Annotated in this window: 37 protein-coding genes and 2 pseudogenes; 17 read left to right on the forward strand and 22 right to left on the reverse strand. The window is 63.9% G+C overall.

The annotated features are described in order from the left end of the window. Positions 1-193 precede the first annotated feature (193 nt). Positions 194-751 (forward strand): dihydrofolate reductase family protein, encoded by a 558-nt coding sequence (locus DU505_RS21160; RefSeq protein ID WP_114480957.1) that lies wholly within the window; start codon positions 194-196, stop codon positions 749-751. A 209-nt stretch (positions 752-960) separates the two neighbouring features. Here DU505_RS21160 and nirD read toward each other — a convergent pair whose 3' ends face one another. The 5 genes from nirD to DU505_RS21185 all read right to left on the reverse strand — a co-directional run bounded on the left by nirD (position 961) and on the right by DU505_RS21185 (position 7,257). Beyond that, a complete protein-coding gene (gene nirD, locus DU505_RS21165; protein ID WP_114480958.1) occupies positions 961-1,332 on the reverse strand; it encodes a nitrite reductase small subunit NirD in 372 nt (123 codons plus the stop codon). Between the two features lie 161 nt (positions 1,333-1,493). Then, a complete protein-coding gene (nirB, locus tag DU505_RS21170; RefSeq protein WP_114480959.1) occupies positions 1,494-4,025 on the reverse strand; it encodes a nitrite reductase large subunit NirB in 2,532 nt (843 codons plus the stop codon). Beyond that, complete coding sequence (locus tag DU505_RS21175; protein WP_114480960.1) at positions 4,022-5,338, reverse strand: NAD(P)/FAD-dependent oxidoreductase; 1,317 nt, start codon at positions 5,336-5,338, stop codon at positions 4,022-4,024. Before DU505_RS21175 ends, nirB begins: the two co-directional genes overlap by 4 nt. A 266-nt stretch (positions 5,339-5,604) precedes the next feature. Further along, entirely contained in the window at positions 5,605-6,642 is a 1,038-nt protein-coding gene (locus tag DU505_RS21180) for a CmpA/NrtA family ABC transporter substrate-binding protein (RefSeq protein WP_245948117.1), read from the reverse strand. A gap of 15 nt (positions 6,643-6,657) precedes the next feature. Beyond that, positions 6,658-7,257, reverse strand: a complete 600-nt coding sequence (locus tag DU505_RS21185; RefSeq protein WP_066447785.1) for an ANTAR domain-containing response regulator — start codon at positions 7,255-7,257, stop codon at positions 6,658-6,660. A gap of 431 nt (positions 7,258-7,688) precedes the next feature. On the opposite strand from DU505_RS21185, the gene DU505_RS21190 reads away from it, so the two are divergent. From DU505_RS21190 to kynU, 8 genes are all read left to right on the forward strand, one after another. Continuing rightward, positions 7,689-10,571 carry a nitrate reductase gene (locus DU505_RS21190; protein WP_114480961.1) on the forward strand — a complete coding sequence of 961 codons (2,883 nt, stop codon included), beginning with the start codon at positions 7,689-7,691 and terminating at the stop codon, positions 10,569-10,571. Beyond that, positions 10,528-11,445 (forward strand): uroporphyrinogen-III C-methyltransferase, encoded by a 918-nt coding sequence (gene cobA, locus DU505_RS21195; protein WP_114480962.1) that lies wholly within the window; start codon positions 10,528-10,530, stop codon positions 11,443-11,445. The genes DU505_RS21190 and cobA overlap by 44 nt, the downstream gene beginning before the upstream one ends. A gap of 458 nt (positions 11,446-11,903) precedes the next feature. After that, positions 11,904-12,713 (forward strand): formate/nitrite transporter family protein, encoded by an 810-nt coding sequence (locus DU505_RS21200; RefSeq protein ID WP_114480963.1) that lies wholly within the window; start codon positions 11,904-11,906, stop codon positions 12,711-12,713. A gap of 64 nt (positions 12,714-12,777) precedes the next feature. Further along, positions 12,778-14,505 (forward strand): bifunctional protein-serine/threonine kinase/phosphatase, encoded by a 1,728-nt coding sequence (locus tag DU505_RS21205; protein WP_114480964.1) that lies wholly within the window; start codon positions 12,778-12,780, stop codon positions 14,503-14,505. Positions 14,506-14,625: 120 nt separating this feature from the next. Beyond that, the gene (locus DU505_RS21210; protein ID WP_114480965.1) at positions 14,626-15,675 is read left to right on the forward strand and encodes an AI-2E family transporter; all 1,050 of its coding nucleotides are present in this window, start codon (positions 14,626-14,628) and stop codon (positions 15,673-15,675) included. 137 nt (positions 15,676-15,812) lie between these two features. Beyond that, positions 15,813-16,400 (forward strand): NAD(P)H-dependent oxidoreductase, encoded by a 588-nt coding sequence (locus DU505_RS21215; RefSeq protein ID WP_114480966.1) that lies wholly within the window; start codon positions 15,813-15,815, stop codon positions 16,398-16,400. Between the two features lie 108 nt (positions 16,401-16,508). Further along, positions 16,509-17,369, forward strand: coding sequence for a tryptophan 2,3-dioxygenase (gene kynA, locus DU505_RS21220; RefSeq protein WP_114480967.1), 861 nt, complete (start codon positions 16,509-16,511; stop codon positions 17,367-17,369). Between the two features lie 14 nt (positions 17,370-17,383). After that, a complete protein-coding gene (kynU, locus tag DU505_RS21225; protein ID WP_114480968.1) occupies positions 17,384-18,634 on the forward strand; it encodes a kynureninase in 1,251 nt (416 codons plus the stop codon). Positions 18,635-18,710: 76 nt separating this feature from the next. Here kynU and DU505_RS21230 read toward each other — a convergent pair whose 3' ends face one another. The 8 genes from DU505_RS21230 to DU505_RS21265 all read right to left on the reverse strand — a co-directional run bounded on the left by DU505_RS21230 (position 18,711) and on the right by DU505_RS21265 (position 29,860). Further along, the gene (locus DU505_RS21230; RefSeq protein WP_114480969.1) at positions 18,711-21,095 is read right to left on the reverse strand and encodes a putative bifunctional diguanylate cyclase/phosphodiesterase; all 2,385 of its coding nucleotides are present in this window, start codon (positions 21,093-21,095) and stop codon (positions 18,711-18,713) included. Positions 21,096-21,217: 122 nt separating this feature from the next. Beyond that, positions 21,218-23,722, reverse strand: coding sequence for an EAL domain-containing protein (locus DU505_RS21235; RefSeq protein ID WP_114480970.1), 2,505 nt, complete (start codon positions 23,720-23,722; stop codon positions 21,218-21,220). After that, positions 23,715-25,082, reverse strand: coding sequence for a response regulator c-di-GMP phosphodiesterase, NosR family (nosR, locus tag DU505_RS21240; RefSeq protein ID WP_114480971.1), 1,368 nt, complete (start codon positions 25,080-25,082; stop codon positions 23,715-23,717). Before nosR (DU505_RS21240) ends, DU505_RS21235 begins: the two co-directional genes overlap by 8 nt. A gap of 244 nt (positions 25,083-25,326) precedes the next feature. Continuing rightward, positions 25,327-26,538: a response regulator c-di-GMP phosphodiesterase, NosR family gene (gene nosR / locus DU505_RS21245; RefSeq protein ID WP_181872900.1), complete on the reverse strand. Its 1,212-nt coding sequence runs from the start codon at positions 26,536-26,538 to the stop codon at positions 25,327-25,329. 83 nt (positions 26,539-26,621) lie between these two features. After that, entirely contained in the window at positions 26,622-27,104 is a 483-nt protein-coding gene (locus tag DU505_RS21250; RefSeq protein ID WP_114480973.1) for a peroxiredoxin, read from the reverse strand. A 51-nt stretch (positions 27,105-27,155) separates the two neighbouring features. Next, positions 27,156-27,575, reverse strand: coding sequence for a GFA family protein (locus DU505_RS21255; protein ID WP_114480974.1), 420 nt, complete (start codon positions 27,573-27,575; stop codon positions 27,156-27,158). 164 nt (positions 27,576-27,739) lie between these two features. Next, the gene (locus DU505_RS21260) at positions 27,740-28,840 is read right to left on the reverse strand and encodes a histone deacetylase family protein (protein WP_245948119.1); all 1,101 of its coding nucleotides are present in this window, start codon (positions 28,838-28,840) and stop codon (positions 27,740-27,742) included. A 108-nt stretch (positions 28,841-28,948) separates the two neighbouring features. Then, positions 28,949-29,860: a LysR family transcriptional regulator gene (locus DU505_RS21265; protein ID WP_114480976.1), complete on the reverse strand. Its 912-nt coding sequence runs from the start codon at positions 29,858-29,860 to the stop codon at positions 28,949-28,951. A gap of 238 nt (positions 29,861-30,098) precedes the next feature. Between DU505_RS21265 and DU505_RS21270 the strand changes: the two are divergent. The 4 genes and pseudogenes from DU505_RS21270 to DU505_RS21285 all read left to right on the forward strand — a co-directional run bounded on the left by DU505_RS21270 (position 30,099) and on the right by DU505_RS21285 (position 34,758). Beyond that, positions 30,099-31,046, forward strand: a pseudogene (locus tag DU505_RS21270) (TAXI family TRAP transporter solute-binding subunit). Between the two features lie 22 nt (positions 31,047-31,068). After that, positions 31,069-32,988 (forward strand): TRAP transporter permease, encoded by a 1,920-nt coding sequence (locus tag DU505_RS21275; RefSeq protein WP_114480977.1) that lies wholly within the window; start codon positions 31,069-31,071, stop codon positions 32,986-32,988. Continuing rightward, entirely contained in the window at positions 32,985-34,373 is a 1,389-nt protein-coding gene (locus DU505_RS21280; protein WP_114480978.1) for an acyclic terpene utilization AtuA family protein, read from the forward strand. The genes DU505_RS21275 and DU505_RS21280 overlap by 4 nt, the downstream gene beginning before the upstream one ends. Then, positions 34,360-34,758: an AtuA-related protein gene (locus DU505_RS21285; protein ID WP_245948121.1), complete on the forward strand. Its 399-nt coding sequence runs from the start codon at positions 34,360-34,362 to the stop codon at positions 34,756-34,758. The genes DU505_RS21280 and DU505_RS21285 overlap by 14 nt, the downstream gene beginning before the upstream one ends. 78 nt (positions 34,759-34,836) lie before the next feature. Here DU505_RS21285 and DU505_RS21290 read toward each other — a convergent pair whose 3' ends face one another. The 3 genes from DU505_RS21290 to DU505_RS21300 all read right to left on the reverse strand — a co-directional run bounded on the left by DU505_RS21290 (position 34,837) and on the right by DU505_RS21300 (position 38,732). Then, positions 34,837-36,114: a nitrate regulatory protein gene (locus DU505_RS21290; protein ID WP_114480979.1), complete on the reverse strand. Its 1,278-nt coding sequence runs from the start codon at positions 36,112-36,114 to the stop codon at positions 34,837-34,839. A gap of 219 nt (positions 36,115-36,333) precedes the next feature. Continuing rightward, positions 36,334-37,686, reverse strand: coding sequence for a NarK family nitrate/nitrite MFS transporter (locus tag DU505_RS21295; RefSeq protein ID WP_114480980.1), 1,353 nt, complete (start codon positions 37,684-37,686; stop codon positions 36,334-36,336). 317 nt (positions 37,687-38,003) lie between these two features. Further along, the gene (locus DU505_RS21300) at positions 38,004-38,732 is read right to left on the reverse strand and encodes a murein L,D-transpeptidase catalytic domain family protein (protein WP_114480981.1); all 729 of its coding nucleotides are present in this window, start codon (positions 38,730-38,732) and stop codon (positions 38,004-38,006) included. Between the two features lie 165 nt (positions 38,733-38,897). On the opposite strand from DU505_RS21300, the gene DU505_RS21305 reads away from it, so the two are divergent. Then, complete coding sequence (locus DU505_RS21305) at positions 38,898-40,580, forward strand: L,D-transpeptidase family protein (protein ID WP_245948123.1); 1,683 nt, start codon at positions 38,898-38,900, stop codon at positions 40,578-40,580. A gap of 49 nt (positions 40,581-40,629) precedes the next feature. Here DU505_RS21305 and DU505_RS21310 read toward each other — a convergent pair whose 3' ends face one another. From DU505_RS21310 to DU505_RS21325, 4 genes are all read right to left on the reverse strand, one after another. Beyond that, entirely contained in the window at positions 40,630-40,923 is a 294-nt protein-coding gene (locus DU505_RS21310; protein WP_114480983.1) for a hypothetical protein, read from the reverse strand. Between the two features lie 349 nt (positions 40,924-41,272). Continuing rightward, the gene (locus DU505_RS21315) at positions 41,273-43,105 is read right to left on the reverse strand and encodes an ABC transporter ATP-binding protein (protein WP_114480992.1); all 1,833 of its coding nucleotides are present in this window, start codon (positions 43,103-43,105) and stop codon (positions 41,273-41,275) included. Between the two features lie 145 nt (positions 43,106-43,250). Continuing rightward, positions 43,251-44,984: a peptidoglycan DD-metalloendopeptidase family protein gene (locus tag DU505_RS21320; RefSeq protein ID WP_114480984.1), complete on the reverse strand. Its 1,734-nt coding sequence runs from the start codon at positions 44,982-44,984 to the stop codon at positions 43,251-43,253. 257 nt (positions 44,985-45,241) lie between these two features. Beyond that, positions 45,242-46,093 carry a pirin family protein gene (locus tag DU505_RS21325; protein WP_114480985.1) on the reverse strand — a complete coding sequence of 284 codons (852 nt, stop codon included), beginning with the start codon at positions 46,091-46,093 and terminating at the stop codon, positions 45,242-45,244. Positions 46,094-46,191: 98 nt separating this feature from the next. On the opposite strand from DU505_RS21325, the gene DU505_RS21330 reads away from it, so the two are divergent. Together DU505_RS21330 and DU505_RS21335 are read left to right on the forward strand one after the other, a co-directional pair. After that, positions 46,192-47,112 carry a LysR family transcriptional regulator gene (locus DU505_RS21330; RefSeq protein WP_114480986.1) on the forward strand — a complete coding sequence of 307 codons (921 nt, stop codon included), beginning with the start codon at positions 46,192-46,194 and terminating at the stop codon, positions 47,110-47,112. Positions 47,113-47,211: 99 nt separating this feature from the next. Next, positions 47,212-48,216, forward strand: coding sequence for a glutathione S-transferase family protein (locus DU505_RS21335; protein WP_114480987.1), 1,005 nt, complete (start codon positions 47,212-47,214; stop codon positions 48,214-48,216). Between the two features lie 273 nt (positions 48,217-48,489). Here DU505_RS21335 and DU505_RS21340 read toward each other — a convergent pair whose 3' ends face one another. Beyond that, the gene (locus DU505_RS21340; RefSeq protein WP_114480988.1) at positions 48,490-48,939 is read right to left on the reverse strand and encodes a YaiI/YqxD family protein; all 450 of its coding nucleotides are present in this window, start codon (positions 48,937-48,939) and stop codon (positions 48,490-48,492) included. A 434-nt stretch (positions 48,940-49,373) separates the two neighbouring features. On the opposite strand from DU505_RS21340, the gene DU505_RS21345 reads away from it, so the two are divergent. Then, the gene (locus DU505_RS21345; protein WP_114480989.1) at positions 49,374-51,077 is read left to right on the forward strand and encodes a DEAD/DEAH box helicase; all 1,704 of its coding nucleotides are present in this window, start codon (positions 49,374-49,376) and stop codon (positions 51,075-51,077) included. 269 nt (positions 51,078-51,346) lie between these two features. Here DU505_RS21345 and DU505_RS21350 read toward each other — a convergent pair. Further along, positions 51,347-51,765 (reverse strand): annotated as a pseudogene (locus DU505_RS21350) (aldehyde dehydrogenase (NADP(+))); the annotation flags it as partial.

Here is a 51,765-nt window from a genome sequence, read left to right on the forward strand (position 1 = left end):
ATGTCCATGACCACGGCAGCCTTGCGCTTCGCGGTCCATCGCTTGATGGGGTTGTCGTCGTTCATCCTGTCCTCCTGATCGCTGCACTATAGCCTGTGCAGCTCTGGAGGGGGTCACTTCACGGCGTTAGCCGCTGCAAGGAACTCGTCGACAAGCGACAATTTAGCGGGACACCAAACTCGGAGTAAATGGCATGGGACTTCTAACCTTCAGTCTCAACGTCACCCTGGACGGCTGCGTCGATCACGAGGAAGGCATCGCCGACGACGAGACACACGCCTTCTTCACCCGCCTCATGGACGAGAGCGGGGCGATGCTGTGGGGCCGCGTCACCTACGAGATGATGGAGGGCTACTGGCCGGCGGTCGCTCGCGGCGATGAGGAGGCGCCGCCAGCGATGCGCGAGTGGGCGGTCAAGCTGGAGGCCAAGCCGAAGTACGTGGTGTCGTCGACGCGAACGGACTTTCCGTGGACCAACAGCCACCACATCGCCGGCGACCTGTGCACGAACGTGCAGAAGCTCAAGGATGCGACCCCTGCCGGCCTGCTCCTCGGTAGCGGCAAGCTCGCGACCGAGCTGGACCGACTGGATCTGATCGACGAGTACAAGCTCCTCGTCCACCCCAGGATCGCCGGCCACGGCCCGACCCTGTACGAGAGCGGGCTGCCCAGCACGCGACGGCTCGAGTTGATCTCGGTGAAGCCGCTCCGCAGCGGCGCGGTCGCCATGCACTACCGGCGCGCGCGCTGATTCGTACCGCCTTGAGCTCGCCGACGCTGGCAACACCGCCGGGAGGCCTTCGGCCTCCAGTCGCGAGCTAAAGCTGCTCCTACAGCGTCTTTTTCTTATGTACCCTCCAGTCGCGAGCTGAAGCTGCCCCTACAGCGTTTTTTTCTTATGCATCCTCAAGCCGCCGTGCCATAAGCCCGGCGGCTTTTTCTTTTCCGATGGCTGAAACCTCACGCCTCGATCCACACCTCATCGCCCTTGAAGCTCACCTTCCAGGTGCGCAGGGTTATGCTGTCGTCTTCCAGGCACTGGCCGTCTTCCAGGCGGAAGTGCTGCTTGTAGATCGGCGAGGCGACGACGAGCTGGCCTTTGATATCACCGACGATGCCGCGGGCGATGACGTTGGCGTGGGAGAAGGGGTCGTGGTGGTCGATGGCGTAGAGTTCCTGCTCGTACCCCGGCAAATAGAATATGGCGACTTGTGCCGGGCCTTCCGGGGTTTCCACCCAGGCGGCAATGCCGGAGTAGGGCACCAGGTCGGTGCGGGTGCAGAGGGTTTGCCAGGTTTGGGTCATGGTCTTGGCCGCAATTGCTGAACTCATTTTTTTAATCTCCAATTCGTTTCGGGAAATCGGCGAGCGGGATGAAGCGCTAGGCGCGCGGCGGACCGAAGGCGAGACATAACGTGGGGTTAGGCGAGCCTTCGGGGTGCCGCGCAACAACGCGATTCGTTGGGGACGCCGAGTCCGCGCAGCGATTTCCATCACGCTGGGCGGAGCTGGCCGCGCTCGGTTGTATAGATAATGTCCGGGTCCGGGCGCGCGTCGTTGACGAAGCTGCGGAAGCGCTTGAGCTTCTCCGGGTCGCTGATGGCGTTGGCCCATTCGCATTCGTAGGCGTCGATGACGGTCTGCATCTGCCGGTCGAGTTCCTCGCCGATGCCGAGGCTGTCCTCGAGGATCACTTCCTTGAGGTAGTCCAGCCCGCCGTCCAGGTTCTCGCGCCATACCGAGGTGCGCTGCAGGCGGTCGGCGGTGCGGATGTAGAACATCAGGAAGCGGTCGATGATGCGGTAGAGCTGTTCGTCGTCGAGGTCGGTGGCGAACAGTTCGGCGTGGCGCGGGCGCATGCCGCCGTTGCCGCACACGTACAGGTTCCAGCCGTTCTCGGTGGCGATCACGCCGATGTCCTTGCTCTGGGCTTCGGCGCACTCGCGGGTGCAGCCGGAAACGCCGAACTTGATCTTGTGCGGCGCGCGCAGGCCCTTGTAGCGGTGCTCCAGTTGGATCGCCATGCCCACGCTGTCCTGTACACCATAGCGGCACCAGGTGCTGCCCACGCAGGACTTCACCGTCCGCAGCGACTTGCCGTAGGCGTGGCCGGTCTCGAAGCCGGCTTCGATCAGCTCGCCCCAGATCGCCGGCAGGTCTTCCAGGCGGGCGCCGAACAGGTCGATGCGCTGGCCGCCGGTCACCTTGGTATAGAGCGCGTACTTCTGCGCCACCTGGCCCAGCACCACCAGCTTGTCGGGGGTGATCTCGCCGCCCGGCACGCGGGGAACGACGGAGTAGGTGCCGTTCTTCTGCATGTTGGCCATGAAGGTGTCGTTGGTGTCCTGCAGCGGGATGTGGGCCGCGTCGGTGATCGGCTCGTTGAAGCAGGAGGCCAGGATCGAGGCCACCGCCGGCTTGCAGATGTCGCAGCCGAGCCTATGAGACTCCGCAGAGCCATGCTTCTCCATCAGCTCGCTGAAGGTCTTGATGCCCTCGACGCGGACGATGTCGTAGAGCTCCTGGCGGGTGTGGGCGAAGTGTTCGCAGATCGACTTGTCGACCTCCACGCCGCGGGCTTCCAGCTCGTGGTCGACCACGCTCTTGAGCAGTGCGGCGCAGCCGCCGCAGCCGGTGCTGGCCTTGGTTTCACCCTTCACCGCGCCGAGGTCGACGGCGCCGGCATCCAGCGTCGCGCAGATGTCGCCCTTGGTCACGTTGTGGCACGAGCAGATCATGGCCGTTTCCGGCAGGGCGTCGGGGCCCAGGGTGGGCGCGCCTTCGCTCGAGGGCAGGATCAGCGCGGCGGGGTCCTCGGGCAGGTCCATGCGGTTGGCGTAGTACTGCAGCAGGGTGTCGTAGTAGCTGTTGTCGCCCACCAGCATGGCGCCGACCAGGCGCTTGCCGTCGCTGGAGACCACCAGCTTGCGATACTGCTGCTTGATCGGATCCAGGAAGCGGAACATGCGCGCGCCGGGAGTGCGGTCGCCGTGGGCGTCGCCGATGGAGCCCACGTCCACGCCCATCAGCTTGAGCTTGGTGCTCATGTCGGCGCCCTTGAAGCTGCCGTCCTGGGTGCCGCTGGCCGTGGCGAGCAGGGTGGCGGCGGCGGCCTTGGCCATCTGGTAGCCGGGGGCCACCAGGCCGAAAATGCTGTTGTTCCACAGCGCGACTTCACCCACGGCGAGAATGGCCGGGTCGTTGGTCAGGCAACGGTCGTCGATCACCACGCCGCCGCGCTCGCCGATCTCCAGGCCGCAGTCCCGGGCCAGGTCGTCGCGGGGGCGAATGCCGGCGGAGAACACGATCAGGTCGGTCTCCAGCACCTTGTCGTCCTGGAACACCATGCGGTGGCGGCTGGCCTCGCCGTCGACGATCTCCTGGGTGGCGCGGCCGGTCAGCACCTGCACGCCCAGCGACTCGATCTTCTCGCGCAGCAGCTCGCCGCCTTCGCTGTCGACCTGCATCGGCATCAGCCGGGGGGCGAACTCGACCACAGCGGTGTCCAGGTTGAGGCCGCGCAGGGCGTTGGCGGCTTCCAGGCCGAGCAGGCCGCCGCCCACCACCACGCCGGTATTGGCGGTTTCGGCCATGGCGCGAATGGCGTCGAGATCCTCCAGGGTACGGTAGACCAGGCAGCCTTCCCGGTCGTTGCCGGGGATCGGCGGCACGAAGGGATAGGAGCCGGTGGCCAGCACCAGGCGGTCGTAGGCGTAGCAGCCCTGGGGTGTCGTCACCTCGCCGCGGTCGCGGTCGATGGCGGTGACTGCCTCGGAAAGGCGCAGGGCAATGCCGTGCTCGGCGTAGTACTCGGCGGTGGAGAGGGCCAGCGAGTCGGCATCGCGGCCGCTGAAATACTCGGAGAGGTGAACCCGGTCGTAGGCCAGGTGGCGCTCCTCGCCGAACACGGTGATCTCGTAGTGCTCGGTGGCGCCCTGTTCGACCAGTTGCTCGACCAGGTGGTGGCCGACCATGCCGTTACCGATGACGATCAACTGGGATTTGGTGGCGTTAGGCGTGTTCATGCGGCCTCCTTGACGGGGCGTTCCGGAGAGTCTGGATTGGCGTGTTCGTGAAGCAGGGCATCGGCATCGGCGGCGCCCAGCAGCAGGGCCTGGCGGCAGGGGCCGAGGTCGGTGCCGGCCAGCGAGTGTTCGAAGTACCAGGGGCCCATGGCGGTATCACCGTAGAGAACGGCACCGACGATGCGCCCGTCGCACAGCAGCAGGCGGCGATAGTCGCCCTGCAGCGGGTCGCGGTAGGTGAGCACGTCGTGGTCGGGTTCCGCCTCGGTGGGGCCGAAGGCGTAGAGCGATACGCCGCTGACCTTGAGCTTGGTGGCACAGGGCGTCTCCACATAGCCTGCCGTCGGCTCGCCGGCCAGATGCGCGGCCAGGACCTCGACCTGCTGCCAGATGGGTTCCACCAGGCCGAACGTATTGCCCTGGCATTCGCAGCATTCGCCCAGGGCGTGGATGGCCGGGTCGGAGGTGGTGAGGGTCTCGTCGACGACGATGGCGCGGTTGACCTCGAGCCCGGCCGCCTGGCCCAGTTCCTTGTTGGGCGTGATGCCAATGGCCACCACCACGCATTGGGCCGGGAGCCACTGTCCGTCGCTCAGCATGGCGCCGGTGACATGGCCCTGGTCGTCTCCGGTCAGGTGGTCCAGGCCGGCATCGGTATGGATGTCGAGGCCGCGGCTACAGAGCTCGGCTTCGAGCAACCGGGCGGCGGTGATGTCCAGCTGACGGTTCATCAGCCGGTCGTCACGCTGGATCAGGCTCACGTTCATGCCGCGCTTGGCTTGGCCCTGTTTCCGCAAGCCTTCGGCGGCTTCCAGGCCCAGCAGGCCGCCGCCGATCACCACGGCACTGCCGCCGGCTTCAGCGGCACGTGTCAGGGCATCGGCATCGTTCAGGTCGCGAAAGACGTGGACGCCGGCAAGCGTGAGGCCGGGAATGGGCGGCATCGCCGGGCGTGAGCCGGTGGCCAGCACCAGGCGGTCATAGTCGAGGATGCGGCCGGCGTCAGTGGTCAGGCGGCGTGATTGGCGGTCGATGTCGGTGACCCGCTCACCGAGAATCAGGTCGATCTGCTGTTCGGCATACCAGTCGGCATCGCGCAGGGTCAGCGCGTCGCGTTCCATCTCGCCAGCCAGTAGCGGCGAGAGCAGGATACGGTTGTAGGCTGGCTGCGGCTCCTCGCCGATCACGGTGATGCGCAGCGACAGGGCCGGCCGCTTGGCCAGGGCTTCAACCAGCCGGTGGCCAGCCATCCCGTTGCCGATGATCACGAGATGCTCGAGCGTGGCAGGCTGGGTTGCGGACTGTGGGTGCATGTAGTGACACCTCCGAAGCGGGTAAGAAAGCAGCGGCAAAAAAGAAGACGCTCCGGCACGACCCCGCCTGGGGTGTGCTGGAGCGTCTTCGCCCGTTGCTACTGTTCGAGAGCGACCGCCATTGATCGCGTGATTGACTAGTAGCAATCAAGAAGCTGGCCAGAATCCTCTTTCTGTTGGTTTTGTCGTTTTATTTCAGTTTCTTGGAAGTCCCTTCCCAGAAGGATCTTTCTGCGCTCAGCCGTTTCCGATCGGCCGCCTGCACGTCACTGGTGCATGGCAGCATCGAAATGCACAGGGGCGTAGCATTCATGGAGCGTCGGGATGTCCAGGGCACGATCCAGGTGACGCAGGGAGCGGTCCAGCTGTTCGGCAATGCGGCCCATGGCTTCCACGTCGGGGCGCAGGACCCCGGGACCGAACAGGCGCTGGTGAATCGGGGCGACGCCCAGGGGCAGGGTGTCGAGATGGCTCACCGAGCGGTCCAGGTAGGGCGGCAGGGCGAGCCACTCCAGGGCCTGCCGGCGGTTGTCGGGAGAGTCGGCAAGCCAATCGCTGGCCGCCACCAGTGCGCGGATCAGGGCGGCAAGGGTGGCGGGGTAGTGGTGGGCCCAGGAGCGGGTCACGCCCAATACCTTCTCGGGGTGGTCGGGCCACAGCTGGGCACCGCTGGCCACGAGCTGGCCGACACCCTGGTGCGCGGCCAGGCTGCCCCAGGGTTCACCGGCGCAGAAGCCGTCGATCTGGCCTTCGCTGAGTGCCGCCACCATGCGTGGGGGCGGCAGGACAACCAGCTCCACGTCGCGGTCGGGATCGATGCCGCCCAGACTCAGCCACTCGCGCAGCAGGTAGTGCTGGCACGAGAAGGGGTAGACCATGGCCAGCCGCGGGCGATGAGGGCCGCTGTGCTGACCGAGCCAGGCACCGACGGCGCGTGCGCTGTCGGCCGGGTCGCTGCCCATGGCGGCGCCGCTCTGCTGGCAGAGGGACTCCGACAGCACGATGGCATTGCCGTTGCGGCTCAGGGTGATCGGCGCCAGGGTGTCGCAGGGCGCACGCTCCAGCCCCAGGCTCATGGCCAGCGGCATGGGCGAGAGCATCTGGGCGCCATCGAGCAGCCCGGCGGCCACCTTGTCGCGCAGGGTCGACCAGGCGTTCTCCCGCGACAGCGATACCTCGACCCCCTGTTCGGAAAAGAAGCCCCGTTCACGGGCGATGACCAACAGGGTGGCATCCAGCAGTGGTACGAAGCCCAGGGTCAGGTGGTTCAGCTCGGGTGTGGTGTGCATGTCCTGCGGATTCATGAATAGGACCTCGGTTCAGTCAGGCGAGCGCGTGTTCAGGCGTTCCAGGATATCGATGACGCTGTCGGCCACCTCGGCGATACGCTGGCTGCGGTCCATGGCGAGCTTGCGCAGCATGCGGTAGGCCTGCTCCTCGTCGCAGTCCTGATGCTTCATCAGCAGCCCCTTGGCGCGTTCGATGCGCTTGCGCTCGGTGAGCTGATTGCGGGTCTTCTCCAGTTCGCGACGCATGGACTGGAAGGCGTCGAAGCGGGCGATCGCCACCTCGATGATCGCCTTGACCCGGCCGGGAATCAGGCCGTCGACCACGTAGGCGCTGACGCCGACCTTGAGGGCGGCCTGGAGGATGTCCGGGTCGTGCTGGTCGGCGAAGAACACCACCGGGCGCGGGTTCTCGCGGTTGAGCAGCGCCATGCTGTCCAGGGTGTCGCGGTCGGGGGACTCCATATCGATGATCACGACATCTGGCTGATGCCGGGCGACCATCTCGTTGAGGCTCGCCGGGCTCGTCAGGCGACAGACCACACGGTGCCCATCGGCGACCAGGGCCTCTTCGACCATGGCGGCACGCACGACTTCATCATCAACCAGCAGAACATTCAGCGGTGGGGGCATGGCAGTCTCGCTAGTCACGTTGCATCTCTACGCTGCGATGCAAAATGCATTCCACATGTCGCTACACCTTGTGACGGCAGGCCCCGCCGCCGGGGGGCGTTGGCCTGGTACATCGCCTTGGCCGTTGTCTTGGGCCAGTGCGCGAGATTTCGGCACTACCGTGGTGCAGCATGGCAGTTGGAGTGAGATTTCCTGGGGCAGTGGCTTGGTGGCAGGGCCGGCACGGCGAGAGTCAGAGGGCCGGAATAGGGGCAGAAGCTGGCGCATGGCACGAAGATTGCTTTTCCCTGTATAGAAAATGCTCAACGCTGGGCAAAGCAGCAAGAGGCGCACACCGCGCTTCATCGGCAACGACGCCCACCCGCCGTCTCTTTTATAGAGCTGGCGGGTGGGCGTTTGCATTTTGCGAATACGCGTCACAGGAGAACGTCATGCACCAGGCTCTAACCACTTGCCCCTACTGCGGTGTTGGCTGCGGCGTGCAGGCGGAAGTCGACGGCGAGCGCATCATTGGCGTCAGCGGCGATAGCACGCATCCGGCGAATTTCGGGCGGCTCTGCGTCAAGGGTTCGGCGCTGCACGAGACCCTGGGTGAGCATGGCCGACTGACGCGTCCCCGGGTCGACGGCGTGGAGGTGGACTGGGACACGGCACTGGATGCCGTGGCCGACGGGCTTCAGGCCACACGCCGCGACCACGGCAACCATGCCGTGGCGGCCTACCTCTCGGGTCAGCTGCTCACCGAGGACTATTACGTCGCCAACAAGCTGTTCAAGGGCTTCCTGGGGACGCCGCACCTGGACACCAACTCGCGGCTCTGCATGGCCTCGGCGGTGGCGGCCTACAAGCGCGCCTTCGGCGCCGACGCCGTGCCGTGCAACTACGAGGATCTGGAGGAGGCGGAGCTGGTGGTACTGGTCGGGTCGAACCTGGCCTGGAACCATCCGGTGCTCTATCAGCGCATCAAGGCGGCCAAGCAGATCAATCCGCTGATGCGGGTGGTGGTGATCGACCCCAGGGTCACCGATAGCTGCGAGATCGCCGACCTCTATCTCGGCCTCGCTCCCGGCAGCGATGCGCGGCTGTTCAATGGCCTGCTGGCCTGGATGGACGACCGTTCCAAGCTGGATCGGGTCTACCTGGACAACCATACCCAGGGCATGGAAGAGGCCCTGGCGGCGGCCCGAGAGGACGACACCTCGCTGGAGGCCATTGCCGCCGACTGCGACCTGGACCCGGAGCGGCTGGAAACCTTCTTCTACTGGTTCGCCAGCCACCTCCACGTGGTGACGCTCTATTCCCAGGGCGTCAACCAGTCCTCCAGCGGCACCGACAAGTGCAATGCCATCATCAACTGCCATCTGGCCGGCGGCAAGATCGGACTGCCGGGGGCGGGCCCCTTCTCGATCACCGGCCAGCCCAACGCCATGGGCGGCCGCGAGGTGGGCGGGTTGGCCAACCAGCTGGCCGCGCACATGGATTACCACACGCCGGGCGCCCTCGAACGGGTCACGCGCTTCTGGACGACAGAGTCGCTCGAGCCCACCCTGCCCGACGCGCCAGGCCACAAAGCGGTGGAGCTGTTCGAGGCCATCGAGCGGGGCGAGGTGCAGGCGGTGTGGATCATGGCCACCAACCCCGTGGTGAGCCTGCCGGATGCCAACCGCGTGCGGGCGGCCCTGGCCAAGTGCCCGCTGGTGATCGTCTCCGAATGCATGGCCGACACCGATTTGCTCCCCTATGCCGACATCGTGCTGCCGGCCTCGAGCTGGTCCGAGAAGGATGGCACCGTGACCAACTCCGAGCGTCGCATCTCGCGCCAGCGCGGTCTGCTGCCGCCGCCGGGCGAGGCCCGTCACGACTGGTGGATCATTGGCGAGGTCGCCAGGCGGCTCGGCTTCGGCGAGGCCTTTGCCTATGGGCATCCCAGCGAGATCTTCGACGAGCATGCCCGGCTGTCGGGATTCGAGAACGCTCTCGACACCCGGCTCGACACCCGGCTCGACACCCGGGGCGAAGGCAAGCGGCTGTTCGACATCTCCGGCCTGGCCGGGCTCGACCGCGACGCCTATGATGCCCTGGCACCGATCCAGTGGCCGGTAACGCGGGAGGCGCCGAGCGGCACGGCGAGGCTGTTCGAAGAGGGGCGTTTCGCCACCCCGGACGGAAAGGCGCGACTGATTGCCGTACGCCCACGGGGACCAGAGCAGGTCCTGAGCGAGGCCCGGCCGCTGCGGCTGAATACCGGGCGGGTGCGCGATCAGTGGCACACCATGACCCGCACCGGTCGTGCGCCACGGCTGATGAACCACCGCAGCGAACCGTTCATCGAGCTGCATCCCGACGATGGGCTCCACTACGGTATCGGTGACAAGGCGCTGGCGCGGCTCGAGGGGGCAGGCGGCGAGTACGTGGGGCGTGTGCGGATATCGAAGGCGCAGCGGCGGGGCGAGGTGTTCGTGCCCATGCACTGGACCGGCCGGTTCAGCGGTGCCGCCCGCATGGGCAGTCTGCTGGCACCCTATTGCGATCCTGTCTCCGGCCAGCCGGAATCCAAGCACGGGGCCGTATCGATAGCGCCGCTGGCCCCTGGCTGGCAGGCTACGCTGATAATAGCCGATGACCTGACGCTGGATGCGGCATGGTGCGAGAGTTCGCTTTACTGGTCGCGCATTCCGCTACCCGACTGTCAGCGATGGCAGTTGGCCGGCGGCATGGACGGCGACAGCATGCGTGACTGGCAGGGCTGGCTGGCCGAACACCTGCCGGTGGCACCGACGCTTTGGTGCGAGGACGCCGTTGGCGGTCGCCTGCGTGCGGCGGGCATCGAGGACGGCCGGCTGCGCTGGTGGCTGATGGTGGGCCCGCCCGGCGAACTGCCCGGCCTGGCCTGGCTCGTCGAGCGCTTCCAGGAGGCCGCCCGGGGCGAGCGCCTGGATGCGGCACGACAGCGCCGCCTGCTGGCCGGCTGTGACGATGGCGCCGCCGACAGCGGGCCTGTGGTGTGCAGCTGCCATCAGGTGGGTCAACGTGCCATCCGCGACGCCATTCGTGGTGGCGACGTCAGCGTCGAGGCGCTGGGCGCCCGACTGGCCTGCGGCACCCAGTGCGGCAGCTGTATTCCTGAATTGAAGTCCTTGCTGGAAGAAGAAATAGCCGGAGAATGCGCCGAAGCCAGTGCCAAAGGGTGTGCCAAAGAACGTGTTGAAGAAGGCGCCGACGGACGTGTCAGAGAAAATGCACAAGAATGTGCCGAAGAGGAGAGGGCCCATGCGAGCGCTGAGCCGAAGTCTGAAAACGTTACTATCGCGTGATGCCTTGCAAGCGGGCCTGGCCCGACTCGGCCTCGGCCTCGGCCGCTCCTTCCGCTGCCTGGGCGACGCCAGGGAGTGCGGCAGCATGCCCTCGTTGGGGCTGCGCGGCGACTGCCGGCCCGGCCGTGTCTACCTGGTGGGGGCCGGCAGCGGCGATGTGGAACTGCTGACCCTCAAGGCCGCCCGCCTGCTGCAGCAGGCCGACGCCATCGTCTACGACCGCCTGATCGGCGACGAGGTGCTGTCGCTGATTCCCCCTGGCCGCGAGCGCTACTATGTGGGCAAGGCGCGGGGTCACCACAGCGTGCCCCAGGCCGAGATCGGCGAGCTGATGGTCAGGCTGGCTGGGCAGGGAAAGTCGGTGGTGCGCCTGAAAGGCGGCGACCCCGGCATCTTCGGCCGCATGGGCGAGGAGCTTGCCGCCCTGGCCGAGGCCGGGGTACCTGCCGAGATCGTACCTGGCATCACTGCCGCCTCGGCCGCCGCCGCCGGTATGGGCATACCGCTGACGGATCGCGGCCACGCCCAGCAGGTACGTTTCATCACTGCCCAGCTATGCCGCGAGGGCGGCGAGCCCGACTGGTTCGACCTGGCTCGGCGGGACGAGACTCTGGTTCTCTACATGGGGCTCTCCAAGGTCGAAGCCATTTGCAGCGGACTGCGTCACGGGGGGTTGCCGGATGACTGGCCAATCATGCTGGTGGCCAACGCCAGCCATGACGATCAGCAGTCGCTCACCGGCACCCTGGCTGACATGCCTGCCAGACTTGCGGCCCAGCCGCTGCCTTCCCCCTGCCTGATCGTGGTGGGCAGCGTGGTGAGCATGGTCGTGGCCAGCCCGGCCCGCCCGGTTAGCATGGAGGAGCGCACCTGACGCCATTCGGCTGCCAGGGGCGCCCTGCACCACAGCTGCGCTGCCAAGGTTTTCTTGCACCATGTTCGTTCGGAGCGCGGCATTGGCAATGGCTGCATGGGTAGCGTCAGAAAGCACGGCAAGCACTCATTTCATGCTAATGCATGGTTTTCTGTGACCATTTTCCTGTTTTTCAAGCCGTGCCGGTGAAATTGGCATATAAAATGCCTCTATAAATACGAGCCTGCCGCAACAGCCTGCAGGTTCTCTCGTTCGGTCAACGGCGACCGCAAGCCTTCAAGGCACGAGATGGGTGGCCTGGGCAGCGTTGCCCGCAAAGTCACCACCCCATGATCCATGAATACCAGGCAAAGTCGCCTGGATCCGCTCGCCGGCTCCAGGTGTTCTTGCGTTCTTCGGCATTCCGCTCACGAAGACACGCGTTGTCTCTTGCCCCAGCGAAAGGTATCGAGAACTCTATGTCGTATCTGCTTCCTTCTGAATTTGCCACCAAGATGGTGGATGCCGGTGAGGCCAAGCTCTTCATGGCAACCCGGGATGCTTTCATACGGGCTTTCATGGCCGGCGCCATCCTGGCACTGGCGGCGGTGTTCGCCGTTACCGTAACCGTACAGACTGGCTCACCCATCATTGGCGCCATCCTGTTCCCCGTCGGATTCTGTATGCTCTATCTGATGGGCTTCGACCTGCTGACAGGCGTTTTCGTCCTGACGCCACTCGCCTGGCTCGACAAGCGACCCGGGGTCACGATCAATGGCATCCTGCGCCATTGGGGCGTCATCTTCTGCGGTAATCTGGCCGGCGCATTGACGGTGGCGGTACTCATGGCGGTCGTCTTTACCTATGGCTTCTCGACGCCACCCGATGAGGTGGGGCAGGCCATCGCATCGATCGGCCATGACCGCACCGTGGGCTACAAGGCGCATGGGGCCGCCGGCATGTTGACGATATTGGTGCGTGGCATTCTCTGTAACTGGATGGTTTCTCTTGGTGTTGTCGGTGCGATGATTTCCACCACGGTCAGTGGCAAGGTGATCGCCATGTGGATGCCCATCATGGTGTTCTTTGGCATGGGCTTCGAGCACTCCATCGTCAACATGTTCCTCTTTCCCTCTGCCATGATGATGGGAGGCGATTTCTCGATAATGGACTACATGATCTGGAATGAGATTCCGGTTGTTATAGGCAACCTGATTGGTGGGCTCTCCCTGACCGGCCTGACTCTCTATGCAACGCATGTCAAAACAGCGCCGGCCCGTCAGCTCTAGGATTATCAACCTTCAGAAAGCGCTCTGTGCTTCGGATGGAGTGCAGGGCGCTTGACAGGACAGTATGGCCAGTCAGCTAAGCGTGTCGTTAGGGCAGTACTCCACCAAGGGGCGCAAGGAAATCAATCAGGATTTTCATGGTGCCTTTATTCCAGATGAACCGCAGTTGACTTCGAAAGGCATCGCGATTGCACTGGCAGACGGCATCAGCAGCAGCGACGTCAGCCAGGTTGCCAGCGAGGCAGCGGTAACCGGCTTTTTCGAGGACTACTATTGCACCTCGGAAACCTGGTCGGTCAAGAAATCGGCACAGCGAGTCTTGATGGCAACCAATTCCTGGTTGCATGCCCAGACCCGGCAGAGCCAGTATCGGTATGACAAGGACAGGGGGTATGTCTGCACCTTGAGTGCCATGGTGATCAAGTCGGCCACCGCACATGTCTTTCATGTTGGTGACGCTCGCATCTATCGCCTGAGTGGCAACTCTCTGGAGCTATTGACCAACGACCACCGCTTCTGGATTTCTCGCGAAAAGAGCTACCTGAGCCGTGCGATGGGGGTGAGCGATCAACTGGAAATCGATTACCAGGCCGTCTCCCTCGAAAAGGGAGATACCTTCTTTCTCCTGACGGATGGCGTGTACGAATTCGTTAAGCATGACTTCATGGTCAGCGCTGTTCAAGCGCAAGGAAAAGACCTGGGAGACGTCGCAAGACGTATCGTCAATGAAGCCTTCGAGAAAGGGAGTACGGACAATCTTACGGTCCAGATCGTCAGGATCGAGAATCTGCCCGTGAAGAGTGACGACGAGCTCTATCAGACGTTAGCCGAACTCCCCTTTCCGCCGGCGCTGGCCCCGAGGATGCTGTTCGATGGGTACAGGATCGTCAGGAAACTGCATGCCAGTAGTCGCAGCCATGTCTATCTAGCCGAGAATCTCGATGACAATACCCCTGTCGTGATCAAGACGCTCTCGACCGAACTTCAACAGGACACGGCGCATCTGGAACGGTTCTTGACGGAGGAGTGGGTGGCCCGTCGTATCAACAGTGCCCATGTGGCCAAGCCCTGCCTACCAAGTACCAGGCGTCACTTTCTGTATACGGTAATGGAGTTCATCGACGGGCAGACCCTTACCCAATGGATGATCGACAACCCGAAGCCGGACCTGGAAACAGTGCGCGGCATCATCGAACAGATTGCCAAGGGGTTGCGCGCTTTTCACCGGCTTGAAATGCTGCATCAGGATCTGCGGCCCGACAACATCATGATCGATTCGATGGGTACTGCCAGGATCATCGATTTTGGCTCGGCGAGAGTCGCCGGCATTGTGGAAACGGTCGCTTTCGATCGCGGCCAGCTGTTGGGCACGGCACAATATACGGCACCCGAATATTTCCTGGGCGAAAGCGGGACGCCACGCTCGGATATGTTTTCCCTGGGCGTCATTGCCTATCAGATGCTGACGGGCAAGCTGCCTTATGGCACCCGGGTGGCGAAGAGCAGGACCCGTGCTGCCCAGAACAGGCTGGTTTACCAGCCTGCCCTCAGCGAAAATCGTGATCTTCCTCCCTGGATCGACGACGTCCTCAAGAAAGTGCTTCATCCCCATCCTTACAAGCGTTACGACGCACTGTCGGAGTTCGTCTTCGAACTACGTCATCCCAACAAGCAGTTCTTGAACAAGGCGAGGCCGCCCCTCATGGAGCGGGACCCCGTGCGATTCTGGCAAGGCGTATCACTTGCCCTGTTCATTATCGTTGCCATGATGCTGTTTGGCCGGCTGGGATAACAGGTCACAGCGGAGCTTGGAGTGGGATTTTCTCCGCAAAGCACCTACCCTGCGAGAAATGGCTGGTCTTGCTGCCCTGATAAACCAGCCAACACAGGATTCTAACAGCAAGGAGCTGACATGGATGATGGCTTCGGAAATTTGGCACTGTTTACGCGGCGGGTGCTGATCGCCGTAGGGCTGGTCGCCCTGGTGGCGGTCCTGCTCTATCTCGCTGGCCAACTGATCGATGTACTGCTGCTGGTATTCGCCGGCATCCTCGTGGCGGTGTCCATCGATGGGGTCTCGCGACTCTTCGCTCGCTACCTGCCGCTTTCGCGGTTCTGGACGCTATCCCTCGCCTTTCTGTTGATCGTGCTCTTGTTCGTGGGGTTGGGTGGCCTTATTGGCCCTCCCTTGATGGCGCAGTTCCCGCAGTTGATCCAGCAGCTACCCGAGGCGCTGCAGGAGCTCGCGGCCACGCTGCTGGACCTGCCCGGCATCGAAGCGGCGCTCAAGGAAGTGGAGGGCCCAGGCCAGATCATCAACCCGCTGCTGGAACAGTTCACGAAAATCTTTACTTCCACCTTCGGCGCCATCGCCAGCTTCTTCCTGATCCTGCTGATCGGCTTCTACCTGGTGATGAGCCCGGCCATGTACCTGAGCAACATGCTGCTGCTGTTTCCTCCGGCTCGTCGCGGGCGCTGGCTGGAGGTTTTTGCCATCCAGGGAAGGGCCCTGCGTCTCTGGCTGCTGAGCCGGCTGATCTCCATGCTCTTCGTCGGTATTTCTATCAGCATTGGCTTATATTTCATGGGCGTGCCCATGGCCAGCGCCTTGGGCCTGATTGCTGGTCTACTGACCTTCATACCCTATCTCGGGCCGATCCTGGGCATGATCCCCACCGTGCTGATCGCGTTCCTGGCGTCACCTGAGCTGGCGCTCTATGCCATCGTGCTCTATTTCGTCGTGGAAACGCTGGAGTCGAACGTGGTCATGCCGGTGGCCGCCAAGGGGGTGGTGCGCCTGCCACCGGCTTACACCGTCATCGTGCAGCTCGCCGGGGCGGCGGTTGCCGGCCTGGCCGGTGTGATCCTGGCAACGCCACTCGCCGTGGTGGCGGTCGTCGCTATCCAGATGCTCTATATCGAGGATGTGCTAGGTGACGAGGTGGATGTGTTAGGTAAATGATCGGCTGTGTTGACGGCTTTGATGCGGCGTCACACCAGGGAAGGCCTTATGCTTGATGGCAGTCAAGCGTAATGTGTCGATTTGTGAGTAGTGTGGAAACGACACGACCTTACAAGACACCGGGGGCACTCGCTGCCATGACAACGCGTATCTTGCTCCTCCAGGGGCATCCCGACGCCGGCACGATTCACCTGTGCCATTCGCTGGCCGATCACTATCGGGCAGGAGCTGAATCCCATGGGCATGAGGTGCGGGTGGTCGATATCGCCACACTGGATTTTCCCTTGTTGCGCAGCCAGAAGGCATGGAAGGAGGAGCCACTGCCCGCTGACCTGCAGGCGGCACAGGATGCTATCGCCTGGTGCCGGCACCTGGTGCTGATCTTCCCACTCTGGCTTGGCGACATGCCGGCCCTGGTGAAAGCCTTCCTTGAACAGGTGATGCGCCCCGGTTTCGCCTTCGAGTACGAGGACGGCAATCCGCTGGGCAAGAAGGGCTTGACCGGCCGCACCGCGCGTCTGGTCGTTACCATGGGGATGCCCGCACTGCTCTATCGGCATCTCTACCGTGCGCACAGCGTCAAGTCGCTGGAGCGCAATGTGCTCGGCTTCGTCGGCTTCTCTCCCATTCACGAGACCCTCATCGGCAGGGTCGAGTCGATGAGCGAGCGGGGGCGAGCGAAGTGGTTTCGCAAGATGCATGCGCTTGGCACCGAGGCGGAGTAGGGCGGAAGCGGGGATAGTTTGAATATACGGGCACTGGCGGCCTGCGTAGACTGGCAATAGCATGGATGGACAGCCAACAACGCAGCGTGAGCCAGGAGGGCCCGACGGATGGTCGAACGCAATACCCGCCGACCGGCAAAAGGCCGAACGGTGGAACTGGACGGTGAAGCCGTCCACTGGGATCAGGACATCAGTTACGGCCAGTACCTGCAGCTCGAGCCGCTGCTGGCCTGCCAGCAGCGCCGCTCGGAGCAGCACGACGAGATGCTGTTCATCGTCATCCATCAGGTTTCCGAGCTGTGGCTGAAGCAGTGCCTGCATGAAGCCCACGCAGCAGCGGCGCATATCGCTGAAGAACAGCTCGCTCCCGCCTTCAAGATGCTCGCGCGGGTGGCTCGCATCCAGGAGCAGATGATCCATGCCTGGGAAGTGCTGGTCACCATGACGCCGGCGGATTACGCCAGTTTCCGTGACAGCCTGGGGCAGAGTTCGGGGTTTCAGTCCTATCAGTATCGGGAGCTGGAGTTCCTGCTCGGCAACAAGAACCCGAGGCTGGTCGAGGTCCACCGGAGCCATCCGCAGCATTACCAGCGGCTAAGCGAAGTGTTGCATGCGCCGAGCCTCTACGACATCAGCCTGCAACTGCTGGAGCGGCGCGGCTTCACCATTCCCCGCGGTTGCGTCGACCGCGACTGGTCGCAGCCCTACGAGCCTTGTGATGCGGTGGAGCAGGCCTGGGCCGAGATCTATCGCCAGCCACAAGCGCATTGGGACCTCTACGAGCTGGCCGAGAAGCTCGTCGATACCGAGTACAATTTCCACAAGTGGCGCTTCAGCCATATGAAGACGGTGGAGCGTATCATCGGCTACAAGCCCGGCACCGGCGGTACCGGCGGTGTCTCTTTCCTGGTCAAGGCGCTGGACCTGCAGTTCTTCCCGGAGCTTTGGTCGGTCAGGACCACCCTGTGAGGAGTGACGAACCCATGGAACCGGTAACCCCATCCAGCCGCGCCGATCTGGCGCGACTGGACCACGACGATCCCCTGGCCGAGTATCGCGACCGTTTCGTACTGGAAGAGGGGCTGATCTATCTCAACGGCAACTCCCTCGGCGCGCTGCCCCGGGCGGCCCTGAGCCGGGCAGCCGAGGTGGTGGAGCGGGAGTGGGGGCAGGGACTGGTACGCAGCTGGAATCGTCACGACTGGGTATCGCTGCCCGAGCGGGTCGGCGACAGGGTCGCGGCACTGATCGGTGCCGAGCCCGGCGAGGTCGTGGTGGCCGACTCCACCTCGGTCAACCTGTTCAAGTTGGCGGCGGCGGCGATCCGCATGCGCCCGGGGCGAGGCAAGATCGTCTCCGAGCCGGGCAATTTTCCCACCGATCTCTATATTCTGCAGGGACTGGAAGGCTTCCTGCAGGGCGAGGTGCGATTGGAAACGGCGCCCAGGGAGGTGCTGGCCTCCCACATCGATGAAGACACCGCCCTGGTGGTGCTCACCCATGTGCACTACAAGTCCGGCGAGCTGTTCGATATGGCCGCCATCACCGCTCGGGCCCACGAGGTCGGCGCCCTGATGCTATGGGACCTCAGCCACAGCGCCGGGGCGGTGCCGGTAGACCTGAACGGCGTGGGGGCCGACTTCGCCGTGGGCTGCGGCTACAAGTACCTCAACGGTGGCCCGGGAGCGCCTGGCTACCTGTTCGTGGCGCGCCGTCACCTGGCTGATTTTCACCAGCCGCTGAGCGGTTGGTTCGGGCACACCGAACCCTTCGCCATGCGTGACGACTACCAGGCTGCCGATTCCATCAAGCGCGGCCTGTGCGGTACCCCCGGCGTTCTCGGCACGGCGGTGATGGAGGTGGGTGTCGAACTGCTGGCCTCGGCGGACATGGCGCTGCTGCGGGCCAAGTCCCGGCGGCTTGGAGAGCTGTTCATCCAGCTGGTCGAGGCGCACTGCGACGGCATGGGCTTTGCGCTGGCATCCCCCCGGGATTCCGAGCGGCGGGGGAGCCAGGTATCGTTTACCCACGAACACGCCTATCCGATCATGCAGGCCTTGATCGCCCGCAATATCATCGGCGACTTCCGGGCACCGGATATCCTGCGCTTCGGCTTTGCGCCGCTCTATGTCCGCCATGTCGACATCTGGGACACCGTGCAGGCCCTGGTCGACATCATGGCCACGGGCGCGTGGAAAGAACCGCAGTTCCGGCAGCGCAGCGCGGTGACCTGAGAAGGGGGGGAGCGAGTAGGGTTCTCTTCAACGACGGCCCCTGCGCCTGCCACGGACATGAGCGGGGCCGTAAGGCTCATGTCGTCTCGGCAAGCAGCGTCTCGAAACGACAGGGTCGGTGCACACCAAAGCCCTGGGCATAGTGCACACCCATCTCACGCAACAGCTCTAGCGCTTCGTCGGTCTCGACGAACTCGGCGACGATTATCTTGTTCAGGGTCTGGCCGATCTCATTGATGGCACGCACCATGGCCAGGTCGGTGTCGTCATTGGCGATATCGCGAACGAAGAGGCCGTCGATCTTCAGGCAATCCACCGGCAGTCGACGCAGGTAGCCGAAGGAGGAGAGGCCGGCGCCGAAGTCATCCAGGGCGAAGGTGCAGCCACGCTCGCCCAATTTCTCCATGAAGGACGTGATATCGAGCAGGTTCTTGACGGCTGCGGTCTCGGTAATTTCGAAGCAGAGCTTCTCGGCGGGCAGCGCGTGGCGTTCGAGGGTATCGACAACGAAATCATGAAAATCGGGTTGGTCGAAGGAACGGCCCGACAGGTTGATATGGCAAGCCTCCAGGCGTGCCAGATGCTCAGGATGGCTCGCCAGTTGGGCGCAGACATGCTCGATCACCCAGCGATCGATCCGATGGGCGGCGCCGAAGCGTTCGGCTGCCGGCAGAAAGGCGCCGGGAGGAATGGTCGCACCCTCTTCGTCGATCAGACGCACCAGCACCTCGTACCGGAGCGTCTCCGGCTGCGTCAGGCTGACGAGCCGCTGGGCATCGAGGAAGATACGCTGCTCGGCCAATGCATCGTGGATGCGGCTCAGCCACTCCATTTCACCGCGTCGCTCGGCCAACTGGCGGTCGTCTTCATGGATCAGATGGACGCGGTCGCGCCCCTGCTCCTTGGCCAGGTAGCAGGCGATATCCGCCGCTCGCAGCAGGCTGCCGGTGTCGGCACTCTCCGAGGTAACCGACACGACGCCGATGCTGCAGGTGGGGCTGAAGGTCGTCTCTTCCCAGGCGAAACTGGTCTCGGCAATGGCCTGGCGCAGTTTTTCGGTGATGGGGCGGGCACGGTCCAGATTGCAATCTTCCAGGATGATAGCGAACTCATCGCCGCCCAGCCGGGCCAGCTGATCCCCTTCGCGCAGGTTGCGCTGCAGGAGATCGCTCATCTGTCGTAGCAGTTGGTCGCCGGCGGCGTGGCCCGAGGTGTCATTGACGATCTTGAACTGGTCCAGGTCGATAAAGCACAGGGCATGAATCGAGTCTTCGGTGCGTGCCTGCCGCAGGGCTTCGGCGAGGCTGCGCTCGAAGGCGCGCCGGTTGGGCAGGCCGGTCAGGGCGTCATGCGTCGCCTGGTGGTTGAGTTCGACGGAGAGTCGCCGGGATTCGGAAACATCTTCGACGATCGCTACGTAACGGGGGTGGTAGGCGGAGGTTTCCTGCATGCTGGAGACCGTCAGCTTGACCCATACGGAATCCCCATCGCGGCACAGCAGGCGCTGTTCGAGGGTGTAGCTGTGGATATGCCCGGCCTGTATGTCGCGGCGCTGTTCGCGGCCGATCTCCCAGTCGTCGGGGTGAACGAGATCGTGATAGCGGATACCCATCAGCTGCTGTTTCGGGTAGTGCAGGATCTCGCAGAGGGCCTGATTCACGTCGACCAGATAGTCATTCGCATCTACCTGGGCCATTCCCACGGCGGCTTGATCGAAGGTGGTGCGGAACTTGCGCTCGGCAGCGGTGATCGTGCGCAGCAGCTGCCACCCCAGCAGTCCGGCGATAAGCCCCAGGGTCAGCAGGAACCCCACACTGGCATAGGAGAGCAATCGCCCTGTTACGCGTGAGGCATCGGTCATGGCGCGGCGAAAGTCCTCGGTGAGCGGTGTTAGCCTACGGTTGATGTCAGCCAATTGAGCGCGTAGCGAGATGATTTCGGTCATGGAGGGCTCGGGCCCCTGCCATTCACTTTCGAGCTGGCCGGCGAGTGCCTGCAGCGCCAGCACATGGGTGTCACTGGTTTGCCAGAGCTGAAGCGGTTTTCGAAACAGCGAGGAGTCACCAAGATGGCGGTAAAGCCAGATCATCCGGCTTATGTCGCCAGGGTGGTTCAATCCCTGAAGGAAACCTTCACGCGCCGTCGCCAGATCCGGCGGGGTGGTTTCCAGAGCACGCCGGGCACGAAGCCCCCCAAGCGGAACGGCAAGCCAGCTACGAGCGTGTTCCAATTGTTCGGGAGCCCCCGTTTCGGCGTAGCTATCCAGATGGAGTACTGTCGCCAGCTGTGCGCGGGACCAGGCGCTCTGCCCGCCGATATACGCGGCTATTGCCGACTGAATCTGGACAACGGCGACACTGAAGCCTGCGGCCAGCGCTGCCACAAGCAACAGGCCAAGGGTCAGACCGACCGCTTTCCCCTTGTAGGTCTTTCCACGCGCAGGCTTCGTCCATGGTCGCATCGCCGTCTCTCTGTTTCGGTATCTCTTACTGTAGCAACCTGGCTATTGAGCCGGGTGCGGTCGTTCAACGGTTTCATGTTGGTGCCAGGCGGGGGTACGACACGCGAAGTCGGCCGCCTGCTTCACTCGGCCGCTGGACTCTTCATGCTTCGCATCCGTACCTTGAGCATGGCCGCCTCGCGAAAGGCCTGCTGGACCACCAGCCGCAGCTCGTCGTCGTCCCATGGCTTGGTGAGAAACTTGTAGATGGCGCCTTCGTTGATGGCGGCGGTGACCGTCTTGAGGTCGGTGTAACCCGAGAGCACGATCTGGATGGCCTGGGGGTGGAGCTCCTTGACACGCTTGAGGAATTCCGTACCGCTCATCTCGGGCATGCGCTGATCGCTGATGACGACGTGCACCTCCTGGGTGGCCAGCAGTTCGAAGGCCTGCTGGGCGCTGTCGGTAGCGAGGATGCGATAGCCGTCACGACGCAGCGCGCGGGTCAGGGAGCGCAGGATATTGGGCTCATCGTCGAGCAGCAGCAGGGTCTGGCTACTGGCACTGCCGTGCTCGTCGTTCTGCTGCAGCTGACTCGCGGCCTGGTTCTCATGCAGGAAGGTGATCAGATCATTGATGGGCATGGGGCGGGCAAAGTAGAAGCCCTGATAGAGATCGCACATTTTCTTGCTGAGGTAGGCGTAGTGGGCCTGGGTTTCCACACCCTCGGCAAGCACCTTCAGCTGCAGCTGGCTGGCCATGGAGATGATGCCCTGGACGATGGCGGCGTCGCGGTGATCGCTGATGACTTCCCGTATGAAGGAGCGATCGATCTTGATCTTATCGATGGGCAGGTATTTCAGATAGCTGAGACTGGAGAAGCCGGTGCCGAAGTCGTCGAGGGCGATACTGATGCCCAGGCGGCGTAGCGTCTGGAGGATATCGATGGCTTTCGTGGTGCTTTCCATCAGGATGTTTTCCGTGAGCTCCAGCTCGAGCAGGGGCGCTGCGAGCCCTGTCTTTTCCAGCGTCTCCAGTATGCCCGGCACGAAATTGGCCCGATGGAATTGCATGGGCGACACATTGACCGCCATGACGTACTCCCCAAACCCCAGGGCATTGAGCCGAACGTTGTCGTGGCAGGCGGTGCGCAACACCCACTCACTGATGGGAATGATCTGTCCGGTATCTTCGGCCAGGCCAATGAACTCGGCCGGCAGGATGTAGCCACGTTCGGGATGATGCCATCGGATCAATGCCTCGAAGCCGATGATTCTGCCGGTGGCGTCATGGACCTGCGGTTGATAGTGCAACTCGAACTGCTGCTGGTCGATGGCATGCTGCAGGGCATTGCGCAGCATGACTCGTCCGCTCACCCTCTTGTTGAGGCCCTCGGTGTACCACTGGTACGTATTGCGGCCCTGACGCTTGGCCTGGGACTTGGCCTGATCGGCTTGCTGGATCAAGTGCGAGGGTTTCGCCACGCCATCCGGGTCCAGGGCGATGCCGATGCTGGCGGTCAGGTGCAACTCGCTCTGTTCGATCCGATAGGGGCGAGCCACGCTGGCCAGCAGGCGCTCGACGATGAGGAGGATGTCACCTGGGTCGGTCAGCAGGATGGCGAACTCATCGCCGCCGCAGCGGGCCACGGTATCGCTGGCGCGTACCTGCTTGACCAGCCGAGAGGCCACTTCGACCAGTATCTGATCGCCCAGCACGTGGCCGAGGCTGTCGTTGATCGACTTGAAGTCGTCCAGGTCGATATAGAGCAGGGCGACACTCCCGACATGGTGTCGAGCAGGGCGATAGCACTGCTGCAGACGCTCCTCCAGGAGCGCGCGGTTGGGCAGTCCGGTGAGGGAATCGTGAGTGGCATTGTGCGCCAGGCGCGACTCGTAGGCGCGCTGGGTTGAAATGTCGTTCTGTACGCCGATGAAGTGGCTGACCTCGCCGTTCTCGTCGAGCACCGGAGAGATATGGAGATCGTTCCAGAAGAGCGTGCCATCCTTGCGATAGTTGCACAGGGTGGCGTGGGTATAGCGCTTTGCGGCAATGCCGCGCCGGATGACCGCCCGTGCCTCGGGGTCGGTATCGGGTCCCTGCAGGAAGCGACAGTTGCGGCCTATGACTTCCTGTCGAGAGTAGCCGGTGATGTGTTCGAAGGCCGAGTTGACATAGATGATCGGCAGATCCGGGTGATCGGCTTCGGCAATGATGACCCCATTGACGCTTGATTCGATGCCGCGCTCCAGGATGTGCAGCCGCTGTTCGTCATGCTTGCGCTGCGTGATGTCCCGCGCCACCACATAGATGACCGCTTCCGTTCCCAGGTCGGCATTGACCTCTACCCAGAGTATGTCCCCATGAGCGTCACGAACGCGCACCTCCAGGGCGTGGACTCGCTGACCGATCTTGATTCTCTCGATGGCAGCGTCGACCACAGGCTGGTCTTCCGCCACGACCAGCTGGCTGTAATGGTGGCCGACAAACCACTGCTCTGAATAGCCAAGCAGCTGCTCGAAGACGGCATTGGTCTGCAGGAACCGACCTTCCAGGTCGATCCGACAGAACAGGTCCAGCGAGAGGGTGAAGAACTGATCGCGCTGGCGCAGGGCTTCGCGCAGTTCCCGCGTGCTGCGATCAGGCATCGTTCTCACCGATTTCAGGCTTGCAGACCATCAGCGTATAGCCGGTGCCTTCGACCTCTTCGAGCTTGCGCAACTTGTCGATCAGGTGCTGGGTCAACTCCTTGCCTTCATTGAGCAGCAGGATGCCGGTTGCCGAGTGGATATCCTGTCCCAGGATCATGCCCGGCTCGAGTTGACGGGTTTCAAGCGACAGCATGGTCTTTCCGGCCTGGCCCAGGTCCGGAGCCTGGTCGACGCAGAGTGTGATGAAGGCCTTGCACAGGCTGGGGTCATAGACCCGGCCAGCAAGCTTGCGCATCAGGTCCAGGGCCTGCTGGCGCGGGACCTTGCGGGGGAGGATCATGCCGCGCTGGAGCTCGATGAAGTCGACTGCCAGCGCCAGCAGACGCGACCCGTAGGGTATGGACTCGCCCTCGAGGCGGTTGGGGTAGCCGTCCCCATTCCAGTGTTCCCGGTGATGGCGAATGAGCCGGGCGGTTCCCTGCAGGTGCTCCAAAGACATCAGCAGGCTTTCGCCGGTTTCCGGATAGCGACGATAGGCCTTGCGCTCCTCGCCGAAGAGGCGCTCCGAGGGGGTGGTCAGCATGTGGTCATTCCAGGCCAGCTTGCCGAGATTGTACAAGGCGGCCGACATGAGCAGGTCACGCCGGAGTTCGCCCTCAAGCTCATGGGTATCGGCAAACGCCTGGATCAGGTCGCCGACCTGAGCATTGGCGTGCAGGTGGCGCGGCATGCGCTGGGTGATGAGCGACGAAAAGACCCGAGTGGCCATGACATAGCTGTGCTTCAGTTCGTCATAGGCGGTGTCCAGCATGTCGGCGATCTGCTTGAGCTCCTGGGTGCGCGCCTCGACGCGCTGTTCCAGCGTGGCGTTGAGCTCGATGAGTTCCTGGTTCTGCTGCTGGGTCAAGGCTTCAAGGCGTTTCTGTTCGCGCTCGGCCAGTTGATGGGCGACGGCCTGGCGAAGCGTAAGGCGCAGCTTGTCGTCGTCCCAGGGTTTGGCGATGTAGCAATAGATATGGCCTTCGTTGATGGCGCGGACTGTGGCCTGCATGTCGCTCTGTCCGGTCAGCAGCACTCTGATGCAGTCCGGTGACAGTCGGTTGACCCGGCTCAACAGTTCCGCACCGTCCATGTCAGGCATCATGGCATCGGAAACCACCAGGTCGACGCTCTCCTGTTCCAGTATCGCCAGCGCCGCTTCGCCACCGCTGGCCGTCAGCACGCGATAGTTTTCACCACGCAGCACTCGTTTGAGAGAAGAGAGGATATTGGGCTCATCGTCCACCAGCAGCAGGGTGGCCTCGGGCGCCGGAGGTGCCGCAGGACCGGGAAGGGTCTGGTTGGCTTCAGCAGTCATGGTGAGCCCTCCTCCTGGTCGACGCCGTGGGGATGCTTGACTGCAGCAGCTGTGGATTCGCCTGCTTCAGGGCGCATAGCGACCGGCTCACGCGGGCTGCATCGTTATCCTGCATATCGACTCCCCATCCTGGTGGAGCAATCTATGCCAGAAGCGGCATGATCCTCACTCTTAGATCGGCAGGTGGGCGCCCGGCTTGAGGCTTACTTGGGAAAATTCTTCCGGCGTGTGTTGGCAGAGGGGCTCAGGAAAGGCCCTTGGCGAGGGGCCTGTCGGGCTGGTGGCTGAGGCTGTCCGGCGCGATCGCGGATGCCGTGGTCACTGCCAGGTCTGGGGCCTGCTCGAGGCAGAGTTGGATGAAGGCGGCACACAGCTCGGGGTCATAGACACGCCCCGAGAACTTGCGCAGGAGTTCCAGGGCCTGCTGACGCGGCAGCTCGCTCGGCAGGATCATGCCACGCTGCAGTTCGACGAAGTCGACGGCAAGCCCCAGCAGTCGAGCCCCGTAGGGGATGGCGTCCTGCTCCAGCTGGTCGGGGTAGCCGCTACCGTTCCACCGCTCGTGGTGATGACGAACGAGCCGGGCGGTTCCCTGAAGCGGGTCCAGCGACATGAGCAGGCTTTCACCGGTTTCGGGATAGTGCTGGTAGGCTTTCTGTTCCTCGCCGAACAGGCGTTGAGAGGGGGTGGTAAGCAGGTGGTCGTTCCAGCTCAGCCTTCCCAGATTGTAGAGCGACGCTGCCATCTGCAGGTCGCGTTGTAGCTCGCCGTCAAGCTCATGCACCTCGCTGAAGGCCTGGACCAGGGCGTAAACCTGGGCATTGGTCTGCAAGCGTTGGGGCAGTCGCTGGTTGATCAGCGATGAGAACACCTGGATGGCAGCAACATGGCTGCGCTCCAGTTCGGCATTGGCGGCATCCAGCATGGCGGCAAGTTGCTCCAGCTCCTGGCTACGCGCCTCGAAGCGTTTTTCCAGGGTGGCATTGAGCTCGCTCAGCTCCCGGTTCTGCTCCCGGGTGAGTGCCTCGAGCCGTTTCCGCTCGCGTTCGGCCTGCTGGTGGGCGAGAGCCTGGCGCAGCGTCAGGCATAGCTCCTCCGCCCTCCAGGGGATGCCGATGAAACTGTAGATATGCCCCTCGTTGATGGCACGCACGATGGCGTTCATATCGCTCTGGCTATCGAGCAGTATGCGCAGACAATGGGGCCAGCCCTGCTGGATGCGGTTCAGGAGGTCGATACCACCCATGTCGGGCATGCGCGCGTTGGCCATGACCAGGTCGATCTCTTCGGCATCCATCAGCGTCAGTGCGGCTTCGCCACCGTTCGCCGTCAACAGGCGGCAGCCCTCCGGCTGCAGGGTCTCCGTGAGAAGCGCGAGGGTATCGCCATCGCTGTCGACCAGCAGCAGCGTGGCGCGAAGAGGCTGACTTTCCCGTTCTGCTTCCTGTGTCGACACTGGTATTTCTGCCTGCGCTATATCGTCTCTGTGACTATCGGTTGGCGACATCAGCCCCTCCCGGCTGCCGGTTGAGCGGGAAGCTAGAGATTCGCCAGCACCGCGTCGACGCTGCTCTTGTCGACCACGCCGCGTTCGGTATCGACACCGATATACTGCACCACGCCATCGTCGGCAATCAGGGCGTAGCGCAGACTGCGCAACCCCATGCCGGCGGAACTCCGGTCGTTCTCCAGGCCTGCCGCTCGTGTGAAGTCGGCATTGCCGTCGGCCAGCATCAGGATAGCCTGGGCATTCTGGTCCTTCTGCCAGGCCCCCATGACGAAGGCATCGTTGACCGAGAGGCAGGCCAGGGTATCGATGCCACGCGTCAGCACCTCGTCGGCTTTCACCACGAAGCCTGGCATGTGCGTATTGGAGCAGCCCGGAGTAAAGGCACCGGGTACGGCGAAGAGCACGACACGCTTGCCCGCGAACAGCTCACCGGTGGCGATATCTTCAGGACCGTCTGGCCCGTTGGTCTTGAGGGTGACGTTCGGGATGGTGTCGCCTACGGAAAGAGGCATGCATTGACTCCTGGGTTGAGGGGCGGCCAGCTGTCGAGCAAGTGACTGCGTTCAACTGCCCTGGTAGGCGTCGAAAACTTCCTGCCCGGTCATGTTGTGGGTTTCGTTGGCGAAGGTATAGTAGTTCGGCTTCTGGTCGATGAAGATCTGGCTATCGAAGGACCAGGCCTCGCCGCCGTCGACCAGGCCCACCGGGATGGCATAGTGGTCGCCGGTCTTCAGGCGGTAGAAGAGATGGGTCCCGCAGCGCTGGCAGAAGCCCCGTTCGGCCCACTCCGATGAGGCGTAGACCGTGATGTTCTCCTCGCCTTCGATCTCGACTTCGCTGACCGACTCCAGGGCCAGCATCGGGCCGCCGCTCCAGGTCCGGCACATGCTGCAGTGACAGGCACCAAGGTTCTGCTTGCGGGCGACTACGCCGAGCTGTACGGCACCGCAAAGGCAGCTTCCACGTGCGGTCATCCCATCCATCGTCGCTTCCTCCCGATTTCGGTAGGCGTTTCATCGCGAGCCGTCACCCGGCTCCAGTTGCTGTCGACATCGACATCGACATCGACATTGTAGCGGTTTGTCCATGCGTGGGCCTGTGTCCCGTTTCAACCCTGACCATCACTCGGCGACTTTTCAGCCAACGCTTATTCCTTCGCCGAGAAGGCCGGGCTATGGAACTTGGCTGCCACTTCCACCTCGGCCAGGCCAGTGAGGCCGGGCTCCGGGGCCTCGGCGCCGGCGAGCACCGACAGCACCGTTCTTACGCCGCGGGCCAGGGAGAGCAGGTGATATCCCCCTTCCAGCACGAAGACCAGCCGACCGTCACAGTGCTTTTGGGCCAGGTCCTGCAGCATGCGCGTCATTGATGCGAAGCCCTCGTAGGAGACATTGAGCGCCAGGTCGAAAGGATGAGGGTCGAACCCGACCGATACCAGGATCAGGTCCGGTTGGAAGGAGTTCGTGGCGGGGACCAGGATGTCTTCGAAGGCCTTGAGGTAGGCTCGGTCGCCGGCTCCTGCCGGCATGGGCACATTGACGGTGGTGCCTTCACCAAGGCCCACGCCGACGTCCTCGAGGTTGCCGGTGCCGGGATAGAAGGGGGAGGCGCGGTGGATATCGAAGAGCATCACATCGGGGTCGGCCCAGAAAATGTCCTGGGTGCCGTTGGCATGATGGGCATCCCAGTCGACGATCAGTACGCGCTCGCAGCCGAGCTCGGCCCTGGCATGGGCCGCTGCGACGGCCACGTTGTTGAACAGGCAGAAGCCACGGGCGCGGACGGGTTCGGCGTGGTGGCCGGGCGGACGGACCAGGGCGAAGGCGCTCTGGGTTCGGCCCTCGATGACGGCTTCCACCGCGGCGATGGTCGTGCCGGCGGCCACTTCTGCCGCTTCGACGCTACCGGGAGAAACGGCGGTGGTGTCGACGTCGAGCCAGGCATTGTGGCCGCGCAGCTCGAAGACATGGTCCAGGTAGGAGCTGGTGTGGACTCGCCCCAGCTGCTCGCGAGTGGCAGCTTTGCCACCTTCGAATAGCAGGCCGGGAACCGGTTCGAGTTCGAGCAGCTGTCGAATGGCGGTCAGCCGCCCGGCATGTTCCGGATAGACCCAGGGAACATTCAGTGCCGACAGTAGTTCGCGCACACGCCGATCCATGCGTCCCGGCAGGAAAGGGGCATCGGAATCCGGTTTATGTGCCAGGACTCTCTCATCGTAGAAGGCGGTTACTTTGGTTGCATCGGTCACTGGCAATACTCCTTGCAATGGCGCTGTGGAAATTGAGCGGTACAGCGCTTCATCCATATGGGCAAGGATAGTCGAGGGAATGGCGATATGTCGTTTTCTGGCGGGGGGTCATGGCGAAGAGATGGCCTCGGCCGGCACGGCACATTCCTGAATCATGGCGTGGAGCGCCGCGGCGGCCGCCGAGAGGGCGTCACGCGGGCGCATCACGACCCCCAGTTCGCGGCGGATGGTCGGCGTCACCAGGGGGCGGTGGTCGATGCCTTGCGAGGCGATCTGGCGAAAGCTGAGCGAGGGCAGCACGCTGATCCCCAGGCCGGCGGCCACCATGCGGCCTACCGTGGCGATCTGGCTGGCATCGCAGAGGATATCCAGTGGTTGGCCCACTTCCGCCATGATGCGATCGATATCCTGGCGTGAGCTGGATAGACGATTGATGCCGATGAACGGCTGTCTCGCCAGCTGCGCCCACTCGACGCTTGTCTGCGCAAGCAGCGGGTGTCCCAGGGGGCAGACGGCGACGTAACGATCCACGAGTACGCGTTCGAAGACGAGATCCTCGGCATCCTGGGGCGACACCGACAGCCCCATGTCGGCGCGTCCCTCGCGCACCATCTGGTTCACCTGCTCGGCCAGCACGTCGTGCAGGCTCAGGTTGATGCGCGGGTAGTGGGCGTGAAAGTTGGCGATGATCCCTGGCAGCAGGCCGGCGGCCAGCGTAGGCAATGCCGCCACGGTGACCTTGCCCCGCTGCTTGGAGAAGCGCTCGCCGAGGTCGGCGAAGGCTTCGTTCCAGTCGTTGAGCAGACGTACGGCTACCGGGAGGAAGGCGTCGCCCTCCGGGGTGAGCGCCAGTTGGCGGGTGGTGCGTGAAAACAGCGGGCCGCCCACGGTCTCTTCCAACTTGCGGATGGCGATGGAGATGGCCGGCTGGGACAGGTGAATACGCTCGCTCGCCTCGGCCAGGCTGCGGGAGTGGGCGACGGCGACGAAGGCTCTGAGTTGTTGAACGCTTGGATTCATTTATAAAGTAAAACACACTTTAAAAACTATTCAATATACAAAATAGTCGACGCCCACCATCCTGCTATTGGGCGCTTCCACCCGCCTCTCATCCGGTTTGCCAAGCAACCATGCCGGTATCCGGTTCATCACAGCCAGTCACCGCAACAAGCCATCACAACAAGCCATCACAACAATGAGCCCGCGATCGGGCCAAGGAGCCACCATGAAAACGCCAATCAAGACGATGCTCACCGCCATGGCCGCCAGCGTCGGCGTGCTTGCCGCCGCGTCTGCCGTCCAGGCCAACGAACGCCTGCTGATCGGCTCGACTTCGAGTTCCTCCAGCCACTACGGTTACTTCGTCGCCGTCAATCAGATCATCAACAGTGAGGTCGACGGTGTCAGTGCGTCGGTTGCCGAGACCGGCGCCACCGTGGACAACCTGCGTCGCCTCGGCCGCAACCAGATCGACATGGGGCTGGTGACCACCAACACCGGCTACCACGCCTATGCCGGCCTCGAGGATTTCGACGGCCGCCCCGTGGATAGCCGCCTACTGTGGGTCTATACCGTGGCCCCCCAGAACGTGGTGATGCGCGAGGATGCCGGGGTCACCACCCTCGAGGAACTCGAAGGCGTGCGCTTCAACCCGGGCATTACCGGTTCGGCCACCGAGAGCACCACCGAGGCCGTACTCGAGTAGCTCGGCATCGCGCCGGACTATGTGCGCGGTTCCACGACCGACGTCGTCGACTCCATCAAGGACGGCCGTATCATGGGCTATGCCAAGTCCGGCGTCGGCAATCGCCTGGATGGGTCAACCATGGATATCGCCACCTTTACGCCGATCAGCGTGCTGTCGCTTTCCGACGAGCAGGCCGAGACGCTGCGCGCCGAGATGCCGGACGTGGCCATCGTCGATATTCCGGAAGGCGCCGGCGAGGGCATTCCCGCCTATTCCACCTGGGCCTTCGGCGTGGCCGTGCACGCCCACCCGGACCTCGACGAGGAGACCGCCTACCAGATCGTCAAGGCGGTGATGGAGAACCCCGAGCCCCAAGCCAACGCCTTCTCCGCGGTGCGTGACGCGGATCTCGCCGGGATGACCCTCGAGGTGGGCACCGTGCCGCTGCATGCCGGTGCTGCCCGTTATTTCGAGGAGCAGGGCCACGAGATTCCCGATGCCCTGAAGCCTGCCCAGTAACGGCGATCGATAGGTGCCTGCCATGCGCGCGAACCTGACCAAAGTGCTGGCCCTGCTGCTGGGCGGGCTGATTCTCTATACCTCGGCCACCGGCCCCTTCGAGAGCCTGGTCCAGCGCAGCGTCTTTCTCGCGCTGGTGATCCTGCTGGGGCTGGTCGTCTACCCACTGGGGGCCGGCAAGCGCTGGCGCCCGCTGGGGTTGACCGTCGACCTGGCCCTGGCGGTGGGCGTAGTGCTGGCCTGCGGCTACGTGGCCATGAATCACGACCATATTCTGGTGGAGCTGCCCTGGGCATCGGCCCAGGACATGCTGTTCACCGGCGTATTGCTGGTGGCCATCCTCGAGCTGTCGCGCCGTGCCATCGGCCTGATCTTCCCGCTGCTGGTGATGGCGGGGCTGGCCTATGCCTGGCTGGGGGCCGCCATTCCCGGGCCGCTGGGGCACCGTGGCTTCGATGTCTACTACATCACCGAGACCATCTACCTGGGAGACCTGGGCGTCTGGGGCATGCTGGTGGGCGTGGCGGCCACGACCATTGCCGCCTTCGTGCTGTTCGGCTGCCTGCTGCTGCACACCGGCGGCGGACAGACCTTCATGGACATGGCGCTGCGCATCAGCGGCCGCTCGCCGGGCGGGGCCGCCAAGGTGGCCACCGTGGCCTCGGGGTTGTTCGGCATGGTCAGCGGCAGCGCGGTGGCCAATGTGGCCACCACCGGCAACTTCACCATCCCGATGATGAAGCGGCTCAACTATCCGCCATCCTTCGCCTCCGGCGTGGAGGCGGTGGCCTCCACCGGCGGTCAGATCGCTCCGCCGATCCTGGGGGCGGCGGCCTTTATTATGGCCGAGATCCTCGGCGAGAGTTACCTGCGTATCGCGCTTGCCGCGCTGCTGCCGGCGATCCTCTTCTATCTGGGGGTCTTCCTGACCATTCACCTGGTGGCGAAGCGCCGCAATCTCCAGGTGGTGCCCGACGACGAGCTGCCCACCTGGCCCGAAGTGCTTCGCCCCGAGCGGATCATCCCGATCCTGGCGGCGCTGGGCGGGCTCTTCTACGGGGTACTCAGCGGACGCTCGATCCAGATGGCGGCCTTCTACGGCATCCTGATGACGATCCTGACCTTCGTGCCCTTCGCCTTGCTGGCGAAGATGCCGCTGCGCGAGATAGCTGGCAAGCTGCTCTCGGGCCTGATGGATGCCGGCAAGGGCATGGTGATCATCGGCGTGTTGCTCGCCGGTGCCCAGATCCTGGTGGCGATGATCGGCATGACCGGTATCGGCGTGACCCTGGCCAGCCTGATCGTCAATGTCGGCGGCGAGTCGCTGTTCCTGGTGGCCTTCATCGTCGGCGGCGTGTGCCTGATTCTGGGCATGGGCATTCCCACCACCGCCGCCTATGTGCTCGTGGCATCGGTGCTGGCGCCGGCACTGACCACCATTGGCGTCGAGCCGCTGATCGCCCACCTGTTCGTGTTCTACTTCGCCACGCTGTCGGTGATCACGCCGCCGGTGTGCGTGGCCGTGTTCGTCGCGGCGGGCATTGCCGGCACCAACTGGCTGCCGGCGGCGGGGGAGGCCGTGCGCCTGGCGGCGGCGATCTACGTTATTCCCTTCCTGCTGCTGATCTACCCGGCCCTGGCCGGCTTCGGCAGCGCGGTCGATATCCTGCTGGCCAGCTCCCAGGGCGTGGTGTTCGTGCTCGCCTTCGCGTCGCTGATGTCGCGGGTAGCGATCACCGGCAGCCGTATCCTGGACGTGGCGGGGCTGCTGCTGGTGGCCGGGCTGGCGCTGACGCCCGGCTGGTTGACCACGATAGGCGCCCTGCTGGTGCTGGCGGGGCTTTATGCCCGTAACCGACAGCGGATTTCATCGACGGCCCACGCTTCGGGTTCAGGCACGTCGAAGCCCCAGGGCGTCCAAGCCAAGGAGACGCACCCATGACCTTCCTGTTGGGTAGCGGAGCCGGCTTTTCCGGTGACCGTACCGATGCGGCGATTCCCGTCGTGGCCGAACTGATTCGCCGCGGCAAGCCCTCGGCCCTGGTCTTCGAGACCTTGGGGGAGCGCACCCTGGCCGCCGCGCATCGGGCCATGCGCGAGGCTCCCGACGCGGGATACGAGCCCCTGCTGGCCGAGCTGCTGGCATCGGTGCTGGGCGATTGCCTGAGCCATGGCATCACCATCCTCGGCAACTTCGGTGCCGCCAATCCGGATGGCGCCTGCCATGTGGTCGCCGAACTGGCCGGTCGCGCTGGCTTTCCCCAGGCGCAGATCGGCCGGGTCCATGGCGATGATATCCGGGCGCACCTTTCCAGCCTCGACCTGCAGCGCTGGGAGGCGGAAAACCGCGAGCTGCCCGATGAGGAGGCGCTGATCTCCGCCAACGTCTACCTGGGCGCGGTGCCGCTGGCCGAGGCGCTGGCGCTGGGAGCCGAGGTGGTGGTGACCGGGCGGGTGGCCGACCCGGCGCTGTTCCTGGCCCCCCTGGTGCACCATTTCGGCTGGGCCTGGGACGACTGGGATCGCCTGGCCGCCGGCATGATGGCCGGCCACCTCGCCGAGTGCGGCGCCCAGGTCAGCGGTGGCTATTTTGCCGATCCGGGATACAAGAATGTGCCCAACCTGGCGACGGTGGGTTACCCGATCATCGAGGTGGAGGAGGACGGCAGCCTGGTGGTCACCAAGCCCCCGGGCACCGGCGGCTGCGTGACCGAACGCACCGTCAAGGAGCAGCTGCTCTACGAGGTCCACGATCCGGCCAACTACCTGACGCCCGATGTGGTGGTGGATCTCACTTCCGTCGCGGTCAGCCAGGTCGGCCCCGATCGGGTGGCGGTCAGCGGCATTCGCGGCAAGCCGGCGCCGCAGCGGTTGAAGACCACGGTCTGCTACGAGGGTGGCTGGCAGGGCGAGGCGGAAATCTCCTATGCCGGACCCAACGCCCTGGCCCGGGCGCAGCTCGCTGCCCAGGTGCTGCGCGAACGGCTGACGTTTCGTGCGCCGCCGGAGCTGCGTACGCGGCTGGATATCGTCGGTCTTGCCAGCGTTTTCGACAGCGATGCCGGCGACCTGCAGCGCACGATGCCAGGCAGCGCCAGCGGCGACTACCGCCTGCGGCTGGCCGCGGAACATGCCGAGCGCCGCTGGGTGGAGCGTGCCACACAGGAGCTGCTGGCGCTCTACTGCGCCGGTCCCGCAGGGGGCGGCGGCGTGCGGCGCCACTTCCAGCGGCGGGTATGCACGGCCTCCTACCTGGTCAAGCGCAGTGACGTGGAAGCCTTTGCCACGCTGTTCGAAAAAAGGAGCCACTACCATGTCGCCAGTTGAACCGACCCCGGTGTCACCCTCCGAGCGGCCGTCGGGGCAGCCCCTCGACGACAGCGTCACGGTGCCGCTCCATCGCCTGGCCCATGCCCGTGCTGGCGACAAGGGAGACCGCCTCAACCTGGCGCTGTTCGCCTACGATCCGGATCACTACGCCCTGTTGCTGGAGCAGGTCACCGAGGAGCGCGTGCTGGCGCTGTTCGCCCACCGCGGAGCCAGCCGAGTGCGACGCTACCCGATGCCGGGCCTGGCGGGGATGAACCTGGTGATAGACGACGTGCTGCAGGGTGGGGTCAACGGTGCGCTCAACCTGGACGGCCACGGCAAGACGCTCTCGTTCCTGCTGTTGGCAATGCCGGTTTCGGTGTCGTCGATATCCCAGGATTGACGTCAATGCGATCATCCGGTGGTGCGGGGCGTAAACGGTGCGTAACTGATCCTTCGTGCACCACCCGTGTGCCGAGTGTCATGGCTGCTTCAGCAGGATGTCGGACAGCCCGAGTATGGTCGTGGCGAGTTCGCTCATGCTCTTGCCCTGGTCCATGGAGGACTTGCGCAGGAAGCGATAGGCCTCCTCTTCCGTCATCTGCTGGCTGGCCATGATCAGGCCCTTGGCGCGATCCACCAGCTTGCGTTCGCGCAGCGTCTTGCGAGTCGTCTCCAGATCGTCGCTGATACCCTGCAGGCGACTCGCCTGGGCACGCATCAGGTCGATCAGGGAGCGGTTGAGGGGCGAGTCCATGAGATGGACGGTCAGTTCGCCCAATTCCTGGGTGGCGTTGCCGTCGAAGAGTTCCACCAGCTGCTGGCAGGCGGGCGAGGGGCTGCCGGTCGCCAGTTCGGCATGCAGGTTTTCCGGCTTGGCAATGGTCTCGCGGGTGGCGACGACCTTCTTCTGGCACAGGGTTGCCAGCTCCCGGTTCAGGTAGTCTTCGACCTCCTTGATGGCATCGATGCGGCGCGTCGTCAGTTCGTACCAGGTCTCGCCCAGAGAGCTGGCGGGTTCCGTCAGCGGATCGCTACGACCTGCCATCTCGCGTAGCTGGTGGATGCCGGCCAGGGTGCGGCCGGGCATCTGTTGCTCCCAGTACTGGCGCGCCTTCGGCGTGGCAAATTCCAGGAAGGTATCGAAGCAGCGCTGCTGGGCTTCGATCAACTGTTGCAACAGCTGCCGGTGGGGCTCATCGAACCCGGTGGCCGTGAAGCCGACAGCCCCGCAGGCGCGCTCCTGGCCTGCCAGCTCCTTGCCCTGCATCAGATGGAAGATGCCCACGAGGGCAAGAGTGATATCCGGGTCCCTGGCGGTATCGGCGGCGTCGAAGACCACCGACAGCAGACCACTGATCAGGCGATTGAAGAGCACGGTCGCCTCATCGGGAAGTATGCGCAGGGCTTCGATCTCGCGTCTCAGCTCGTTCAGCCGGTCGAGTCCGTGCCAGACATGGGCGATCCGGCTCAGTAGCCGGGCGCTGGTGGCGAGACGACCACCGCTCTTGCCCAGGATGTCCAGGCGTTGTCGCATGGCCTGCTCCATGCAGAGGCAGTCCTGGATCTGCTCTCGGCGCCGGTCGGCGAAGCGCTCACCCCGGGAGGCGAGGTAGACGTTCGATGCGCCGCGTTCCTTCTGCAGACCATGAATGAAGTGGCTGGTATCTCCCACGAGTTCGCAGATCGTGGCGAGGTGGAGCAGGTCGTCGATTTCGCAGCGCTTGGCTGCCAGCAACAGCTCTTCTGCAGGGGTCATTGACAGGTTACTCCTCTGATCGGCGCCCTGGCCGGGCCACGTCTTCGTTCTTGAATGGCTATGACTTTGAATGGCAATAACTGCGCAGCAATATTCGCGCCAATCCATTGCCATTGATGAGAAGCGCCACGAACGGGAAGCGATAGGGCAGACGAAGACCGCCGCTTCAGGGAGCGGCGGTCGAGCGGGGCAGGTCCCCAGGGCCATGGTCGCGGTGGATCAGCGCAGCGACAGGGCGCCAGCACCGGTGTCTTCGCCCACGGCATCCTGGTAGGCGGCTGCCTCTTCGGCTTCGGTCTCCGGGGAGAAGCGCACCAGCAGGGCGCATGAGGCCAGCACCAGCACGGCCAGTCCAAGGTAGAACAACCCCTGCTGATAGGTGATCGCTTCCGAACGGAACAGGAAGGCGGCCGCCACGGCCCCCACGTTGCCGCCGGCACCGACGATGCCGGCCACGGCGCCCAGGGCCTTCTTGTTGATGAAGGGCACCACGCCGTAGGTCGCACCTTCGGCCATCTGCACGAAGAGGCTGAACACCAGCATGATGCCGATGGCGTAGGAGAGTACGTGCATCTGCGAGAAGGCGACCAGGGCGATGCCTTCACAGATCAGGGCGATGAAGAGCCAGCGGACCCGGCCCTTGAGCCCGCCGTTTTTGGCGAACAGGTCGGAGAAGATGCCGCCCATGGTGCGGGCGAAGACGTTCATCAGCCCGAACAGCCCGGCGATCATGCCGGCAGTGGCCAGCGTCAGGTCGAAGTTATCGAAGAAGTAGATGGCGGCAATGTTGTTGATGGTCAGCTCCACGCCGAAGCAGATGGCATAGACCACGAACAGTGCCCAGACGCGGATGTCCTTGGCAGCCGCCAGGAAGGTCTGACCGGCACCGCTGTCGCCGTTGGCCTGGGGAAGCTCGCCCCGGGCGCGCAGGTCCTCGAAGTTGCCGTTGGGGGCATCCTGGGTGAAGCGGTAGTAGCAGATGCCGGTGATGAACAGCACCACGCCGGGCACCACCATGGCCAGGCGCCAGCCGAGCGTCTCGCTGACACCCAGCATCAGCAGGCCTGAGAAGATCAGGGGCATCAGGATCTGGGTGGTACCGCCACCCAGGTTGCCCCAGCCGGCGCTGGTGGCGTTGGCGGTGCCGACCACGTTGGGTGCGAACATCATGGTGGTGTGATACTGGGTGATGACGAAGGAGGCGCCAATGGCACCGATTGCCAGGCGTGCCAGCAGGAAAGTCTCGAAACTGTTGGCAAAGCCGATACCCATCACCGGAATCGAGCCCAGGATCAGCAGGCCGGAGTAGGCCTTGCGCGGCCCGATGCGGTCGCAGAGCACGCCGATCAGCAGGCGAACGATCACCGTGATGGCAACCGACGCGATGATGGTGTTGCCGATCTGGGTCTGGGTGAGGGAGAGGTCCTCGCGGACCACCGCCATCAACGGGGCGATACCGAACCAGCCGAAGAAACAGAGATGGAAAGCGAACCACGAGAAGTGGAAGGCCCGCATCTGCGGGGTACTGAAGTTCAACAGGCGAATCCTGTTGGCCTTGTTGAGGATTTCCATGAGTCAGGCCTCGCGCTTGATGGGTAGCGATTACGGAGAACGTGTCCTTCATCGTTGAAGGTCAGGTTCGACGCACTCGTACTCCGGAGAGCCTGGTCTACGCCTACCACTGGTTGATCTGCATCAAGCAAACGACTTGCCACCATCCGCTTTGTTTTTTTATTTCATGGGATTAGGGGGGATTGCCGCGCTCCGTAAGCGGCAATCGCGGCTGTCGGAGTGTGGCGATGGTGCAGTGCAAAGCGCCATGCCCCGCGATGGTGCTGCGGGCCCAGTGCTGATGGCGAGGTGGCGAAAACGAGGTGAGGTGCGAGCGCTCAGTTCATGGCCAGTTGGTGGCCATCCTTCTGGCAGGCCAGGAAGGCGGAGCTTTCCAGCCACTCCGAATCGGGGTAGTAGGCGAAGAGGTACTGGTCTTCCTTGATGCTGTCGATCAGCGGGTAGGTGACTTCCTGGCGTACGGCGGGGCAGCCCTGGCTGCGCCCCAGCCGGCCGGTCTTCTCGATGAAGGCCTCGCTGACGTAGTCGGCACCGTGGATGACGATGGCGCGCTGGTAGGCGAGGTCATTGATGCCTTCCTCAAGGCCTTCCAGGCGCAGCGAATAACCATTGCGGCCGTAGTAGCTGTTCATGGTGCGAAACAGGCCCAGGCTCGACTGGTGGCTGCCGTAGACATTGGAAAAGACCTCAGCCATGGCATCCCCCGTACCCTGGCCGTGAGAGACCAGTTCCTCGAACAACAGTCGCGGCTCAGCGAGGTCAAAGACCCATAGGCGCGGCTCTGTCGAGGGGCGGGAAAAATCGATCACCGCCAGGCGCTGGGCATTCGGTTCGGCGCAGGCCAGGGCATTGGCGGCGAGCCGGAGCACAAGGGGGTCGGCATCTGGCGCCAGCCGGGTCAGGGTGGCATCGAGGGAGGTGCCATGCTGCGGGCTGTAGACCAGGGCCTGGGTGAGAAAATCACCGGCCTGAGCGACAGGTGCGGCGAAAAGCAGGGTGGCAAGCGCGGTGCAGGAGAGTCGTGGTAGCGTGAAGTAACGGGTCATGGCCGGCCTGTATGCAGCTCGTCAGGCCGTGTCGCACAATGCCATCGGCGACACGGCCCAGGTAGAGGGTACGGAGCCAGTGTCCTTGGGCTCCGGATAAAAGCACTATTATGAAGGCATGGGCCAGGAAGGCCAGGGCGTCTATCAACGGATTAGGGGAACATCATGCGGGTATTTGTCACGATCGGGTTTGTATTGGCTCTTGTGTCGGGAATGGCGGGGGGCGGCCAGGTCGAGGCGCCGGCGATCGGCAGGGAGGGTGCCGGTGATGGCGATTCGGTATCGCAAGTCATCTCACGCCTGGTCGAGGACGAGGGGAGTGCCCTGCAGGCCTTCTACGACGCACGCAGCCATCGCCCGGCCTGGCATGATGGCGAGTCGGTGGCGGCCTTCGCTGCGGCGCTGCACACGCTCGATACCGATGGGCTCATCCCTCAGGATTATCAGGCCGATGGCCTGGTGGCTGCACATCGCGAGGCCTATGCCGAGGGAGGTAGCGATGGGGGTAACGCTGGGGGTAACGCTGGGGGTAACGCTGAGGGTAACGAGAGAGAGGCGCGATTCGACCTGCATGTCAGCCGTGTGTTGCTGACGGCGCTCACCCACCTCCAGCGGGGCAAGGTGGATCCGCGCGCCATCGACGGTGATTGGGATATCCCGATAGAGGCCGCCGAGCTGGATCCGACAGCCATTTCCCGGGCGGTGGATGCCCAGCGCTTTGAGCAGGCCTTTGCCGAGGCGCGTCCCGCCTATGCGCCCTATGAGCGACTTCGCGCCGGCCTGGCCCGCTATCGAACCCTCGAGCGACTGGGCGGGTGGGAGAGCCTGCCCGCGAGGCAGCGGGCGCTGCGGCCGGGGGACATCGATGATGATGTGGTGCTGCTGAGGGAGCGCCTGGCCATCATGGGCGAAGTCGAACTCATGGCTGCCACCATCGAGGCCTTCCCTGGGGGCGTGATCGAGGGGCCGGATCCGCGGCACTATGACGCCAAGCTCGAAGCGGCAGTGCGTCGCTTCCAGCGACGCCATCTGCTGGAAGGAGACGGCATCGTCGGCCAACAGACCCTGGCCGCCTTGAATGTGCCGGTGGAGGATCGCATCGATCAGATTCGCTTGAACATGGAGCGTGCTCGCTGGCTGCTGCATGGCCTGCCGGAATCCTTCGTGCTGGTGGATATCGCCGGCTACCGGCTCAGCTACTTCCGTCCCAATGGGGAGATCTGGCGTTCGCGGATCGTGGTGGGGCGCCCCTATCGGCGCACACCGTCGCTGCGCTCGGAGATCACTCACATGACCGTCAACCCGACCTGGACGATCCCGCCGACGATCCTGCGTGAAGACGTGCTGCCCGCGGTGCGTCGGGACCTGGGCTACCTGTGGCGGGAGCGAATCCAGGTGCTCAGTCCATCGGGCGCGCCGCTGGATCCCTGGGAAATCGACTGGTCGCGACCGGGAAACGTGGTGCTGCGCCAGAGCCCCGGGCCGCATAATGCGCTGGGGGAGCTGGTGATCCGCTTTCCCAATGAGCATATGGTCTATCTGCACGATACCCCGTCCCAGGGCCTCTTCGCCCGGGAGCAGCGTGCCGCCAGCTCGGGCTGCATTCGGGTGGAGAATATCGCGGAGTTTACTCAACTTCTGTTCGACGACACCGACAGCGGCCACGACGTGCGGTCGCAGATCGAGCGCGGGGAGACCCGCAATGTGCGGCTTGCGGAGCGCGTGCCGGTGATCCTGCACTACTGGACCGTGCATCCGTCAGAAGATGGCCAACTGGCCTTTCGACCCGACATCTATGAGCGCGACGATGCGCTACTGCGGGCGCTGGATCGGCCGTTGGCGCTGTAGGTCAACGTGCGGGGAAGGCCCCGGCCACTTCCTGTGACCGGGGCCGTGGCTAAGCCAGGCGTGCCCCGCAGCGGGGACAGATTTCATGCGCGCTTTCGGCTGTGGCAGGTTTGGCGCCGGCATCAACTTCGGCATCAACTCTGCCATCAACAAGGGTAGCTACTGCTCGCTTGGTAGCGAAGCGCTCCGGGTACAGCGGTACCAGCTTGCCGCGTTCCCAGCGCAGGCCAATGTCCTTGAGCATGCGGGGGTCGCAGTCGCGCAGCGAGGCGTCACGACGCCGGTTGGCGTAGTGGGTGTGCACGGCGCGCAGCAGACGATAGGTAATGCGTAGTAGTGCCATGATCTCGGTCTCCTTGGTGCAGGAGGCCGGGACTTGTGCGCGAACAGGATATGACCGGAGACGGTGATACTTGGCCGCGACAAGTGCCGCGGCCAGGGTCCTTCAGGTGTCGATCTTGCGACGGCTGGCACACGGCAACGGGCGTACTCGCATTGCGTTTTTATTGACGCAATGTAGTGGGCTCGTTGTGGCGATGCGGGATTGCCAGCGCATGACGGATCCGTCCTGAGGGTTGCTGTTGGTGAAAGGGAAAGAGGTCGTCGCGAGACGACCTCTTTCTTTTTAGCCAATCGCTGATCAAGCGTCAACTGATGGAGCGTATCAAACGGTAGCTGGGGCAGAACCGGTCTTAGCGATACCCCTTGGCTTGCAGGCGGAACAGCCGGGCATAGCGGCCGTTGGCGGCCAGCAGCGTCTCGTGATTGCCCTGCTCGATGATCTCGCCACCGTCGATGACCAGGATGTGGTCGGCGGCGCGCACGGTGGAGAAGCGGTGGGAGATGAGAATGGTCATCTTTTCCCGGCTGTGTTCGCGAAAGTCGTCGTAGACGGCGGCCTCGGCGGCGGCATCCATGGCGGCGGTGGGCTCGTCCAGCACCAGGATGTCGGCGCTCTCGCGCATATAGGCCCTGGAGAGGGCGATCTTCTGCCACTGGCCGCCGGAGAGCTCCTGGCCGCCCTTGAACCAGCGGCCGAGCTGGGTGTGGTAGCCCCCCGGCATGGCACTGATGAACTCCTCGGCGAGCCCGCGGCGAGCCGCCTGCTGCCAGCGGGCCTCATCCTCGAAGGAGGCCACGTCGCCGGCGCCCAGGTTCTCGCCCACCTTCATCTGGTAGCGCACGAAGTCCTGGAAGATCACGCCGATGCGTCGACGCAGGGTTTGCACGTCCCACTCGCGCAGGTCACTGCCATCGAGCAGGATTCGCCCTTCGCTGGGCTCATAAAGCCGGGTCAGCAGCTTGATCAGGGTGGTCTTGCCGGAGCCGTTGGCGCCGACCAGTGCCAGGCTGCCGCCTGGCGTGACATGCAGCGAGATGCGGGTCAGCGCCGGCTTGTCGGCGCCGGGATAGGTGAAGCTGACGCTCTCGAAACGGATGCCGTCACCAGGCCGGGCGCCCTGCGTGAGGGTGCCTTGCTCGGCTGCCACCGGCTGCTCCAGATACTCGTACAGGTTCGACAGGTAGAGGTTGTCCTCGTACATGCCGCTGATCGAGGTGAGGCTCGCCGAGAGCGCCGCCTGGCCCTGCTTGAAGACCATCAGGTACATGGTCATTTCGCCCAGGGTGAGCTGGCCGGTGACGGTTTCCACGACCACCCAGGCGTAGGCGCCGTAGAAGGCGAGGGTACCCAGCAGACCGAGTAGAAAGCCCCAGGTTTCGCGCCGGATAGTCAGGCGGCGGTCTTCGCCGTAGAGGGCGTCGAAAATGGTCCGGTAGCGCGAGAGCAGCAGCGGTTCGAGGCCGAAGAGCTTGACCTCCTTGATGCTGTCCTCTCGTGCCAGCACCGTCTCCAGGTACATCTGCATGCGGGTCTGAGGGGATCGCCAGCGAAACAGCCGGAAGGCATCCCCGGAAAACTTGGCCTCCGAAGCGAAGACCGGCAGGGCGCCGACCAGAAGGATCAGGATTGCCCAGGGCGAGAACTGCACCAGCAGCACGCCGAAGCTGACCAGCGAGATGCCGTTCTGCATCAGCGAGAAGGTCTTGTTGACCAGGCCGAGTGGGCGAATCGAGGCTTCGCGACGGGCCCGGGTCAGCTTGTCGTAGAACTCGGAGTCCTCGAACTGGGCTAGCGACAGGGTGCCCGCCTTTTCCAGGATCATCACATTGACCTTCTGGCCGAGCAGGGCGCGCAGCAGCGACTGCTGCCCCGAGAGCCCACGCTGGGCCATGGCGATGGCGGCGATCACGCCGGCTTCCGCCAGAACGTAGCGCAATACCGGCCACCATTCGACCTCGCCTGTGTCGCGATGAAGGGCCATGGCGTCGACCACCGAGTCGACGATGAGCTGGCCGATCCAGGCGGCAACGGCCGGAAGTATCCCGGCGACCAGAGTGCAGACGGCAAGGCCCACGGTCAGCGGACGCGAGGTCTGCCATACCAGGACTAGCGCTCGCCGGCTGTAGCGGAATACCCCGAAGAAGGCGCCCAGGCGATTGCCTGCCGGGGGTGGGGTGGGGATGGCGTTGCGTGAATAGGACGAGGACAAGGGGCGTCTCCGGATGGGGCCTGGTTCAGCGTCCGTTCTGGTCAGTCAGGGCTATCCTGAACGAACCGACGCCCCACCGGTAGGCGGGGCGTCGGGTGAAGAGCAGAAGCGCGTGGCCTCAGTCGGCGTCGCTGTCCGATGCCTGTGCCACTACGGTGCCGGTCTCGCCGGAGCGCAGGACGGCCAGCAGCGGTTCGGCTTCCTGCTGGAAGGCCATCAGCCGTTCTCCATCGAGGCTCTGGCTTTCCGGCAGCTCGACCTTCATGGCGTCAACGGCGGCGTTGTTGACGATGACTTCGTAGTGCAGGTGGGGGCCGGTGCTGCGGCCGGTATTACCCGACAGTGCGATGCGCTCGCCCATCGACACCCGGTCACCGCGGTTGACCAGCGGACGCGACAGGTGGAGGTAGCGGGTACGATAGCCATTGTCATGACGAACCACCAGGTAGCGGCCTGCGACCGGATGGTTGCCGACCTTCTCGATGCGACCGTCTGCCGGAGCCTGAATCGGCGTGCCGACCGGCATGGCCCAGTCGGTGCCACGGTGGGGGCTGACCCGGCCGGTGACGGGATGGGTGCGCCGCGGGTTGAAGCTGGAGCTCATGCGATAGCTGCCCTCGAAGGGGTAGCGGCTGAACGCCGGATCGAGGCTCTGGCCATCGGGCGTGTAGTAATTGCTGTCGGTACTGTTGCGCACCAGGGTGAGGTCCATGCGCGCCCCTTCATACTGGATCGCCAGTACGCGGGAGTCGAAGCTGGCGCCATCGATGATGTCGGACTCGATCAGTACCTGGAACTCGTCACCGCGGCGGGTATCGCGGCGGAAGTCGAGCTTCTTCTCGAGCAGGCGTGAGATCTGGGCGACTTCGGTACTGGAGAGGCCGGTGGCCTGGGCGGAGCGGGCGAAACTACCGCTGACGCTACCGGCGAACAGGCGCTGAGTGGCTTCGCCCGCTCGCTCGATGGTGGCCACATCGAAGCTGTCGTCTTCACGTTCCAGCAGGAAACCTTCGCGGGCGTTCTTCATGACCCGCATCGCCATCAGCCGATCCTGCTCATCCAACTGGTATTCGAACGAGTTGCCGGCTCGCCAGTGGGTCAGGACCCGCTGGTCCGGCAGGCTCTCCAGCAGCCGGAGCGCTTCACTATATCCGAGGCCCAGTTCGTTCTGGGCAAGCACGGCGAAGGTGTCGCCCTGCTGCACGGTATAGGTCCGCCACTCGGGCACGAAGGGCTCGTCGGCGACCATTTCCTGCTCGAAGACGACGGGGCCATCCTCGAAGAATGCCAGCTCGGCGTCGTCATAGTTCTCGTAGGAGGTGGCGTCGGCGGCTAGCGCTTCGTCATCGGTATGGGTGTCATCGAGCATGCCGCTGGCCAGGGTGCCGATGACCATGGCCATATGCAGCGCGCCGGAGTCCAGAGCGGTGACCAGTGCGACGCTGTGGGCTTCCTGTTCGACGGCAGTGACCGTCTCGAGTGCTGGTGACGCGGCAAGGTGTTCGGGAGCGGCTTCGGCCTTGGTGATGCCGATCATGTCTGTGCCGTTGAGATCGATGATCTCGGTAGGCCTCAGCTCGGAAAGGGGGATGTAACCGCGAGAGGCATCGATGGCCTGTGTGGCGATCTCGATGGCATCGGCTACCGAGTAGCGGTCGCTGTTGAGCGAGGGGAGACCGGGGTGGGTCTCGGGCGCCAGGGGATACAGTACGGTTTCGGGTATCTGCCCCTGTCGCTGGGTGTTCTCGACGAGAGTGACAATCTTGTGTGCGCCCAGCACTGTGACCATGGTGGCAACGGGTAACAGTAATAACTTATGCGTGCGGGGCAGCGAATGAAGGATTCGCAACATGGTGTTCGGCCATATGAATAAGTGACATGAATATAAAAAGGCATGGGAACCTTAACCCATGATATATGGCGTGCCTAGACTGTAAGAATATACAGCTAGACACGCCCGGGGAGAATTATCCTTATCCTCCCAGGTCATGTCACTATTTTCGAACACCGTTCCTCAATGTTTCCATTGAACGGGAATGGGCTGGAAAAGACAACCCCCTGTCCTGAACGGGGCAAGAGCGGTGTACGTTGCCACTGCACCGGATGGCATTAGATGGCGGTAAAGGTGCCTGTGCGATAGTCCGCCAGGGCCTGTTCGATCTCGTGCGGATGGTTCATCACGAAGGGGCCATAGTGGACGATGGGTTCACGGTGGGGCGTGCCGGCCAGGATCAGGCACTGTGCGCCTTCCTGGCTGTGCAGTGCCAGGCGCTGACCTTCGCCAAGGCGTGCGAGCTCTCCTGCCCTGACGGGCTGGCTGTCTATGGTCAGCTCACCTTCGAAGACATAGACCACCAGGGTTTCGTCGGCCACGATCAGGCTCAGCGTGCCTTCGGCGGATAGCCTGGCGTGACCCACGGCACCCCTGCCGGCCAGGGCATCCAGCGGTCCCTCCACGGTGTCGCCGCTGTCGCTCTGCCAGCGGCCACCCAGCGCGATCAGCTCGGCCCGGTCGCACTCGAGGTGCGGCATTTCACCACTGCGCACATCCCGGTAGGTGGGCGGGCTGAGCTTGTCCCTGGCGGCCAGGCTGAGCCAGAGCTGGAAGCCGTGGAGACCATGGCTGTCGGTCAGCGGCATTTCGGAGTGCACGATGCCCCGCCCGGTGTGCATCCATTGGGCGTCGCCGGCGCGAATGGTGCTCGCGTGGTCCAGATGATCCTCGTGGGTGAGGCCACCGTGCAGGATATAGGTCAGGGTCTGGATGCCGCGATGGGGATGCGGCGGGAAGCCGCCGATATAGTCGTCGGGGCTGTCGGACCCCAGCTCGTCGAGCATCAGGAAGGGGTCGAGGCCGCCACCGAAGTCGTGGATGCGCTGGATCTTGACACCGTCGCCGTCCTGGCTGGGATGGCTGCGCATCAGATTCGCGATGCGACGGGTCTCGAGGGAAGCGGCCATGGAGTGACTCCAGTATCGGGGGATATAGCTGGCATTTTAGAGCGGAATTTTCGAAACTAAAGCGCATAGTTTTCCAAATTTCATTCGAGGAAATCGAAATGTCTCGTGTCACCCTGGCCCAATGGCAGATGCTCGCGGCAGTGGTGGATCACGGTGGCTTTGCGCGAGCCGCCGAAGTGGTTCACAAGAGCCCGTCGACGCTCAACCATGCGGTTCATAAGCTGGAACAGCAGCTCGGCGTCCAGGTCCTGGAGCCGGTGGGGCGGCAGGTGAGGCTCACCGAAGCCGGTGAAATGCTGCTGCGCCGGGCGCGGCAGCTGATCGAGAGCGCCGAGGCGCTGGAGGATGTGGCTGGGCGGCTGTCGGAAGGGCTTGAAGCGGAAGTGGTACTGGCGGTTGACCAGATATTTCCTCCCCAGGCGCTGGCGGTGGCGCTGAGTCGCTTTTCTGCCGCCTTTCCTCATGTGCGGGTGCAACTGCATGAGACGGTGCTCAACGGGGGTATCGAGATGCTCTACGATGGCCGCGCCGACCTGGTGGCATCCGGGCTATCCGCGCAGGGGTTTCTCGGCGAGCCGCTGGGCCAGGTTCGCTTCATCGCCGTGGCCCATCCGGAACATCAGCTCCATCGACTGGATCGACAGCTCGACCTTCGCGACCTGCTGCGTCACCGCCAACTGGTGGTGCGTGACTCGGCGCTGCGCCAGTCGATGGATTCCGGCTGGCTCAAGGCCGAGCAGCGCTGGACCGTCAGCCACCTGGAAACCTCGATCGACATGGTGCGTCGCGGCCTGGGCTTTGCCTGGTTGCCGGATACTCGCATCACAGCGGATATGGCAGCGGGCAGGATGACGGCGCTCCCATTGGCTGCCGGTGGCGTTCGAGACATTCCCATTCAACTGATCTTTCGTGATCGGGATCGTGCCGGACCTGCGACCCATGCCATGGCCGAAGCGCTTCATGGTGCAGTTGCCAGCGAGTGTCCGACGGAGGCAGAGGGTGGACGCAGAGAGGCATGATTCGATTTGGTCGTATGAATGTGGCCAAAAACTGCACTTGAGCATCGAGAAAATCGGCTTAACCTGACCAAAGACACATTTCCTGAGCGGGAGTCCATCATGGGCCTGTTGATCGACGGCAAGTGGCAAGACCAGTGGTACGACACCAAGAAACATGGCGGTGAATTTGTCAGGGAATCCGCCAAGCTGCGTGACTGGGTCACTGCGGATGGCGGTACCGGACCAGACGACCAGCCGGGTCTTCCCGCCGAAGCGGGGCGCTATCACCTCTATGTCTCGCTGGCCTGTCCCTGGGCGCACCGCACCCTGATCCTGCGAAAGCTCAAGGGGCTGGATTCGCTGATCGGCATGTCATACGTGAGTCCCCTGATGCTGGATCAGGGCTGGACCTATGATGAGCAGGAAGGTTCGAGCGGTGACGCCGTCAACGGCGTCTCCTACCATCATCAGCTCTATACCATGACCGACCCCCGCTACACGGGACGGGTGACGGTGCCGGCGCTGTGGGACGAGCGGGAAGGGCGCATCGTCAACAATGAATCCGCCGAGCTGGTGCGCATGTTCAACGATGCCTTCGATCACCTGACCGGAAACCGGCTGGACTTCTACCCGGCCGACCTGCGCGAGACCATCGACGCGGTCAACGACGATGTCTACGACCACATCAATAACGGCGTCTACAAGTCGGGCTTCGCCACCGAGCAGGCCGTGTACGAGAAGCACGTGCTGGCGCTGTTCGAGTCGCTGGATCGCATGGAGGCGAGACTTGCCGAGAATCGCTACCTGGCCGGGGAGTGGCTTACCGAGGCCGATATTCGCCTGTTCACCACCCTGGTGCGCTTCGATGCCGTCTATCACGGCCATTTCAAGTGCAACCTGCGCCGCATCGAGGACTACCCGAATCTCTCGAACTACCTGCGCGAGCTCTACCAGTGGCCGGGCATCAAGGAGACGGTGGACTTCGGGCATATCAAGCGCCACTACTACTATAGCCACGACACCATCAACCCGACGCGCATCGTGCCGGCAGGCCCGCTGCTCGAGCTCGACCGCCCCCACGACCGGGAGCGCCTGGCGGGGAAGGGGATTAGAGAAAAAGCATGAAGCAGGAAGGGTGGGCACCGTCGATGGATAGTGTCGCTGTCGGAGCGCTGCTCTGCATCCGACAGCGGCCTGGCATCGTTGGTAGATAGGATCGCTGCTGGAGCGCTCGGTTCGGCGCTCCGACTTTGCATCGCGACTGGCGCCGGCAGGCGCCCTGGCGGAGACTGCCGGAGTTGGCAACAACCGCGCCCATCGGCAACACCGCTGGGAGGCCTGCGGCCTCCAGTTGTGATCTAAAGATACTCCTACAAAGGGGAAATCGCCCTTCGCCTCTTACCTCTGCTTCGCCAGCCACCTGTCCAGCGCATTGGCGAACTCGCGCCGGTCGGTATCGCTGTAGCCCTTGGGGCCGCCGGTGTGTTCGCCGCTGGCGCGCAGGGTCTCCATGAAATCCCGCATCTGTACCCGCGCCTTGATATTGCCCTTGTCGAGCATTTCGCCACGGGTGGTCATGACCGCCGCGCCTTTTTCGATGGCCTCCAGGGCCAGCGGCAGGTCGGAGGTGAGCAGCAGGTCACCGGAAGCGAGGCGGGCGACGATCTCGTTGTCGGCGGCGTCGAAGCCATGACTCACCGCAAGCGACTTGACGCAGCGCGAGGGCGGCAGCGGGATCGTATGGTTGGCCACGAACCAGGTGGGGGTATCGGTACGCTCGGCGGCACGCACGATAATCTCGCGTGCCACCTTGGGGCAGGCGTCGGCGTCGACCCACAGGGTTGGCATTGGCAGGCTCCTCGATCAGGGGGACATGGTCGTTAGCGTTGAAAGTACTGGCCAGGACAAAGCAGCGATGGTAGCATGCGCCCTCCTCGCATGTGCTGACCCCGCCATCATGACGATTCGCCGGTGCTGAAGTTGCCCGAGCCGAATCACCGAGACCTGCGGTCATCTACCGACAGTGTCCGAGATGTGAAGATGGAGCGCCACCAGATGCCGCCAACAGGCGACATCGGCGCAGAAAGGTCGCCTTAGCGGTTCGCATGCCCCAGGGCGCGAACCGGATGCCAGGTGCGACCGGCGTCCCCGATTCCGTGACTCGCTCTGCCCTTCGGCCAATGATGGCCCTCGACAAGCGCAGTGCGCCCGACCGTTCTTTTGCGTCGGGGATGCCTCAATGTGATTTTGCCGGCCCCTGCCGGCCTACCAAGGTGTGATTGATGACCTCGACTTCTGTCGCTTCGCCGAGCTTCGGCGATCTTGCTCTGTTGCCTGCCGTTCTCTCCGCTGTGGAAACACTGGGCTACGAGATCCCTTCGCCGATCCAGATGCAGACCATTCCTGCACTGCTGGAAGGGCGTGACATGCTGGGCCAGGCCCAGACCGGCACCGGCAAGACCGCTGCCTTTGCGCTGCCGATTCTGTCTCGCCTGGAGCTGACTCGCCGTGAGCCCCAGGTATTGGTAATGGCGCCGACTCGTGAGCTGGCGCAGCAGGTTGCCGTGTCGTTCAGCAAGTATGGCCAGAACCTCAAGGGCCTGGAAGTCGCCACCCTGTGCGGCGGCCAGGAATACCGCGAGCAGCTGGGCGCCCTGAAGCGCGGCGCCCAGGTCGTGGTCGGCACGCCCGGCCGCATCATCGATCACCTGGATCGCGGTAGCCTCAAGCTCGACGGCCTTTCTGCCCTGGTGCTTGACGAAGCCGACGAGATGCTGCGCATGGGCTTCATCGACGACGTCAAGCGTGTGGTCGCCGATACGCCGAAGGATGCCCAGCGGGTCTTCTTCTCCGCGACACTGCCGACCGAGATCGAGCGCATCGTCAATCGTTACCTGGTTGATCCGGTCAAGGTCGTGATCGAAGCCAGCGTGGGTACTGCCGCCAGCATCGACCAGCGCCTGGTGCGCGTCGAAGGCGGCGCCAAGCTGGAGGCGCTGTCGCGTATCCTCGAGGTCGAGCCCGTCGACGGTGCCATCGTTTTCGTGCGGACCCGTGCGGCCTGTACCACCCTGATGGAGCAGCTCTCCGCCCGCGGCGTGAACGTGGCGAGCCTCTCCGGTGATCTGGATCAGAGCCTGCGCGAGCGCACCATCACTCGTCTCAAGCGCGGCAAGGTCGATGTGCTGATCGCCACCGACGTGGCCGCCCGTGGCCTCGACGTGTCGCGCATCACGCACGTCATCAACTATGACCTGCCCCAGGACAGCGAAGCCTACACCCACCGTATCGGCCGTACCGGTCGTGCGGGCCGGACCGGCATCGCGATCACCTTCGTCGGCTCTCGCGAGCTGCGCAAGGTGCGCTGGATGGAGCAGGCCACCGGCCAGCACATGGCCGACATGCCGATCCCCGATGAAGCCGCCATCCGCGCTCATCGGGATGACGCCTTCTTCCTGCGTACCCAGGGTGCACTGACCGCCGGTGCCGAAGAGCAGCGTGCGCTGATCGAGCGCCTGGTCGCCGAAGGGCACGATCCGATCGAGCTGGCCTGTGCCTTTGCCGCCATGGCCCGCGCCGACGAAGCGCCCATCGGCCGCATGCAGCCGCCGCGCAAGGAACGCACCGAGCGCGAGCCGCGTGACGGCAAGCCGGCGCGGCGCGAGCGGGGCCCCAGCGAGGGGATGACCCGCTATCGCGTCGCCGTGGGCCACAAGGATGGCGTCAAGCCGGGCCAGCTGGTCGGTGCCCTGGCCAATGAAGGGGGCATCGAAGGTGCCCGCATCGGTCGCATCGACATTCGCAACGCCTTCTCCGTGGTGGAGTTGCCGAGCTCGCTGCCGGCCAGCATCCTCGACAAGATGGCACGTGCCCGTGTCGCCGGTCGTCCGCTGGAGATCAGCGAAGATGCCGGCGCCACTGCCGAGCGCGCTCCGCGCCGCCGCCAGGATGGGGATGCCCCGATTCGGCGCCGTAACACCGCCTGATCGCTGCCGGGCACAAGCCCGGCAAGCATGAACCAGACAAAGCCCTCGTACCGTTGTCGGTACGAGGGCTTTCTTGTGGGCGAGATATAAGCGACATCGACCAGGCTAGGAGCCTGTCGGGTTTGACCGATCGTCACGAGAGATTTGGATTTCGAGACAAGTTTATCGATCTGATGAGGCGAATAGCCCGCTCTTTAACGAATCAGATCGAATGAAATTGGCCGAAAGACCGGATCTCGCAGTAGATCAGCGTTACGTCCGACAGGCTCCTAGGCCTCGCGCTTGCCATCCACCAGCCGCGACACGCCCCAGGGGTTGCCGTCCTTGAGTGGTGCCGGTAGCAGGCCCTCTGGCAGCGCCTGGTAGCACACCGGACGCAGGAAGCGGAAGATCGCCGCGCTGCCCACCGAGGTGGTGCGGGAATCCGAGGTGGCCGGGTAGGGCCCGCCGTGAACCATGGCGTGGCACACCTCTACGCCCGTGGGCCAGCCGTTGGCCAGGATCCGCCCCGCCTTGCGCTCGAGAATGGGCAGCAGGCCCTTCGCCACGGCGAGATCGCCGTCGTCCATCTGCAGGGTAGCGGTGAGCTGGCCTTCGAGCTGGGCCGCCACGCGCTGCATCTCCTGCGCGTCCCGGCACGCGATCACCAGCGAGGTGGCGCCGAACACCTCCTCCTGCAGTTCGGGCT

Source organism: Billgrantia montanilacus (genome assembly GCF_003336675.1).
Taxonomy (GTDB): Bacteria; Pseudomonadota; Gammaproteobacteria; order Pseudomonadales; family Halomonadaceae; genus Halomonas; species Halomonas montanilacus.

Bases quoted from the DNA above. Each gene is read 5' to 3' on its own strand.
- DU505_RS21190 (WP_114480961.1), top strand. From the start codon at position 7,689: ATGCACCAGGCTCTAACCACTTGCCCCTACTGCGGTGTTGGCTGCGGC.
- DU505_RS21175 (WP_114480960.1), bottom strand. From the start codon at position 5,338: ATGCACCCACAGTCCGCAACCCAGCCTGCCACGCTCGAGCATCTCGTG.
- DU505_RS21310 (WP_114480983.1), bottom strand. From the start codon at position 40,923: ATGGCACTACTACGCATTACCTATCGTCTGCTGCGCGCCGTGCACACC.
- DU505_RS21295 (WP_114480980.1), bottom strand. From the start codon at position 37,686: ATGGAAATCCTCAACAAGGCCAACAGGATTCGCCTGTTGAACTTCAGT.
- DU505_RS21280 (WP_114480978.1), top strand. From the start codon at position 32,985: ATGACCTTCCTGTTGGGTAGCGGAGCCGGCTTTTCCGGTGACCGTACC.
- DU505_RS21285 (WP_245948121.1), top strand. From the start codon at position 34,360: ATGTCGCCAGTTGAACCGACCCCGGTGTCACCCTCCGAGCGGCCGTCG.
- DU505_RS21330 (WP_114480986.1), top strand. From the start codon at position 46,192: ATGTCTCGTGTCACCCTGGCCCAATGGCAGATGCTCGCGGCAGTGGTG.
- cobA (WP_114480962.1), top strand. From the start codon at position 10,528: ATGCGAGCGCTGAGCCGAAGTCTGAAAACGTTACTATCGCGTGATGCC.
- DU505_RS21230 (WP_114480969.1), bottom strand. From the start codon at position 21,095: ATGCGACCATGGACGAAGCCTGCGCGTGGAAAGACCTACAAGGGGAAA.
- DU505_RS21265 (WP_114480976.1), bottom strand. From the start codon at position 29,860: ATGAATCCAAGCGTTCAACAACTCAGAGCCTTCGTCGCCGTCGCCCAC.
- DU505_RS21325 (WP_114480985.1), bottom strand. From the start codon at position 46,093: ATGGCCGCTTCCCTCGAGACCCGTCGCATCGCGAATCTGATGCGCAGC.
- DU505_RS21340 (WP_114480988.1), bottom strand. From the start codon at position 48,939: ATGCCAACCCTGTGGGTCGACGCCGACGCCTGCCCCAAGGTGGCACGC.
- DU505_RS21180 (WP_245948117.1), bottom strand. From the start codon at position 6,642: ATGAATCCGCAGGACATGCACACCACACCCGAGCTGAACCACCTGACC.
- DU505_RS21345 (WP_114480989.1), top strand. From the start codon at position 49,374: ATGACCTCGACTTCTGTCGCTTCGCCGAGCTTCGGCGATCTTGCTCTG.
- DU505_RS21320 (WP_114480984.1), bottom strand. From the start codon at position 44,984: ATGTTGCGAATCCTTCATTCGCTGCCCCGCACGCATAAGTTATTACTG.
- DU505_RS21235 (WP_114480970.1), bottom strand. From the start codon at position 23,722: ATGCCTGATCGCAGCACGCGGGAACTGCGCGAAGCCCTGCGCCAGCGC.
- nosR (WP_114480971.1), bottom strand. From the start codon at position 25,082: ATGACTGCTGAAGCCAACCAGACCCTTCCCGGTCCTGCGGCACCTCCG.
- DU505_RS21305 (WP_245948123.1), top strand. From the start codon at position 38,898: ATGCGGGTATTTGTCACGATCGGGTTTGTATTGGCTCTTGTGTCGGGA.
- DU505_RS21200 (WP_114480963.1), top strand. From the start codon at position 11,904: ATGTCGTATCTGCTTCCTTCTGAATTTGCCACCAAGATGGTGGATGCC.
- DU505_RS21300 (WP_114480981.1), bottom strand. From the start codon at position 38,732: ATGACCCGTTACTTCACGCTACCACGACTCTCCTGCACCGCGCTTGCC.
- DU505_RS21290 (WP_114480979.1), bottom strand. From the start codon at position 36,114: ATGACCCCTGCAGAAGAGCTGTTGCTGGCAGCCAAGCGCTGCGAAATC.
- DU505_RS21255 (WP_114480974.1), bottom strand. From the start codon at position 27,575: ATGGATGGGATGACCGCACGTGGAAGCTGCCTTTGCGGTGCCGTACAG.
- DU505_RS21335 (WP_114480987.1), top strand. From the start codon at position 47,212: ATGGGCCTGTTGATCGACGGCAAGTGGCAAGACCAGTGGTACGACACC.
- DU505_RS21205 (WP_114480964.1), top strand. From the start codon at position 12,778: ATGGCCAGTCAGCTAAGCGTGTCGTTAGGGCAGTACTCCACCAAGGGG.
- DU505_RS21160 (WP_114480957.1), top strand. From the start codon at position 194: ATGGGACTTCTAACCTTCAGTCTCAACGTCACCCTGGACGGCTGCGTC.
- kynU (WP_114480968.1), top strand. From the start codon at position 17,384: ATGGAACCGGTAACCCCATCCAGCCGCGCCGATCTGGCGCGACTGGAC.
- DU505_RS21250 (WP_114480973.1), bottom strand. From the start codon at position 27,104: ATGCCTCTTTCCGTAGGCGACACCATCCCGAACGTCACCCTCAAGACC.
- DU505_RS21210 (WP_114480965.1), top strand. From the start codon at position 14,626: ATGGATGATGGCTTCGGAAATTTGGCACTGTTTACGCGGCGGGTGCTG.
- DU505_RS21215 (WP_114480966.1), top strand. From the start codon at position 15,813: ATGACAACGCGTATCTTGCTCCTCCAGGGGCATCCCGACGCCGGCACG.
- nirD (WP_114480958.1), bottom strand. From the start codon at position 1,332: ATGAGTTCAGCAATTGCGGCCAAGACCATGACCCAAACCTGGCAAACC.
- nirB (WP_114480959.1), bottom strand. From the start codon at position 4,025: ATGAACACGCCTAACGCCACCAAATCCCAGTTGATCGTCATCGGTAAC.
- kynA (WP_114480967.1), top strand. From the start codon at position 16,509: ATGGTCGAACGCAATACCCGCCGACCGGCAAAAGGCCGAACGGTGGAA.
- DU505_RS21185 (WP_066447785.1), bottom strand. From the start codon at position 7,257: ATGCCCCCACCGCTGAATGTTCTGCTGGTTGATGATGAAGTCGTGCGT.
- DU505_RS21275 (WP_114480977.1), top strand. From the start codon at position 31,069: ATGCGCGCGAACCTGACCAAAGTGCTGGCCCTGCTGCTGGGCGGGCTG.